45 protein-coding genes and 11 pseudogenes are annotated in these 51,313 nt (G+C 70.0%); 28 read left to right on the top strand and 28 right to left on the bottom strand.

Features of this window, described 5'->3' with window-relative positions:
- The 6 genes from BT364_RS42080 to BT364_RS40595 form a co-directional block, all read right to left on the bottom strand.
- Positions 1 to 205 (bottom strand): transposase (locus BT364_RS42080; RefSeq protein WP_072485238.1); only part of this gene is annotated, 205 nt, incomplete at its 3' end.
- A 727-nt stretch (positions 206 to 932) separates the two neighbouring features.
- Complete coding sequence (locus tag BT364_RS35420) at positions 933 to 1,508, bottom strand: GNAT family N-acetyltransferase (RefSeq protein ID WP_072489290.1); 576 nt, start codon at positions 1,506 to 1,508, stop codon at positions 933 to 935.
- A gap of 259 nt (positions 1,509 to 1,767) precedes the next feature.
- A complete protein-coding gene (locus tag BT364_RS35415) occupies positions 1,768 to 2,832 on the bottom strand; it encodes an MFS transporter (protein WP_079179810.1) in 1,065 nt (354 codons plus the stop codon).
- Between the two features lie 3 nt (positions 2,833 to 2,835).
- Positions 2,836 to 3,606, bottom strand: a complete 771-nt coding sequence (locus tag BT364_RS35410; RefSeq protein ID WP_371268690.1) for a M20 metallopeptidase family protein — start codon at positions 3,604 to 3,606, stop codon at positions 2,836 to 2,838.
- 144 nt (positions 3,607 to 3,750) lie between these two features.
- Positions 3,751 to 4,410, bottom strand: a complete 660-nt coding sequence (locus BT364_RS40600) for an HAD family hydrolase (protein ID WP_072489289.1) — start codon at positions 4,408 to 4,410, stop codon at positions 3,751 to 3,753.
- A complete protein-coding gene (locus tag BT364_RS40595; protein WP_107408393.1) occupies positions 4,407 to 5,978 on the bottom strand; it encodes a prenyltransferase/squalene oxidase repeat-containing protein in 1,572 nt (523 codons plus the stop codon). The genes BT364_RS40600 and BT364_RS40595 overlap by 4 nt, the downstream gene beginning before the upstream one ends.
- A gap of 246 nt (positions 5,979 to 6,224) precedes the next feature.
- On the opposite strand from BT364_RS40595, the gene BT364_RS35395 reads away from it, so the two are divergent.
- Together BT364_RS35395 and BT364_RS44645 are read left to right on the top strand one after the other, a co-directional pair.
- On the top strand, positions 6,225 to 6,620 hold the full coding sequence (locus BT364_RS35395) for a hypothetical protein (protein WP_143166604.1): 396 nt from the start codon (positions 6,225 to 6,227) through the stop codon (positions 6,618 to 6,620).
- A gap of 723 nt (positions 6,621 to 7,343) precedes the next feature.
- Positions 7,344 to 7,715, top strand: a pseudogene (locus BT364_RS44645) (transposase); the annotation flags it as partial.
- Here BT364_RS44645 and BT364_RS35385 read toward each other — a convergent pair.
- Entirely contained in the window at positions 7,699 to 8,241 is a 543-nt protein-coding gene (locus tag BT364_RS35385; RefSeq protein ID WP_072489295.1) for a GNAT family N-acetyltransferase, read from the bottom strand. The pseudogene BT364_RS44645 and the gene BT364_RS35385 overlap by 17 nt on opposite strands.
- A 4-nt stretch (positions 8,242 to 8,245) precedes the next feature.
- Positions 8,246 to 8,416 (bottom strand): hypothetical protein, encoded by a 171-nt coding sequence (locus BT364_RS42075; protein ID WP_177328366.1) that lies wholly within the window; start codon positions 8,414 to 8,416, stop codon positions 8,246 to 8,248.
- 324 nt (positions 8,417 to 8,740) lie between these two features.
- On the opposite strand from BT364_RS42075, the gene BT364_RS35380 reads away from it, so the two are divergent.
- From BT364_RS35380 to BT364_RS43640, 6 genes are all read left to right on the top strand, one after another.
- Positions 8,741 to 9,607, top strand: coding sequence for a DUF4132 domain-containing protein (locus BT364_RS35380; protein ID WP_072489285.1), 867 nt, complete (start codon positions 8,741 to 8,743; stop codon positions 9,605 to 9,607).
- Positions 9,604 to 14,526, top strand: a complete 4,923-nt coding sequence (locus tag BT364_RS35375; RefSeq protein WP_072489284.1) for a DNA-binding protein — start codon at positions 9,604 to 9,606, stop codon at positions 14,524 to 14,526. The genes BT364_RS35380 and BT364_RS35375 overlap by 4 nt, the downstream gene beginning before the upstream one ends.
- 138 nt (positions 14,527 to 14,664) lie before the next feature.
- Positions 14,665 to 15,819, top strand: coding sequence for an ATP-binding protein (locus tag BT364_RS35370; RefSeq protein WP_072489283.1), 1,155 nt, complete (start codon positions 14,665 to 14,667; stop codon positions 15,817 to 15,819).
- Positions 15,816 to 19,583, top strand: coding sequence for a vWA domain-containing protein (locus tag BT364_RS35365; protein WP_072489282.1), 3,768 nt, complete (start codon positions 15,816 to 15,818; stop codon positions 19,581 to 19,583). Before BT364_RS35370 ends, BT364_RS35365 begins: the two co-directional genes overlap by 4 nt.
- Complete coding sequence (locus BT364_RS35360; RefSeq protein WP_072489281.1) at positions 19,580 to 21,451, top strand: SWIM zinc finger family protein; 1,872 nt, start codon at positions 19,580 to 19,582, stop codon at positions 21,449 to 21,451. Before BT364_RS35365 ends, BT364_RS35360 begins: the two co-directional genes overlap by 4 nt.
- Before the next feature lie 153 nt (positions 21,452 to 21,604).
- A complete protein-coding gene (locus BT364_RS43640; protein WP_256260361.1) occupies positions 21,605 to 21,739 on the top strand; it encodes a hypothetical protein in 135 nt (44 codons plus the stop codon).
- A gap of 3 nt (positions 21,740 to 21,742) precedes the next feature.
- Here BT364_RS43640 and BT364_RS35355 read toward each other — a convergent pair whose 3' ends face one another.
- On the bottom strand, positions 21,743 to 22,342 hold the full coding sequence (locus BT364_RS35355) for a TetR/AcrR family transcriptional regulator (protein WP_072489280.1): 600 nt from the start codon (positions 22,340 to 22,342) through the stop codon (positions 21,743 to 21,745).
- A gap of 111 nt (positions 22,343 to 22,453) precedes the next feature.
- Between BT364_RS35355 and BT364_RS35350 the strand changes: the two genes are divergently transcribed.
- Positions 22,454 to 23,506, top strand: coding sequence for an alpha/beta hydrolase (locus BT364_RS35350; RefSeq protein WP_072489279.1), 1,053 nt, complete (start codon positions 22,454 to 22,456; stop codon positions 23,504 to 23,506).
- 267 nt (positions 23,507 to 23,773) lie between these two features.
- A pseudogene (locus BT364_RS35345) lies at positions 23,774 to 23,929 on the top strand (HNH endonuclease); the annotation flags it as partial.
- 40 nt (positions 23,930 to 23,969) lie between these two features.
- Here BT364_RS35345 and BT364_RS35340 read toward each other — a convergent pair.
- A complete protein-coding gene (locus BT364_RS35340) occupies positions 23,970 to 24,563 on the bottom strand; it encodes a TetR/AcrR family transcriptional regulator (RefSeq protein WP_072489278.1) in 594 nt (197 codons plus the stop codon).
- A 108-nt stretch (positions 24,564 to 24,671) separates the two neighbouring features.
- Between BT364_RS35340 and BT364_RS35335 the strand changes: the two genes are divergently transcribed.
- From BT364_RS35335 to BT364_RS40590, 3 genes are all read left to right on the top strand, one after another.
- A complete protein-coding gene (locus BT364_RS35335; protein ID WP_072489277.1) occupies positions 24,672 to 25,595 on the top strand; it encodes a TIGR03620 family F420-dependent LLM class oxidoreductase in 924 nt (307 codons plus the stop codon).
- Positions 25,596 to 25,782: 187 nt separating this feature from the next.
- A complete protein-coding gene (locus BT364_RS39555; RefSeq protein ID WP_143166603.1) occupies positions 25,783 to 26,490 on the top strand; it encodes a NucA/NucB deoxyribonuclease domain-containing protein in 708 nt (235 codons plus the stop codon).
- Between the two features lie 93 nt (positions 26,491 to 26,583).
- Entirely contained in the window at positions 26,584 to 26,898 is a 315-nt protein-coding gene (locus BT364_RS40590; protein ID WP_177328365.1) for a transposase, read from the top strand.
- Between the two features lie 433 nt (positions 26,899 to 27,331).
- Here BT364_RS40590 and BT364_RS35320 read toward each other — a convergent pair.
- Positions 27,332 to 27,622, bottom strand: a pseudogene (locus BT364_RS35320) (MFS transporter); the annotation flags it as partial.
- Between BT364_RS35320 and BT364_RS35315 the strand changes: the two are divergent.
- Positions 27,600 to 27,896, top strand: a pseudogene (locus BT364_RS35315) (winged helix-turn-helix transcriptional regulator); the annotation flags it as partial. The pseudogenes BT364_RS35320 and BT364_RS35315 overlap by 23 nt on opposite strands.
- A gap of 188 nt (positions 27,897 to 28,084) precedes the next feature.
- Here the strand turns inward: BT364_RS35315 and BT364_RS42070 are convergent.
- The 5 genes and pseudogenes from BT364_RS42070 to BT364_RS43625 all read right to left on the bottom strand — a co-directional run bounded on the left by BT364_RS42070 (position 28,085) and on the right by BT364_RS43625 (position 30,549).
- A complete protein-coding gene (locus BT364_RS42070) occupies positions 28,085 to 28,186 on the bottom strand; it encodes an FAD-dependent monooxygenase (RefSeq protein ID WP_371268688.1) in 102 nt (33 codons plus the stop codon).
- Between the two features lie 134 nt (positions 28,187 to 28,320).
- Positions 28,321 to 28,525: pseudogene (locus BT364_RS43635) on the bottom strand (hypothetical protein); the annotation flags it as partial.
- A gap of 23 nt (positions 28,526 to 28,548) precedes the next feature.
- Positions 28,549 to 28,716 (bottom strand): annotated as a pseudogene (locus BT364_RS43630) (site-specific integrase); the annotation flags it as partial.
- A 183-nt stretch (positions 28,717 to 28,899) separates the two neighbouring features.
- A complete protein-coding gene (locus BT364_RS35305; protein ID WP_072489293.1) occupies positions 28,900 to 29,823 on the bottom strand; it encodes a GNAT family N-acetyltransferase in 924 nt (307 codons plus the stop codon).
- 426 nt (positions 29,824 to 30,249) lie between these two features.
- Complete coding sequence (locus tag BT364_RS43625) at positions 30,250 to 30,549, bottom strand: hypothetical protein (protein WP_256260367.1); 300 nt, start codon at positions 30,547 to 30,549, stop codon at positions 30,250 to 30,252.
- A gap of 425 nt (positions 30,550 to 30,974) precedes the next feature.
- Between BT364_RS43625 and BT364_RS35295 the strand changes: the two genes are divergently transcribed.
- On the top strand, positions 30,975 to 31,766 hold the full coding sequence (locus BT364_RS35295; RefSeq protein WP_072489275.1) for a DUF2785 domain-containing protein: 792 nt from the start codon (positions 30,975 to 30,977) through the stop codon (positions 31,764 to 31,766).
- A 231-nt stretch (positions 31,767 to 31,997) separates the two neighbouring features.
- On the opposite strand, the gene BT364_RS43620 is transcribed toward BT364_RS35295, so the two are convergent.
- The gene (locus tag BT364_RS43620; protein WP_256260360.1) at positions 31,998 to 32,267 is read right to left on the bottom strand and encodes a hypothetical protein; all 270 of its coding nucleotides are present in this window, start codon (positions 32,265 to 32,267) and stop codon (positions 31,998 to 32,000) included.
- 133 nt (positions 32,268 to 32,400) lie between these two features.
- Between BT364_RS43620 and BT364_RS35285 the strand changes: the two genes are divergently transcribed.
- Entirely contained in the window at positions 32,401 to 33,636 is a 1,236-nt protein-coding gene (locus BT364_RS35285) for an MFS transporter (protein WP_072489273.1), read from the top strand.
- A 159-nt stretch (positions 33,637 to 33,795) separates the two neighbouring features.
- On the opposite strand, the gene BT364_RS35280 is transcribed toward BT364_RS35285, so the two are convergent.
- Together BT364_RS35280 and BT364_RS35275 are read right to left on the bottom strand one after the other, a co-directional pair.
- A complete protein-coding gene (locus BT364_RS35280; protein ID WP_371268687.1) occupies positions 33,796 to 33,936 on the bottom strand; it encodes a hypothetical protein in 141 nt (46 codons plus the stop codon).
- A gap of 125 nt (positions 33,937 to 34,061) precedes the next feature.
- Positions 34,062 to 34,760 carry a MerR family transcriptional regulator gene (locus BT364_RS35275; protein ID WP_072489292.1) on the bottom strand — a complete coding sequence of 233 codons (699 nt, stop codon included), beginning with the start codon at positions 34,758 to 34,760 and terminating at the stop codon, positions 34,062 to 34,064.
- 87 nt (positions 34,761 to 34,847) lie between these two features.
- On the opposite strand from BT364_RS35275, the gene BT364_RS35270 reads away from it, so the two are divergent.
- Positions 34,848 to 35,309: a DUF6194 family protein gene (locus BT364_RS35270; protein ID WP_072489271.1), complete on the top strand. Its 462-nt coding sequence runs from the start codon at positions 34,848 to 34,850 to the stop codon at positions 35,307 to 35,309.
- 369 nt (positions 35,310 to 35,678) lie between these two features.
- Here the strand turns inward: BT364_RS35270 and BT364_RS43615 are convergent.
- The 3 genes and pseudogenes from BT364_RS43615 to BT364_RS35255 form a co-directional block, all read right to left on the bottom strand.
- A pseudogene (locus tag BT364_RS43615) lies at positions 35,679 to 36,410 on the bottom strand (tyrosine-type recombinase/integrase); the annotation flags it as partial.
- Positions 36,411 to 36,666: 256 nt separating this feature from the next.
- Entirely contained in the window at positions 36,667 to 38,361 is a 1,695-nt protein-coding gene (locus BT364_RS43610) for a tyrosine-type recombinase/integrase (RefSeq protein WP_256260364.1), read from the bottom strand.
- 556 nt (positions 38,362 to 38,917) lie between these two features.
- A complete protein-coding gene (locus BT364_RS35255; protein WP_256260359.1) occupies positions 38,918 to 39,148 on the bottom strand; it encodes a Tn3 family transposase in 231 nt (76 codons plus the stop codon).
- Positions 39,149 to 39,656: 508 nt separating this feature from the next.
- Here BT364_RS35255 and BT364_RS35250 point away from each other — a divergent pair.
- Positions 39,657 to 40,010: a sigma factor-like helix-turn-helix DNA-binding protein gene (locus BT364_RS35250; RefSeq protein ID WP_072489270.1), complete on the top strand. Its 354-nt coding sequence runs from the start codon at positions 39,657 to 39,659 to the stop codon at positions 40,008 to 40,010.
- A gap of 327 nt (positions 40,011 to 40,337) precedes the next feature.
- Here the strand turns inward: BT364_RS35250 and BT364_RS35245 are convergent, their stop codons facing one another.
- A complete protein-coding gene (locus BT364_RS35245; protein WP_072489269.1) occupies positions 40,338 to 41,033 on the bottom strand; it encodes a hypothetical protein in 696 nt (231 codons plus the stop codon).
- Positions 41,034 to 41,541: 508 nt separating this feature from the next.
- Here BT364_RS35245 and BT364_RS35240 point away from each other — a divergent pair.
- The 3 genes from BT364_RS35240 (at position 41,542) to BT364_RS35230 (ending at position 43,599) form a co-directional block, all read left to right on the top strand.
- Positions 41,542 to 41,949, top strand: coding sequence for a Uma2 family endonuclease (locus tag BT364_RS35240; RefSeq protein ID WP_256260358.1), 408 nt, complete (start codon positions 41,542 to 41,544; stop codon positions 41,947 to 41,949).
- A gap of 242 nt (positions 41,950 to 42,191) precedes the next feature.
- Positions 42,192 to 42,803 (top strand): DUF4158 domain-containing protein, encoded by a 612-nt coding sequence (locus BT364_RS35235; protein ID WP_079179807.1) that lies wholly within the window; start codon positions 42,192 to 42,194, stop codon positions 42,801 to 42,803.
- Positions 42,804 to 43,119: 316 nt separating this feature from the next.
- Positions 43,120 to 43,599, top strand: coding sequence for a recombinase family protein (locus tag BT364_RS35230; RefSeq protein WP_072489267.1), 480 nt, complete (start codon positions 43,120 to 43,122; stop codon positions 43,597 to 43,599).
- Positions 43,600 to 43,602: 3 nt separating this feature from the next.
- Here the strand turns inward: BT364_RS35230 and BT364_RS35225 are convergent, their stop codons facing one another.
- Positions 43,603 to 44,229: a TetR/AcrR family transcriptional regulator gene (locus BT364_RS35225; protein WP_072489266.1), complete on the bottom strand. Its 627-nt coding sequence runs from the start codon at positions 44,227 to 44,229 to the stop codon at positions 43,603 to 43,605.
- A 69-nt stretch (positions 44,230 to 44,298) separates the two neighbouring features.
- Here BT364_RS35225 and BT364_RS35220 point away from each other — a divergent pair, with 69 nt between their 5' ends.
- The gene (locus BT364_RS35220) at positions 44,299 to 45,192 is read left to right on the top strand and encodes an NADP-dependent oxidoreductase (RefSeq protein ID WP_072489265.1); all 894 of its coding nucleotides are present in this window, start codon (positions 44,299 to 44,301) and stop codon (positions 45,190 to 45,192) included.
- A 156-nt stretch (positions 45,193 to 45,348) separates the two neighbouring features.
- Here BT364_RS35220 and BT364_RS40585 read toward each other — a convergent pair.
- Positions 45,349 to 45,459 (bottom strand): annotated as a pseudogene (locus BT364_RS40585) (IS5/IS1182 family transposase); the annotation flags it as partial.
- A gap of 194 nt (positions 45,460 to 45,653) precedes the next feature.
- A complete protein-coding gene (locus BT364_RS35210) occupies positions 45,654 to 46,991 on the bottom strand; it encodes an aminotransferase-like domain-containing protein (RefSeq protein ID WP_072489264.1) in 1,338 nt (445 codons plus the stop codon).
- A gap of 88 nt (positions 46,992 to 47,079) precedes the next feature.
- Here BT364_RS35210 and BT364_RS35205 point away from each other — a divergent pair, with 88 nt between their 5' ends.
- The 3 genes and pseudogenes from BT364_RS35205 to BT364_RS35195 all read left to right on the top strand — a co-directional run bounded on the left by BT364_RS35205 (position 47,080) and on the right by BT364_RS35195 (position 48,941).
- Positions 47,080 to 47,703 carry a DJ-1/PfpI family protein gene (locus tag BT364_RS35205; RefSeq protein WP_072489263.1) on the top strand — a complete coding sequence of 208 codons (624 nt, stop codon included), beginning with the start codon at positions 47,080 to 47,082 and terminating at the stop codon, positions 47,701 to 47,703.
- Positions 47,704 to 47,949: 246 nt separating this feature from the next.
- A pseudogene (locus BT364_RS35200) lies at positions 47,950 to 48,404 on the top strand (transposase family protein); the annotation flags it as partial.
- Between the two features lie 27 nt (positions 48,405 to 48,431).
- Positions 48,432 to 48,941, top strand: a complete 510-nt coding sequence (locus BT364_RS35195; protein WP_256260363.1) for a recombinase family protein — start codon at positions 48,432 to 48,434, stop codon at positions 48,939 to 48,941.
- A gap of 116 nt (positions 48,942 to 49,057) precedes the next feature.
- On the opposite strand, the gene BT364_RS35190 is transcribed toward BT364_RS35195, so the two are convergent.
- Entirely contained in the window at positions 49,058 to 49,507 is a 450-nt protein-coding gene (locus tag BT364_RS35190) for a winged helix-turn-helix transcriptional regulator (protein WP_072489262.1), read from the bottom strand.
- Between the two features lie 121 nt (positions 49,508 to 49,628).
- Here BT364_RS35190 and BT364_RS44465 point away from each other — a divergent pair.
- The 3 genes and pseudogenes from BT364_RS44465 to BT364_RS35180 all read left to right on the top strand — a co-directional run.
- A pseudogene (locus tag BT364_RS44465) lies at positions 49,629 to 49,913 on the top strand (alcohol dehydrogenase catalytic domain-containing protein); the annotation flags it as partial.
- A 59-nt stretch (positions 49,914 to 49,972) separates the two neighbouring features.
- Positions 49,973 to 50,137 (top strand): hypothetical protein, encoded by a 165-nt coding sequence (locus BT364_RS42395; RefSeq protein ID WP_218172478.1) that lies wholly within the window; start codon positions 49,973 to 49,975, stop codon positions 50,135 to 50,137.
- Positions 50,138 to 50,463: 326 nt separating this feature from the next.
- A complete protein-coding gene (locus tag BT364_RS35180) occupies positions 50,464 to 50,856 on the top strand; it encodes a DUF4267 domain-containing protein (protein ID WP_072489261.1) in 393 nt (130 codons plus the stop codon).
- 167 nt (positions 50,857 to 51,023) lie between these two features.
- On the opposite strand, the pseudogene BT364_RS42390 reads toward BT364_RS35180, so the two are convergent.
- Positions 51,024 to 51,313, bottom strand: a pseudogene (locus BT364_RS42390) (NF041680 family putative transposase); the annotation flags it as partial.

Genomic DNA, 51,313 nt, shown 5'->3' with positions numbered 1-51,313 from the left:
CGGCGGCCCGCCCCGCTCGCACGGAACCAGGTCCCGATCCGGTGTCCTGGGCAGCGCGGGCCTTCTTCACCCAGCCCCGCAGTGACTCCGAACTGACGCCGAGCTCCCGGGCAACCTCGGTCACCGTCCGTCCCGACGACCGCACGAGTTCGATCGCGTCCCGCTTGTACTCCTCCGAGTACCGCTTCGTGTACTTGCTTCCCACCTGGCACTGCTTCCTCTGGGCTCTCACGTCCCAGTCTCCAGGTGTCCACGATCAAGGGGAAGGTTCACCGTTCGTGTACCCCTTCGGGCGGACTGACCGGCCCTTGGCTGCTCTGGCTGTGGTTCTTGATCACAGCGGGCCGGAGACGTGCGGATACCTCTGCTGCGTCTACCTGTTCAGTTTGTGTTCGATCCAGGAAGTGGCGAAGTCGATGACTTCCGCGGCCTCGAACAGATGACTCTCGGCAGCGCCGACTCTGCCCTGCCGGCCGATTCCCGCTTGCGTATCCCTTTGAACCGGCCGTACTCCGCGCCCTGCTTGGTGCGGCCGTAGACGCGTTTGTGGGTGGATTCGACATCGATGAACGCCGTCTCGCCGGCGCCCGGCAGCAGCGGGGTGTGTGCGGCCAGCGCGGCGAGGAACCTGCGGTGCACGGCGTGGAGTTGGAGCGCATGGCCGTGAGTGAACGCGCGCAGGAACGTGCCGAGCGTGGAGAGGGCACGGATCCCGCGAACAGGGCCGGTATCGCACCGTGCCGCAGGACGTCCAGGTCGTCAATGCTGTCCGCCCCCACGGCCATACCGGCCACGATGCTGGTGACCTTGGCGTCCGCTGCGGCACCCGCACTGTGTATTCGGACGTGGAACCGTAGGAAGTCCCATCGTCCCAGCTCAGAGGACATCCGCGTCTCCATGTCCAAGCACTGGACCGGCTACCGGCCAGCGGATCAGTCGAGGAAGAGGCTCATGTACAGTGCCGTCTCCCCCTCGGACTCGGTACCGTGGTACAGGGAAGTGTCCAAGCCGCAGAAGGTGAACCCCATCCGCTGGTAGGCGCGGATGGCCGGAGCGTTGATGTTCGTCACTTCCAGCCACACGTGCCCGGCACTGCATTCCCGGGCCCAGCCGATGGCGTGACTCATGAGTGTCCGCCCGATTCCCCGGCCTTGGTACGGCCCAGCCACCTCGATATCGGCAATGATCAGCCGCCGGTTCCAGGGCTCATACTCCGTATCGACATAGCCGCATACGAGTTCGCCATCTACCGCGACAAACCGCCGCTTGCTCTCCGATGTCACATCGGCGGCCTCGGGCCCGTCGTCGGGGAAGACCTTGTGAACCGGCGGGTCCAGCCGGACGGGCCGAAAGGTGAACCCGCCCTCGGAACCGACTACTTCGAAGACGGCATCCGAGCTGAACTCGCCCTTGATGACGGCGGACTTGTCTCTTTCGCTCTCCGCCACGCGATAGGTGATTGCCTCCGCCGCCTCACGTTCGGCTGAGCTACGGTCAGGTGAGGTCATCTCCTCACGATACCGGTCTGGTGCACCACGGTGGTCAGCCCAACCGCCAGCCGGACCATCGGCAACAGACCCGCGTCCGCAGTCAGATTCGTTCCGTCGAACCAGACAGAAACCGCCGAAGCAGCATGGGATGTCTTCACCCACGAGATGCCTCGCGATCGTGCGTGAAGAAGGCTTCGACAAGCCCATCATCGCAGGTCACGAGGTATCTCTTACGTCCCGACACCTATCTCCCAGGCATCACGTCGGCGGATCGAGGCTAGGCCCAATACCGTTCAGTTAAGGCTCGGTAGCCGATCCGCCGGGCGACCGCCGCAGTGGCGAAGGAGCCGAGGACGGCGGCGACGTAGCCCGACAGTGAAACAAGTGAGATGGCCAGGGCAGACAGGGCGAAGCCGTACCCTGCCGTCGCCGGATCCGCGGCGAAGAACATCGTGTTGGGGGCCTGGCTGCCGAAGTAGAAGATGCCGAAGAGGAATGCCGCGAGGTAGAAGGGGCCGGCCTCGCGGCCTGCGAGGGCCCGGAGGTCCACCAGCGGTTCGGCGGCGCGCAGCTCCACGAGAATCCAGATGATCAGGAGGAGGACACCGAGGAGGAGAGGGCCGAGGGCCGCCGGGCTGCCCCATGCTCCGTTCTTCGCTGCGCCGACGCCGCTCAGCAGGGCGAGGACGGCCGCGCTGAGCAGTGACACGCCGGGCCAGTCGACCCGGCCGCTCGCCCGGTGGGCGGATTCGGGTACGGCGACGTACGAGACGGGCACGCAGACCAGTGCGAGCGCCGCCGGTAGGAGCAGGGTCAGGCGCAGATCCCCCGAGGCGGAGTGGACCAGGGCCAAGGCCAGGCCGCCCACGAGGGAGCCGAGTGCCAGCGAGCCGACCAGCAGGGCGATGGCCCGCCGTGCCTCGGCGACGGGCAGCCGGTCGCGCACGAGGGCGATCTCCAACGGCAGCAGGGCGGCAAGCGGTCCTTGGAGGAGCCGCCCGGCCAGCAGGACCGGGTAGCTGTCCGCCAGCGCCACGATCAGGGTTCCCGCCGCGGTCACGACGAGGGCAATCCGGAGCATCCGCCGGTGCCCGTACAAGTCGCCGAGGCGCCCGAACAGGGGGACACACACGGCGGCCGCCAGCAGCTGGACGGAGATGATCCAGTTGGTGTCGGCGGTGCCGATGCCCAGGTGCACGGCGAGGTCGGGAAGGAGCGGTGTGATGCCCGCCTGGAGGACCCCGCTGGTGAGCTCGAAGAACACGAGCAGGCCGACGACGGCGGTGACGGCACGCGCGGGGATCCGCGCGACCGGTCTGGCCGGGCTGTTGGTGTGGGTCATGGGTCACTCCTGCGAGGAAGGCGAGACCGGGGATCCGGCGGAGGAATCGGACGTTACGGAGGGCGAGGACGAGGACGAGGACGAATCCGAGCGGGCGGAGGTGGCGCAGGCGAGGCGCCGCAGGGCCAGTCCGGCGAGCAGCGCGGCAGCGTGGGGCACCGCGGCATCGTCGTAGACGGCCTGGGGCAAGTGGTTCATCGGGGCCGTGGTGGGGTCGGTGCCGACCGGGCAGGCGCCGAGCCCGAGGAACGCGCCCGGCACCTCGCGCAGCACGAAGGAGAAGTCCTCCGAGCCGGCCAGCGGCGTCGGCGCCACGAAGACCCGGTCCTCGCCGAGGACGTCCCGGGCAGCTTCGATGGCGAACGCGGTCTCGCCGTCGTGGTTGATCGTCGGCGGGTACTGGTGGACGTAGTCGATGTCCACGCTCACGCGGTGGGCAGCGGCGATGCCGTGCACGGTCCGCTCGAACGCCATGCGGACGGCGGCCCGCGAAGCGTCGGAGAAGGTCCGGACGGTGGCGGAGAAGCGGCCCGACTCCGGGATGACGTTGGGCGCGGTACCGGCCTCCAGGCGGCCGACCGTGACGACGGCCGGGTCGAAGATGTCGATCTCACGCGTCACCAGGGTCTGCAGCGCGGTGACCATCGTGCACAGCGCGGGCACGGGGTCGACGGCGGCGTGCGGGGACGAACCGTGCCCGCCGACGCCGCGCACGGTGCGTACCGCATCACCCGCACCGCCGCCCCCGTACGCCGGGCCATACACAGACGGCACCCGAACGCCACCGGCCCCACCACCGCACCCCCGGCACGCCACACCGCCAACGGTTCCCCGCGGTGCGGTGAGCAGCGCACTTCGCGGCCTCGTTCCCCTGCGTCCCGCCGTGACGCGGGGGGAATGCGCTGCGGAAGTTCCGGTTCAGGGGTTTTGCACGGTCCAGTCTCTGTGCCGGATGTCGATCACGGGCATGGTGGCGGCGAGGGCTGCGGTGACGCCCTCGTCGGTGTTCTCGAATGCGAGGCATCGGTGGGGTGCCTGGCTCAGTTGGGCGGCGGCGAGGAGGTAGGCGTCGGGGTGGGGCTTGAGGTGGGTGACGTGTTCGCGGGCGACGAGGACGGGGAAGAGGCCGGCGAGTCCGGCCGCATTGAGTCCTGCCCGCACGACGTGGCCGTCGTTGGCCGAAGCCACGGCCGTGGGCACGGCCGCCGCCAGGCGGCGCGCGAGGGCGGTTACGCGTGGGACCGGTTTGACCAGGATGGTGCGGGCGAGCCAGTGGGCGCGGGCGCGGTGCACGAATTCGGCGTCCGTGCAGGGCAGGGGCAGGCCGTGGTCGGTGAGCAGCAGGTGGCGTAGTGCGGTGAGGTCGGCCAGGGGGGCCTGGCGGAGCCAGGGTTCGGGGACGGTGAGGCCGAGGTCGGCGAGGGTGGCTCGGGCAGCGTCGATGTTGATGGTGCTGGTGTCGACCAGGGTGCCGTCGAAGTCGAAGACACAGGCGCCCGGTCGGACGGTGACGAGGAGGCCGCGGGCGTACGCAGCGGCATCGGACGGGGTGTTTGTGGGTGCCTGGGGTTGGGTCATGGGGTTGCTCCGTCGCGGCTTTCGACGGTGGTGAGCGCGTGGCGCAGTCCGCGTGCGGCGAGGGCGTGGACCTGTGTGGTGGTGCTGGTGAGGAAGGGCCTCGGCCCGTACATGACGGGGCGGTCGTTCCAGGTGCCGTCGTCGTTCTGGCTGTCGATGAGGAAGCGCAGCGCGTGCCGGAGGGCGGCGTCGGGCAGTTCGAGTCCGCTGGTGGTCAGGGCTGTCAGTGCCAGGCCGGTGGCGGTCGGGCTGGAGTACGGCTCGCCGGGGATGCGGGGCCAGCCGCCGTCGCGCCGCTGAGAGCCCAGGAGTGCCCGGGCGGCGGCGCGGCGCTGCGGTCGGCGGCCGATTGCCGCGCCGATCTCGGCGGCGCCGTAGGCCGGCGGGATGTACCAGTCGGAGTTCCAGCCGCCTTCGGTGGCCAGGGAGGCGAGCCAACTCCGGGCCGGTGCGAGGTCGATGCCGGGCAGGGCGGCGGCGTGGATGCCGGCGGCCATGTGGGCCACGACGTCGGGGGCTGGGCTGTCGTCGCTGGAGTGCCATGTGGTCCACAGGCCCTCGGGCGTCTGGTGCCGTAGCGCGTAGTGGGTGGCGGCGGGGCGGATCTGGCCGGCCCGGTCGGTGCCGGCCAGTGCGAGGAGGCTGTTGCCGGTGGTGTCGTTGTCGGAGTCGAGGGGTGCGGTGCAGGCCCAGCCGCCGTCCTCCTTCTGGGCCGAGGCCAGGAATTTCAGGGCGGCGGGCAGGGCGGCCGTCTGGAAGAGAGGGTGGCCTCGCAGGGCGCGGACGAGCAGACCGGTGTCCCATACCTCGCTGACCAGGAAGCGCCAGGTGCCGTCGGGCTGCTGGCCCGCCAGGAGGCCGGTGAGGCATCGGCGGGTCACGTGATGCTCGGGGGCCATCCGGCGCAGGGCCAGGTGCAGCATGCCCGTTACCAGGGGCATTCCGAAGAAGGATCCGTCCGGGGACTGCGCGCGCTCCCATTCGTGCAGCGTGTGCGGGGGCACCGGCATGCCGAGGACGGAACAGGCGATGGCCTCGAAGGCAAGGAGCATGGTGCGCTGCCAGGGCTTGATCCGCCGGCCCCCATCAGCGCCCAGGGCCGCTCGGGACTGCTGCAGCAGCAGGCGGGCATCCGCCCCCGCGCCTGCGACAGCGCAGCCGAGCGCATGGAGGTAGAGGGCACGTCGGGCATGCGGTCCTTCGCTGACCGGCAGGGACGGAACGACCGTCTTCGCGGTGGAACCCGTACATGTGAGCTCAACGAGCCATCGATCGGCGGCTGCCACGAACGCGTCGTGCTGCTGCGGGGCGGCGCCCTCCAGCCACCGCACCGCCCTTTCCCGAGCGGCCCGCGCCTCCTTTACGCCCGCCAGGGAGCAGGCGACGACGGCGTTCTCCAGAACGCGCGGCTCCGATGGGAAGCGCCAGGCCCCGTCACTGGTCTGTGACTCGACGGCGAACTCCACCGCCTTCGTCAAACACCGAGCTGCCGCCGCGTCGACACCCGACCAGGTGGACCGGGCCGCCGGTACCGGCCCCGGGCCTTCCACGCGCGTGATCGTCTTCATGGTGGGAGAACGACCCGGCTCGGTGCAGGGTCACGGCGGGAGACCGTGCGCATGCCGTGCTGGCCAGGGGCGCCCGGCCTTGCGTACGGCTCCGGACCCTGGAAAGCACGCACAGCCCAGACTGCCAGTGCGAAGTACGTAAGATACGAGTTATTCCCTAATCATGCGTCATGAGCCTTATAAGTGGCATCTGTTGCTACGGTCGCCTTGTTCCGTTTGCAGCAATCTCCGGAGAGGGACGCAACTGTGCGTGCGAAGAAGAGGATGCGGGTGGCCGGGCTCACGGTCGCTGGGCTGTGCGTGACGGGCCTGGCCGTGGCCGGCGGGATGGCGATCGCAGCCACCTCGGGCTCCCAGGCGCCCTACGCCCAGGCCGGAGCACTGGTCAAGGCCGACGGGTCGATCGTGCACTCCAAGGGCGTCTCGGAAGTCACCAGGTCGGGCCACGTCTACTGCGTGAAGATCAGCAACGAGGACGTCGACCTGTCCCGCGCCATCGTGACGGCCACCCCCCGCGACGGCATCGGCTACACCCTCCGCGCCGTCGCAGGCGGCTGCGCGAACGGGAAGGGCGTCCAGGTAGCCACCTACAACGCCGACGCCGGCGGCGCAGCCACCGCGTTCTACGTCGCCGTGCTCTGACCCGACCCGGCCCCACGAAAGCCCCACGAAGGGCCCGTCCACATGGACGGGCCCTTCGCCATGCGGGCGCGGCTGAGCACACCGGCCTTTCCCACGGTGGCCGTCACCGTTCCTGCCGCCCCTTACCAACGCATGCCGAGTTGATCGAGATCCGCCCGGCGGTGCTCGGCGAGCTTGCCAAGCGCGGTTGCGGGTGTTGTCGAGCCATGTGCCGAGCTTGACGGTCACGGGTCCTCAGCCTCGTTCTGACGGCCTGCCAGGGTCTTCGTACCCTCCGCTGCACCCTCCAAATTGTTCGATGTGCATGCGGGGTACGCGTAGGTGTCCTTCGCGGGGACGGAGCTGTCGTGCGGCGCGGCGGTTGAGGGCCCACATGTCGTCCTGTGCCCGTCGTACCGGGTGCTCTGCCTCCGCGGCTGGTCTGGTACCGAGCACAACGCCGTTGAGCCCATGAGCACGCCCGGCTCGCGGGCCGCGTCGCGGAAGTCGTCCCGCGGGACGACGCCGCGGAGTCGGGATTTGGATCGGCGAGGTGCGCAGCTGCTGGCTGAGCCACTCGAAGTGTGCTCTTCCTCCCTCCGTAGCTTCTCCAGCTCCTCGGTACCGCGGTCGGTGAAGTACATGGGGGGCAGGCGGCGTACGGAACACAGCCGTTGCCCAGGTCACTCTGGCTGCTGCTTCACGAACCGCGTCTGGGCCAGGACACCCCAGCGCCGAGCGCCGGATTCGCAGTTCGAGGTCGTGCTGGGCCGCATCCGGGTGCCCCGACTGGGGTGCGGCAGGCCCCGCGTGCGCCCGCGACGGGTGCGGGCGGACAAGGCGTACGCCTCCCGCAAGAACCGCGCCTACCTGCGGCGTCGCGGTATCCGCTGCACCATTCCGGACAAGGCCGACCAGGTCCGCAACCGCAAGAAGCGCGGGTCCAGCGGTGGCCGGCCACCGAAAGTTCGACCCAGAGGACTACAAGGCCGGCACGCGGTCGAGTGCGGCATCAATCGCCTCAAGAGACATCGAGCCGTGGCCACCAGGTACGACAAACTCGCGGTCCGCTACGAGGCTACCGTCCTCGTTGCCGCCATCAACGAGTGGTTGTGACGTACTGGTCCGACGACAACTCGAACACCCGTACTCGCCGACCGCAGGTGGGATTGACGGTCTCACGGACCGGATGCATCCCCAGTTTGGTCATGATCCGTTCGGAGGCGTCGTTGCCCACTTGAGTGATGCTGACGATCCGCTCCAGCCCTCGCTCTTCGAATCCGAACCGTACAGCGGCCGCAGCGGCCTCGGTGGCCAAGCCCTGCCCCCAGTGGGAACGTCCCAGCCGCCAGCCGACCTCAACCGCCGGCAGTACCTCCGGCAAGAAGTCGGGCACCGAAAGGCCGGTGAACCCGGCCAGCTCGCCAGTGGACCGGATCTCCACGGCGAACAGGCCGAAGCCCTGTGACTCCCACTCGCTCTCCCACACCTGGACCCCGCCGCGAGTCTGCTGTTCGTCACGGACGCTGCCGTCACGGATCCACCGCATGACCTCGGGGTCGGCATTGACGGCAGCCATGGGCGCAACGTCTTCCTCGCGCCAGCGACGCAGGATCAAACGGGGAGTCTCAAGCGTGACCATCCAATCATTCTGGATCACGAATGGGCTCTCCGCCATCCTCACCAGGCACTTTCGATACACGCCCTAGACGGCCGTCGTTGTCGCTGATGACAGCGACGTGGATGGTGTCGGCGTGGGAGTCGACCCCGCCGAACACGTCCTGGTCCGCGGTGACCTCCGCGACCTTGGATGTCATGCCTGATGATTGCCTTCCAACCGGAGGTAGGCGCCGGCCGGGTGGCGCAGACAGGATATTGAGGGGGCTTCTGACCAAGCTCCTATCAGGTCATGTTCCGCCCGGCCGGAGCCATGAGAACAGGTCCCGGCGGCCGGACAGAACAACGCGAAGACAGCCCAGCAGGGCGTCAGTCAGTGGCCGAGCCACGGCCACCGGAACCCGAGTATCAATATCAATGTCAGTGGCCCTCGTTAGTCTCCCCTCATATCGCAGTTCAGGGGCTTCGTGGCCCTTGGTTCGGGCTGCGCTGACATCTGATGGACAGGCGGAGGGGCACGGCTGATGGCGTGGCTGGCAGCGGGTGAGGGGTACGAGATCACCCTCGAGGACGGGCGTGTGGTCGCACGGCGAGTCGGGGGGCGGCAGTTGAAGGCGCTGCCGAAGGCGTTGCGCGACAGTCCCGAGGTCGACCGGCTGAGGCAGTTGGCCGAGTGGCTGGACCGGCACGCGGCCTCGTGCGTGGCTCAGGTGGATGCCTGGATGGTGTCGTCGCTTCCGGTTCCGACCGAGCTGATCGCGCGGGTGTGGCCGGACGAGGCGTGGCAGGCGGCGCTGCGTGACATGGCCGTCGTGGGCGACGATCCGGACGAGGCCGGCTTCCTGCGGGACGTCACCGGCGACGGGGAACTCAAGGTGGTCGACCTCGACGGTGAGACCGTGCGGCTGTCGCCGCGCACAGTGACGCTTCCCCACCCCGTGCTCCTGCCGGACCTGGACGACGTACGGGACTTCGCGGCCGACCTCGGCATCACCCAGCAGGTGGAGCAGATCCACCGGGCGACCTGGACCAGGCCGGACGGGCCGGATGCCGGGCGTCCGGAGACGGCGACGGAGGTACGGGACTACGCGGGCGGGAAGTTCACCTCGCGGTTCGGGCTCGCGGCGCGCGCCACAGGCCTCGGCTACCGGGTGTCCGGTGGCTACGCCACGTGCAAAGTACGTGATGGAGGTCGCAGCACGGAGGCGTCGGTGTGGATCGGCGAGCCTTACTGGGACGGGGAGTCGGAGACCGGCGGGCTGAGCTGGCACGACGAGGACGGCCGCGCGGTGCGGCTGACCGAGGTCGGGCCGGTGGCCTGGTCCGAGGGGATGCGCATGGCCGCTGCGCTGTACGCCGGCCGCACGATCGAAGAGGGTGGGGACGCGTGACCGGGACGGTTGGGAACGACAACAAGGAGCTGCTCGCGGCAGGCGCGGTCCTCCCGGCCGACGCGCGGGGTGCGGGCCCCTCAGCGGTCGAGCTGACCGCGCGGGCCTATCGCCACGCGGTGCTCGGCGAGGATCGGGTCGTCGTGCGGCTGGCCGCGGCCGAACTGGGCCCCGCCGAGGACCTCGCCGCCGGCTTCCTCGGACTTGAGCCGCAGGGCGAGCCGGCCGTGGTCGGTCTCGGCCGGCGCCAGGAACTCGGCTTTCCCGAGTGGGTGCTGGTGCACCACCCCGAGGACGGGCACCACGCCCTGGCGGTCGTGCCGGAGCTGGACCGGCTGGCCCGGCAGGCCAAGACCAAACCCAAGGCCGCCCTGGACGCCTGCCACGAGCTGGCCGGGCGGCTCGCCTCGGCCGTCCCGCACTTCCTGCCCGTCTTCTACGAGCAGGCCGCGCGGGTCTTCCTCGGCGTCGAGAACAGCACGTACGCAGGCCAGCTGTTCGGCCGTGCCCGCACGAGCGAGGCGCAGCACGGGCTGACGGTCGACGAGGACCGGCTCGACGCCCTGTTCCTGGAGTTCGCCCTGGCCGGCGCGCTGCCGGTGAAGGTCCTGACCGGTTACGGCAAGGACCTGTCGGCCCGGCTCACGCCCGTCGAGGCGTACGAGCGGTTCCGGCGGCTGTGCGTGCGCCGGACCGCCGGCGGTCTCGCGCCGTCCGCCCAGGCCGCGGTGGAGCTGAAGCGGCTCGCCCGCGCCGCTGCCCTGTCCGGCAACGAGGCGGAGCAGGACCACCTCGCCGAGCTCCTTCCGCTGCCGGCCACCTTGCGGGCCGCCGCCGGTTGGTGGAAGTCGCACCGCGGCGCGCTGGTCGCGCTGGCCCGGCGCGTTCCGTCCGTGCGGGGCACGCTGCTGTCGATGACCCCGCCCGGGGACAACGGGGACATGACCGAGCTGTGGCTGGGAATCATGGCGGAGTCGGGGGCCGACGCCGGTCTCGCGGACGCCGACCTGCCGCAGGAGGAGCAGTGCTCCGACGGCGCGGCGGGCTGGCTGGAGCGCTTTCACGGTGCCCGGCATCGCGGTTGGGGGCCGCGCCCGACGCCGCCCGCCCTGCTGGAGCTGGTTGAGCGGGCGGCCGGCCGGCTGCGTGCCGATCTGGCGGCGCGGCCCGAGGGCGAGCGGTTCCTGCGGATCGGTGTCGAGGACGTGAACCTGCTGGACCTCCTGCTCTCGCTGGAGATCGCGGTCGCCGACCCTGAGGAGAAGTCCGCCCACCATCAGCGCGGCAGCGCCCTGAACCTGTCGGACTGGGCCCGCGGCGAGGAGCCGCGGGACCTGGTCGCGCTGGCGGCCGACCCGCGCTTCCGGCCCGCCTTCGGACGCGGGGCGAACAGCTACAACAGCGCGTCCTCCGGTGCGGACGTGATGCGGCGGCTGGCCGCCTCACCAGGCGGCCGCCCGATGCTCACCGAGTGGATGCGCGAGGTGGCCGCCTCGTCGGTGGCGGCCGGGCTGCCCGGACTGCCGAAGGCGATCGAGCGGCTTTCGTGGCTGCCCTCCGAGGCTCTCGCGCTCGCGCCGCAGGAGGTCGCGGCCGCGGCCGGTGCCGATCTCGGCGAGGCCGTGGCGCGCACGCTTCGGGGCGGTCTGTGGGAGGAGCTGCGCTGGCCGGCGTGGGAGGAGGCGCTGACGGAGCTGGCACCGGGGCACCACACCACCGAGGGTCTGACGGTCGTCGAGGCCTGGCCGTATCTGATCGTGGCCAACGCGACGCAGGTGCGCGTCATCGACGCCGACTCCACCGTTCTCGTGCACGATCTGCGGCTGCCCACCACGTCCGTGTGGCGGACGGGTTTCCATTACGTGGACGGTGCGTTGCTGGTGTTCTGGAGCACGTACGGTCGCGGCGAGCCGCAAGGCTACTGGCACACCGCGCCCGACTCGGTGTTCGCTCTCGCCGGCGCCGGCGCCGGCTCCTGGGCCATGCGTTCGGATCACCTCAGCCTGCAGCTGCCCGGCGGCGGCCGCACCACCGGCGGCGGGGTCCTCCACAGCGGCGACACGAAGCTGCCCGCGGAGCGCGCGCTGCTGTCCGACGGCACGTCGTACTGGGTGTGGCAGGACAGGGACGGGGAGGACAAGGGCGGCTGGCTCGAATACGACCCCGTGGGCGGTGCGTACGGCCGGCGCTCGCAGCCCGGTTTCCTCGCCGACGCGCTGCTGCGGCACGCCCCCGGGGCCGAGTTGGCGGCCGGCTCGTGCTGGCTGCGGCCCGCCCCGGCGGTGGCGGGTTCGGCCCAGGGGACGTCCGCGGACGGGCTCCTCGGCTGGCGTGTCGTGCGGCTGTCCGACGGCGGCCACCACGGCGAGGACACCACCGGACGGGTCGTCACCCTTCCGAAGGGCGTCGACAGGCCGGTCGCCGCGCTGACGTTCCCCGGCGACGACCGGCCGCGGGCACTGACCCAACAGTGGCGCGAGCTGTTGCTCAGCGACCCGGAGGGCACGGTCACGACGTCGGCCCAGTGTGACCACCGCAACGAGCTGTACGGGACCGCGGCTCAGGCCCTGCCGCCGCTGCCGTACCTGTACATGCTGCGCGCGCGTGATCCGCAGGGGTCGGCGGCGCTGCGGGGCGCCGACGCGGAGTCGGCCGGAGTCCTGCTGAAGGCGGCTGTGCTCGCGGAGCGGGTGGCGGACCTGCCCGAGCTGGTGAGCGCCGCGCTGCCGCAGGTCTCGGCACCCGAGCTGGTCGCCGGCGTGGTGAAGGTGCTGCGCTTCGCGGTGCGGCAGCAGAAGGCGCTGGACGCCGTGGCCGCACGGCTCGACCCCGCCGCCGCCGAGCCCACGGAGGTCCGGGTCCAGGGGCCGAGCGACCACGTGCTCGCCAAGGCGCTGCACGGCATCGTCAATACCGGCTACTACCGTTACGGCGCGGACACCGACGTGACCCACCGATACCTGGAGACTCTGGCGTCCGTGCGCGCGGACACCGCCGCCACGGCGCTGCCGGGCCGGCTGCACTTCGATCTGCCGTCGCTGCCCTACTCGGGACTGCCGTTCGTCTCGCTCTTGGACGAACCGGCCGCGATCGCCTACCGGGCCGTCGCGCCCGGCAGCGACCCGGCACACCGGGCAGCCCTGCTCGAAGTCCTCGGCCAGGTGGACGCGCTGGGGCTGGCGTCGACGGCGGCCTCGGCCGGTCACTGGCGCCGGGTCCTGGTCCGCCTGGCGACGCCCCACCTGCACACGCCGGACGGCCAGCGGCGCAACGTCACGCACCGCAGTGTGCTGCCCCTGGGCGGCGGTGCTGTGCTCGGCATCACCGAGCACAACTCCGGCGTCGACGACGGGTGGGAGTTCGGCGCGCTGCTCCACGACCCGAGCGGCCGTTTCGAGGTGCCCGGCCCCTACACGGTGAGCAGTGACGCGCCGGTGGGCGACCGGGTGCGCGGCGCCGACTGGCTGACCGGCTTCCTCGGGGAGGCTCAGTCCCGTGAGGCGGTGCCCTTCCTGCCGGAGGCCGCCGACGAGTTCAGCCGCCTCACCGGTGTGTCCCGGGCGCTGGCCCGGATCGTTCTCGCGGGCATGCCCGACGTGGACAGCTGGGAGAACAACTTCCTGCCGACCGAGCTGCGCAAGGCGCTCGGGCTGAAGGTGGCCGAGGCGGGACACGCCCGCGACGAACTGCGCGCGCTCCCGGTCGAGGTACGCCGGGCGGTGCTCGCGGCGCTCCTGCCCGACGACCCGGCACGGCTGTGGAGCGAGGGCCCGGACGTGGCGTCGGCGGCCGCCTTGTGGAACGAGAGGGTGGGACGGCGCCGGCAGGTGCCCGACTGGCTGGCGGCGGAGGCTGCGCGCGCCTCGCACAGCGGCTGGCCCGTGCACCGGGCGCTTCCGGCGCTGCTGGAACCGGCGTCGTCGCCGGAGCTCGGCGTCGACGTGCCGTGGCGCATCGAGGGCGATCACCCGGCGACGGCGTCCCCCGCCGATGCGCCGTTCACCTCGGCGGTGCTGGTCGGCTCGATGAGCCTGACGGCCTGGCTGGCCCACCGGCTGCCTGCCGGCGATCCGGTACGGGCGGCGCTGCCGAGTGCGCTGACCGCCGTGCGGCAGCGTCTTGCGGCACCCGAACTGCTGCTCTCCGCTGGGCACTACACGAGCCTCGCGGACTTCCGGAAGGTGGCCGGCGCCCCGACGGAGACGGCACCGGATCACGAGCGGTACGGCGCGGTGCTCATGGCCACGCAGGACGGCCAGCCCCAGCCGGCCATACGGCCCACCCTGCTGGACTCCACCGGCTCCGACCCGTACCTGGTGGCACTGCGCGGCGCCGATCAGCAGCCGACCGGGGTCGAGATGGCCCTGCGGCGGGCGCACGACCCGGCGTTCGCACGGCTGCTGGCCGACCCGGGCGCGCCCGCGGCCGGCGCGGCGGACGACGAGGGCCTGTGGTGGCCGCAGGATCCGTCTCGTTCGGTGCCCGAGCGGGTGGCCGAGGTCGCCGAGGCACGCGGTCTGACCGCCGACGCGGCGACGCTGTACCTGATGCTGCTGGCCATGCCCGACCCGACGGACCGCAACACCGCGCGATGGACGGGGTGGAAGCCGGCCCGTCTCAAGACGGCGCGGGCCGAACTGGCCGAGACCGACCTGGTGGTGTCGGCCGTACGGGCCCGGGCGGGACGCTCGCTGGTCTTGCCGGGCGCCTGGGCGGAGCAGTCGGCGCCCGTCCTGCCCGTCGAGCAGTGGAAGCTGCCGATGTACGGGGTGGCCACGGGCGGTCGGCCGGTGCTGGGCACCCTGGTGCCGACCGAACCGGCCGCGGAGCTGTTCGCCCGGGCCTGGCAGCGGATCCTCGACGGCGACCTCCCGCGCTTCGAGGAGCTGAAGGTGCGGCGTACGAGGCGCCGCCGCTGAGGCGCCGCCGAACGGCACCTGAGCCGCCGCTGACCGGCCGCCCGTCGTCAGCACGGCGCGGCGCGCCCGCCCCCGGGTGCGCCGCGCCGGTCCCCGACCCGTATGAACACCTGTCGAACCATGACGAAGGAAACCCGCATGACCGTCACCGAACAGACCGCACCCGTCCGGCAGGGCCAGCCGGCCGAGGAGCGTCACGCCGCCGAACTCGCCTTCCTCGCCGCCCAGGACCCCGGGCCGCGGCCGCCCGGCTGGGCGCTCACTCCTCGCGCGGTGGTCACGTTCGTCTGCGGCAGCGACGGTGTGGAGCTGGCCCTGCCCCGGCGTCGCGCCGGTCTGCCGTCGAAGCTGGTGATCGCCCCGAAGTTCGTCGGCGAGCGCGCGCTGGTCGAACGCTGTGTGGTCACCCTCGCCGGAGAGCGCGGGCTGCTGCTCACCGGTGAGCCCGGTACGGCCAAGTCGATGGTGTCGGAGCTGCTCGCGGCCGCTGTCAGCGGGACCAGCGCCCTGACGGTGCAGGGCACGGCGGGCACCACCGAGGACGCGTTCCGCTACGGCTGGAACTACGCCCTGCTGCTCGCCCAGGGCCCCACCCCGCAGGCCCTGGTGGACTCCCCAGTCCTCGCCGCCATGCGGGCCGGACGGGTGGTGCGGGTCGAGGAGATCACCCGCTGTCTGCCCGAGGTTCAGGACGCCCTCGTCTCCATCCTGTCGGACCGGCGGATCAGCGTACCCGAGCTGACCTCCACCGAGGACGCGGTCGTCCGCGCCGCCCCCGGCTTCACCGTCATCGCCACCGCCAACCTGCGCGACCGGGGCGTCTCCGAGATGTCGGCCGCGCTGAAGCGCCGTTTCAACTTCGAGACCGTCGACCCGATCGCCGACGCCGACGCCGAGGCGGTCCTGATACGCCGCCAGGCTGTCGCCGCCGTGCAGCGGGCGGGCGCGGCCTTCGCCGTCGATGACGCCGTCCTCGACGCCCTCGTCACTGTCTTCCGCGACCTGCGCTCCGGCCGCTCCAACGAGGGCTGGGACGTGGAGCGGCCGGGCACGGTCATGTCCACCGCCGAGGCCGTCCAGGTGGCGGCGTCGCTGGGGGTCGCGGCCGCCTACCTGCCCGGCGAGGACGTGCTCGACCTGCTGCCGGGACATCTGCTCGGTGTGGTCCGCAAGGACGACCCCGCCGACCACGCACGGCTGCTGGGCTACTGGGACGGCCCGGTGCGCCGCCGCGCCGAGAACGGCTCGGCGATGTGGCGTCGGCTCTGGGACCTGCGCGGGAGCCTGCGTTGACGACCGTCGATCCACGGACGGCCGTGGACGCACTGGCCGTATCGCGTGTGCCGTACCTGCTGGGAGTGCGCCACCACAGTCCGGCGCTGGCCGCGGTGGTACCCGCCCTGCTGGAGGAGGCGCGGGCCGAGGTGGTCTGCGTCGAGCTGCCGACCGACTTCCAGCCCTGGCTGGAACACCTGGCGGACCCCGAAACCGTCACCCCGGTCGCCCTGGCCGGGGCGGGCGAGGGAGGACGGCTTTCGTTCTACCCGTTCGCGGACTTCTCACCGGAGCTCGCCGCGGTCCGCTGGGCCAGAAACCGCGGGGTGGAGGTCGTGTGCTGCGACCTTCCCCTCGGCGACCCGCGCTGGTCGGCGGGGGCACTCGGGCCGGTGCGCGAGCGGGAAGGGAGCGAGGCCGTACGTCCGGAGGCCGATGCGCCCTTGGGGGCCACGGGTGCGCTCGACGCCGGTCCCGGCGCCAGTCCTGACCCTGCTCCCGGCGACGGGACGACGCGGGTGCGGCGCTCGTACGCCGAGGCGCTCGCCGCCGCCGGGACCGGCCGGGACGGTGACGATTTGTGGGACCGCGCGGTGGAGGTGCTGGCTCCGGGGTGCGCCCCGGACGCGGTGCGCCGAGCCGCACTGGGCGTGGGCTGGGCCCTGCGCGCCGACGCCGCCGTACCCGCCGCCGACCTGGCGCGGGAGGAACGGATGCGGCAGGTGATCGCCTCTGCCTCGGCGGACGGGCGTCGGGTGGCAGCCGTGATCGGCGCCTTCCACGCACCCGCGCTTATCGCGTCCACGGAGGCGGATGCCGGAGCGGAGGCCGGGGCCGGGACGGCGGGCGTCTCCGGCGCTACGGGGCGGGCGGCCGTCCCGTCCGAGGCCGCGCCGCGCGGTGCGGGGCCCCGCACGTGGGGGTCCGGTACGGACGCGGCAGGGGTTTGGGCGGCCGGCAGGGCCGGGGAAGACGGCGCCGCAGCGACCGAGGGCTCGGCGGTGACCTCCCTCGTGCCGTACTCCTTCGACCTGCTCGACTCCCGGTCCGGCTACCCGGCTGGAATCCGCGACCCGTTGTGGCAGCAGGCGGTGCTCACCGCCGCCGGCGATCCGGAACGGATCCGGGAGGCGGCTGCCGACGCGGTGACCGGCCTGTGTCGCGAGATGCGCCGCGGCGGTCACACCGCGGGGACCGGCGAGGCCGCCGAGACGCTGCGCCTGGCCTGCGACCTGGCCGCCCTGCGCGGACTGCCCGCGCCGGGGCGCGGCGAACTCCTGGAGGCCATCACCACTGTCCTCGGTCAGGGCGAACCCCTCGGCCGGGGCCGGGCCCTGGCCCGCGCGCTGGAGGCCGTGTTCGTCGGCACCGCACGCGGCCGGATCAGCCCGCACGCGCCCCGGTCCGGTCTCGGCCCTTCGGTCGAGGCCGAACTCGCGGAACTGCGGCTGCCCCGACCGGACGACCCCGACCGCCGCGACCTGCGCCTCGACCCGCTCCGTTCACCGCTGGACGGCCGCCGCGAAGTGCTGCTCCAGCGGCTGCTGGTGATCGGCGCCTCGTACGGCGAACCCCTGGACGTGGCGAGCACGGGCGACGGCACCGCGCTCGGCACCAGGTGGCGTCTGACGTGGACGCCGTCCGTGCCCGCACGCCTCGACCTCGCGGGCGTGCGCGGGGTGACCGCGGCCCAGGCCGCCGCCGGTACGCTCGCCGCGACCGCGCGCCACGAGGCCGCCGAGGGCGGCCCCACCCCGGCCCAGATCCTCACCGGGCTGACCGCCGCCGCGCGCTGCGGCCTGCCCGAACTGGTCGAAGCACGCCTGGACGAAGCCTCCGTCGTGCTGCCCGACAGCGCCGACCTGCCCGAGCTCCTCCAGGCCCTGGACCTGTTGGAGGGACTGCGGCGCGGCCACTACCCCGACACGATGCAGGACGCCCGCACGACGGCCGGCGCCCTCACGGAGGAACTCCTCGAGGCCGCGGTCCGGTCCCTGCCCGGCCTCGCCGGGAGCGACAGCGGCGCCGACGCCGGGGCGCTGGTGGCGCTGGCGGACCGGACGGCCGCCCGTCATCTGGGCCTGCGACTGGACCGGGCGCTCGCCGAGCTGGCGGCCGAGGGCTCCCCGCTCATCCAGGGCGCGGCCCTGGCCGTACGCGTGCTGCTCGACCTGGACGACGCGGCCGGGCTGGGCGAGCGTACGGCCGGCTGGATCGACGGGGCCACGGCTCCGGACACGCGCCGGGCGCTGGCGAAGCGTCTTGCCGGGCTGCTCACAGCCGCCGGTCCCCTGCTCCAAGCGTCGCCGGACGCGCTTGCCGCGCTCATGGACCGGGTTGACGCGCTGGCCGACCAGGACTTCCTCGACCGGCTCCCGGCCCTGCGCGGCGGCTTCGACACGCTGGCCCCGGCCGCGCGCGACAGGCTGCTCACCACCGTGACGGAGCGGCTCGGTGACCGGCTCGACCTGTCACTCGACGCCCCGCCCGAGCTGCTCGCCCTGTGGGCGGCGGCCGACGCGGCCGGATCGGCAGCGCTGAAGGCCCTGGGCCTGCCAGGCGCGGACACCGACGCAGGAACGGACCCGGGCTCGGACTCGGCCGACAATCCCCGCCCCGTACCCCCAGCGGACAGCGCCGCCGCGGACGACGCGGACCGACGGCTCGGCCGTGCCGACCGCTGGCGGCTGCTGCTCGGCCGCCACAAGGAACGGCTCACCCGCGACGCGCGCCGCTACGCCCACGCCCTGGACGAGCTCTACGGCCGCGGGCGCGGCGAAGGCGCCCAGGACCTGGCCGGCGGCGCACCAGGTCAAGGCGGCGGTCAGGACCCGTCCTTCCCCACCGCGCGGGAGTGGGCGCAGGAACTGGAGGCCCTCTTCGGCACCGACGTACGCGAGGAGGTCCTCGCGGAGGCCGCCGACGCGGGTCGCACCGACGTGCTCGCGCAGCTCGATCCGGCGTCGGTACGCCCGTCGGTGGAACTGCTCGGTTCGGTGCTGTCCCTGGCCGGAGGCATGCCCGAGGCCCAACTCGCCCGGCTGCGCCCGCTGGTGAAGCGGCTCGTCGACGAGCTGTCCCGGGAGCTGGCCACCCGCCTGCGCCCGGCGCTCACCGGTCTGGCCACCCCGCGCCCGACCCGACGGCCCGGCGGGCGCCTCGACCTCGCCCGTACCCTGCGGGCCAATCTCGTTCACACCCGGCGGACGGAGGACGGCCGGCTCGTCGTCGTACCGGAGCGCCCGCTGTTCAGCACGCGGGCGAGCAAGGAGGCGGACTGGCGCCTGGTCCTCGTCGTCGATGTCTCCGGCTCGATGGAGGCGTCGGTGATCTGGTCGGCGCTGACGGCCGCGGTCCTCGGCGGGGTTCCGACCCTGTCCACGCACTTCTTGGCCTTCTCCACGCAGGTGATCGACCTGACCGACCGGGTCGAGGATCCGCTGTCGCTGCTGCTGGAGGTCCGGGTCGGCGGCGGTACGCACATCGCGGCCGGTCTCGCGCACGCGCGTTCGCTGATCACCGTGCCGAGCCGCACGCTAGTCGTCGTGGTCAGCGATTTCGAGGAGGGCGCACCGCTCGGCGGGCTGCTGGGCGAGGTGCGTGCCCTGGCGTCCTCCGGCGCCCACCTGCTGGGCTGCGCGGCGCTCGATGACACCGGCACGCCGCGCTACTCGGTGTCCGTGGCACGCCAACTCGTCGCGGCCGGTATGCCGGTGGCCGCCCTCAGCCCGCTCGAACTCGCCCGCTGGGTGGGCGACCGCCTCCGTGGAGAACCCCGTTGAGCACCGAACTCCTGCCTCCCGTCGCCCCCGACGTCCTCGCCGACGCCGTGGAGCAGCTCAGCGCACGGCTGCGCAAGAAACTCGACGCGGCGATCTCGGGCTGCGCCGACCAGGCCTCCGCCACGGCCGGCAGGGCGGTCGAGGTCCACTTCGGCGAGGACGCCACGGTCACGCTGCGCCCGGGCCCGTCCGGCACGGTCACGAACGCGGAACAGGCTGTGTGCACCTGCCTGTTGGCCCCGCGCTGCCTGCACCGGGCCGCGGTCCTGGGCGCGGCACCCATCGCCGATGGGGAGGGCGACACGGGCGGGGGTGACGACTCGGGTACGGGTAAGGCCGCAGGCTCGGGCACAGCCTCCGACACGGGTGCGGGCCCCGAGGAGCCCGCACCCACTGCCCCCGCCGCCGGTGTTGCGGCCACGGTGGTCACGCCGGCCGCCCTCACCGCGGCGCAGGTCCTTGCCGCCACGGCGCTGTGGGACGCCGCCGCCGAGGCCCTGTCCGCCGGCGTCACGGCGGGCGGCGCCGTGGTGCAGGCCGAGCTGCTCCGCGCTGCCCACACTGCGCGGCTGGCCGGGCTGCCGCGGGCCGAAGCGGCCGCGCTGCGAGTCGTACGGAGCCTGAGGGCCGCGCGGGAGCGGAGCGAGGGACAACGTCTCGCCGACCTCACCGGAGCCTTCCGTGAGCTGCTGGTCGGCACCGCCATGCTCGCCTCCGGGTCGGCCGACACGGATGCGGCGGGCTCCGCGCGCCGGGTCTACGAACAGGGCGGCAGCCTGCGGGTGTACGGCCTGTGCCGGGAGCCGGTGCTGTCCGCGACGGGGTACGGCGGAGTGACCACGCACCTGGTCGGTTCGGACGGCGCCGGTTACACGGTGTCCGACGTGCGCCCCGGTGGCCTCGCCCGCGTGAAGGGCGCGGGGTCCGCGTCCGTGGCGCTCGGTGGTGCCGTCCTCGACCACGCCGGGCTGGCGCGCGGGGGTCTGCGGATCGTCGGCGCGACCGTCTCCGCGGACGGGCGGCTCGGGGCAGGGCGGGGGGTCAGCGCGACGCCACTGCGCGGGGTGGACTGGTCCGAGGAACCCGCCGCGGCCCTCTTCACCCGACCGGTGCAGGAGGCGATGGCCGCTGTGCTCGCCGACGGCGCGCCCGAGGCGGGCGGGCCCGGCAGGACGGCGCCGAGTCTGCTGGGCTGCGACGTCGAGGTGATCGGTGCGGCCGGCGACTCTGTCGTCGTCCGCGTCGCCGGTGAGGGACCGCTGCTGCGGCTCCGCCCCGCACACCCCCACCCGGAGCTGCCGCACGCCGCCAACCTGCGCCGGATCGCCGAACACCCGGGGCTCGCCCTGCGTGTGCTCGGCCGTCCCGACCTGGACCGGGCGGCGACGCTCCGGCCGCTGGCGGTCGGGCCGGTGCCGGGGGCGTCCGCCACGCTGCGGCTGCCGGACGCGTGGAAGGGCCGTGCCGACCTGGGATACGACCGGCTCCAGGGCGAGCACTTCCCCCGCGAGACGGCAGGATCCGCGGACTGCGGGCCGGTCACCGCGGGCCCCGACCCGCTGGCGGAGGCACCGCTGTGGCGTGTCCGGCGCCTGCTGGAGACGGGCGTCGCGGGCGGTCGCCGTGCCGTGGCTGAGGCGGGCCGCGGGACGGATGCGGCCTCGCTCTCCGCCCGCCTGACCCGGGCGGAACTCGGCGTAGCGGCCCACCTCGCACAGGCCCTGACAACGGAGGCGGGCCGCCGCCCCCGCGACACCTTCGGCCGCCTGACCGACCCCTCGGCCGACGCCTACGCGAGGGCCTGGCTCGCCTCGGCCGTGCACCTGGCGGCTGCGGAACGCTCGCTGGTGGCCGCTTCCTGGTCGTGACCTACCGCTGAGCCCACCGGGCCGCCTGGGCAGCCCGGTGGGCTCAGGCGGTCCCGGGCCCCGGTCCTTCCGGCGTTCCGCACCACCGGGTGTGGCAGCCTGTCTGCGAACTCCTCCACCGAGCCGCTCCCGAACCACCGGTCCCTGCTACCCGTGTTCGACGCCCTGCGCGCGGCGAGGTCCGGTGGCATGGCCCAGTTCCGTATCGGTGTCACCCGCGAGGGCGACAGCCTCTCCGTGACCGTGACCGTGACCGGTCAGGCTGGGCAGGCGTATCTCTGGGGGTAGCCCCTATCTCTTCTCCTTCAGACCGTCCAGTACCAAGTCCGTCAAGCGCTCCGGCAGGTCCGGCTCGATCGGGCGGTGGCCGAGCAGGGAGCGGGTCTGGAGCGGGGAGCAGAGCAGTTCCAGTGCCAGGGCCGCGTCCGTGTCCGCCGGGAGTTCCCCGCGTTCGACGGCCCGGCTGATGATGGCGCCGGCCTGATCGAGGCGGGACTGCCAGAAGGTGTGCCAAGCCGCGGCGAGGTCGGGGTCCTCGGAGCTGAGCGAGGCCTCCCGGGCAACGGAGCGGCCGGTCGGGGTGGCCAGGTATTCGGCCAGCGCGCGGGCGAAGGCGGCCAGGTCGGTGCGGACGTCTCCGGTGTCGGGGACGGGGATGCCCTCGTCACTGCCGACCAGCATGGCGTCCAGCACGAGCTTCTCCCGACTGCCCCAACGCCGGTACACCGTGGTCTCGTTGACCCCGGCACGGGCCGCGACCTCGGCGATGCTGAGCCGCGCGATGCCCTCCTCGGCCAGCACCTCCATGGCGGCTGCCAGAACGGCCTGGCGGACGCGCGCGGCGCGGCCGCCAGGGCGGCGGCGGACCGGCTCCGGTTCTTCCTCAGTCATGTGTCGATCACCTCGACCACCACCTTAACGCAGGATGGCTTGCATTAAGTGCCGCCCGGGCGCATAGTCACTAATGCAAGAGTTCCGGCTTTAAGTACAGGAGGCATCACCATGTCCTTCACCTGGCCCCTGAACCCACAGGACCTGTTCGTCGAGCGCTACCCGCAGATGACCCTCGGCCTCCCCGTCGACGAGGTGGACGCGGTCCGCGCCGCCATCACCGAGATGTGGCCCGACCGGCCCGGCAGCTGGGTGTACGAGTGGTCCGCCCTCGCCGCCCGGCACGCCGAGGCCGGGCGCCACCGCCTGGCCGCACAGGCGTACGGCTGGGCCAAGTTCCCCTCACTGGCCGACGAACCGAAGCGCACCGCGCTCGCCCGCCAGGTCGAGCAGTACGCCCTCGCCGCCCCCGGCTTCCCGGTGGAGTTCGAGCGCCGCACGCTCACCGTCCCGTACCGCAGCGGCGAGGCCACCCTGCCGATCCACCTGATAGCTGCCCCCGGCCTGCCCGCCGACGCGCCGGTCGTGCTGGCCAGCGGCGGGGTGGACTCCTGGAAGACCGACCTGCACAGCATGTGGGAGCAGCTCGCGCTCGCGCTGCCGGTACGGCTGCTGCTGTTCGACATCGCCGGCACCGGCGAGACCGCCCACCTGCCAATGACCCCGGATGGCGGGGCCGAGGTCATTGCCGGACTGGTCTCCTTCGCCCGCACGATCGGCAACGGGAAGGTCGGCCACTTCGGCATCTCGATGGGCGGTTACTACTCCGCCCGGACCGGGCTGACCGCGGCGGTGGACGCCTCTGTGGTGCTCGGCGGCCCGGTGGAGCGCTCCTTCGCTCCGGACCGCGGCTTCGCCTTCGGCATGGATGGCATCGTCGGCAACGCCCTCGGCTTCGACGCCATGCCGAGCACGACCGAGCGCGAGGAGGCCTTCGCGGCCTTCGACCTGCGCCCGCTGCTGGACCAGGACGCCAATGGGCCGATGCTGGTGGTCAACGGCACCGAGGACGTCCACGTCCCACTGGACGACACCTTGGTGTTCGAGGGCCGCCGGGACACCCAGGTCGAACTGATCCCGGACACCGGCCACTGCGCTATCTCGGGCTTCGGCGAGGCGATGGCCGTGATCGCCCCCTGGCTGAAGGACACCCTGATCGGCTGATCCGACGGTCCTGTCGCGACACGAAGCCGCCAACCCGCGAGCGCTGTGCGTGGCGTCGCCGAGAGGAGACGCTCAACGCACGGCGCTCGCGGGTGGTGGTTCTGGGTGAGGCGGAAGCAGCGTTGCCATCCCGTGTCCCATACCGGGCACCATCCTGGGTCGATCTCCTCCAGCGCTGCCCGCCGCGCCTCGGTCAAAGCTCCCACGCTGGTCTCGACGGGAAAGCCGGCCTGTCGCCGCTGCACGAGCTGGTCCGTGGCCCGGGCCACGCGCAACGAGGTCCTGCTCGCGGAGGCGGTCAAGGCGCCGGAACAGGGGGCGCGGTGTGCGCTGACGGGCGGTGAGTGGCTGTCGTACTACGACGAGGTCACGGTCGCCGCTGCGGGCAAGCTCGATATCGACCACATGGTTCCCTTGGCGGAGGAGTCAGGTACAAGCTGATGTGCAGCGGACATCGTTGCGATCACTCGTTCTGAAGCGGTGTCCTGTACGTCGCATCAAGTACCAGAGTGAGCAGCCGGTCGGGCTGTTCCGCGTCGTGGCTGCGCGCTGTGGACAGCGCAATCCCGACGACAAGTTGGACCAGGTCGTCGGCGGTCAGGTCGGCGCGCGCCGTTCCCCGTCGCTGGGCCTGGGCAAGAAGATCGGCTGCCGCGTCCAGGAGCAGCCGATGACAGTCGAGCCCCAGCGCGACCGGCTCCTCAACCATCAACGCGCCCCCCAGCCCTTGGTTGACCCTGGCATGGACGAGGAACGCGCGCAGCCATTGCGTCAGCGCGTCGTCGGCGGATTCCGAGGAGGACAGCGTCTCGGCCAGCTCGCACAGCGTCTCGATCCGGCCCCTGAGGACCGCGGTCAGCAAGGCGGAGCGGTTCGGGAAGTGACGGTACAAGGTCCCCGGGCCCACGCCGGCTCGGCGGGCGACCTCGTTGAGGGACGCCTCCGGTCCGGCTTCAGCGAATACTTCCTGCGCCGTGGCGATGAGACGTTCCCGGTTGAGTCGCGCATCGGTACGCCGCGGCCGTCGCGCGGGGACGTGCCCGTGTGTGGTCGTCATCGTCCCGTCTTTCGGCCGAGTTCGGGGTAGTTAAGCGGAGCACATCTCCGTATATTACCTTCCACCAAACGGAGAACCTCTCCGGAACGCATGGCCTGAGGAGTGCGGATGACGGACAGCGGGCAGACCGAGCTGGGACGAGTCGGGATCTGGACCTTCGCCTACGAGGGGCAACCCGCCGGGCGGGTGCGGGAATCGGCTGCGGAGATCGAGGAGTTGGGTTACGGGGCCATCTGGTTCGGGGAGGCGTTCGGACGCGACACAGTGGGCCAGGCGTGGCTGTTGCTGTCGGCGACGCAGCGCATCGTCGTTGCCTCCGGCATCGCCAACATTGCGTTCCGGGACCCGATCGCCACCGCTACCGCGACACGTGCGCTGGGCGAGGCGTTCCCCGGACGCTATGTACTCGGCCTGGGCGGACATCGCGTCGACGACACCGTCCACGAGCTGGACGGCTACCCCGTACCGGCCCGCGGCAGAGCGGTGACCACCATGCGCGCCTACCTGCAGGCCATGGATGCGGTACCCGCCCACGGCCCCATAGCGGACCCGGCTCCGCGCCGCGCACTGGCCGCCCTCGGCCCGAAGATGCTTCAGCTGGCCGCCGAACACACCTGGGGCGCGCACCCCTACTTCGTGTCCACCGAGCACACCGAACAGGCGCGCCAGATCATGGGACCGAACGCCTTCCTCGCCGTGGAGCAGGCAGTGGTGCTCGACACCGACCTGAGCCGCGCCCGCCAAGTGGCCACGGCACACGTCGCCAGCTACCTCTCGGCACCGCATCAGGAAGCGAACGTTCGACGACTCGGCTTCAACGACGAGGACATCGTCGGCGGACCGAGCCGTCGACTGGTGGACGCGATCGTTGCCTACGGGGAAGCGGAAGCGATCGGCCGACGCGTTCAGGAGCACCTTGACGCAGGAGCTGACCACGTCTGCCTGCAAGTACTCACCGCCGACACCACCTCTCTGCCCGAGCACGAGTGGCGCGAACTTGCCGCTGCTCTCCTGCTCCACCACACAGCATGAGATCCATGAAGTGATCACCAGGATCACCCGGCCGCCGATCGCGAGGTCGTCACCATCGAAGTCCATTTGCGACTGCGACGTCGCCCTCGCTGCCGAGCGTTGTTGCCCGGGGGCAAGAAGCTGGGACGTCCGCTGATATGGACCTCAGAAGTGGCCGGCTGCCGCCGAGATCACCCAGGGCGGCAACGTGCCGGGGGCGCCGAGCTTTGATCAGCTCGCGAAGATGAAGACCTTCAAGCACACCGTCAAGGCGGCTTCCAAGCAGGGATCCAAGCCTGACGACACAGTCTTCGCGGTGTACGAACCGATCATCAGCATCACACCTCCTCCCGGCTGCACCCTCAACGGCGCGGGCGGGAAACTGTTCATGCTCGCGCCGCGCTGGGACAAGGCCACCTACGTCAGCAGGGATGACGGCGCCGCTGCGTTCAGTTACCTCTCCACGCTGACGTACAGCAGCAAAACAGGTGCGCCCGAGAAGGCGGTTGCCGAGCACATCAAGATGGCCTACTCCAGTCCCGGGGCAACCAAGCCTGTGAACCCGGCCAAGAAGATTCCCGGGCAGAGCGCTTCGAACCCGCTCGACCGGCTCTTCCGGGACGCTGACCGTCGTAAGAAGAACCGGAGCGAGGCCATCAAGGTCTGCGAGAAGTACTGGGGCAAGAAGTACTCGCAGAACAGCAAGTACCAGTGCGACGAATTCCCGTTCGCCACCACCTACCAGGGCGCCGCGCAGTCCCTGTCCGAGCCGACAGCGCCCAAACAGAACAACTTCTCCGCCATGCCGCTGGTCACCGCGGAGAACCGTGACGCAGGAATCCTGCTCGGCCAGTTCATGACGAAGAACCGGATCATCGACGCCAAGGACGACGGCTTCATCGTCCAAATCAAGTGAGTCCACGGGCCGGGAGCGTTCCACTCCTGAGGATGGTCTTGTGGAGTGGACACCCTGACAATGGATCTTGACGGTCCAGGGAGGGATGTCCAGGTGGGACGCAAGTCTCCGTGTCCGGAGGAGTTCAGGAAGGATGCCGTCGCGCTCTCCCGCGCCGCGGCCGGGAAGCGGACGTACGGGGCGGTGGCCGCAGATCTCGGCATCACCGCGGAATCGCTGCGGACGTGGGTGCGCAAGGACAGGATTCAGGCCGCGCCCGAGGGCCGCGACGGCAGCGTGAGCGCGGCCGAGGTGCTGGCTCGGCTGCGGGTGGAGAACGCCCGGCTGCTCAAGCCCGAGCAGGAGTGGCAGCTGAGCGCGAGATCCTGCGCCGGGCAGCCGCCTATTTCGCTCGGGATTGTGTCCTGAACACGAAGGGGAGTTGACAGTAGGAACAGCTTCTGAGTGGTGCTGTGCGGAAGATGAAGGTTTTGTGGCCCTTCGAAGCCGCCCTGCGGGGGGAGGCTTCAAACCACCTCATGCCGTGACGAGGCAACCGTTACGGCTCCAGCAACTTAGACCGACCGGCAATTGGGGGGTGGGTGAAGGAGCGGGGCTGGGTGCGTGCAGCTGCAAGGCGGAGGATTGAGGCAACGCAATGGGGTCTCCCCTGCTCGAGCGAAGCCGAGAGCTTGGGGAAGTTGTTGATTGACGACAACGCGGCAGATGTGCGTGCCCAGCCCCGCGACGCCGCCCCCCTATTGCCGGTCGGTCTTACGCCGACTGTGTCGCCACTCCCTGAAGGGGCCGCACACTCCTCTGACCTGCGGCGCGCCCGTCACTCAACGTTCGGCGAGAACGCTCAGGCTTCGCTGCGAGAGGTCACCTTGGCAGCCGAATCCGGGGTGCTGTGCCGAGTGAACGCCCACAGCACGAGCCCGAGGCAGCTGAACGCGGCACCCAGTGCGCATACGGCGCCCTAGCCGGCCACCGTGTAAAGGGAGGTTGCGGTGATGGCGCCGGTGGCGCTGCCGATCGAGTAGAAGACCATGTATCCGCCGATCAGTCGGCTGCCCGCGTCCGGGTGCAGCGCGTAGATGAGGGTCTGGTTGGTGACATGGACCGCCTGCACGGCGAGGTCGAGAAGGATCACCCAAGTCGCCGGCGGTGTCCTCGAATCCGTTCCCGCCTCGGACGGCAGCGCCTACCGCGAGTACGTACTGACTCCGAAGGGCAAGGCGCTCTTCCCCGTCATCGTGGCACTGCGGCAGTGGGGCGAGCAGAACTTCTTCGCCCCCGGCGAACCGCACTCACAGTTGGTCGACCGCCGACAGGGACATCGCCTCCGCGCACTGGAAGTGCTGTCTGCGGACGGGCGACGGCTGGACCCCGGCGACACCACCGTCCACAAGATCTCCACCCAGTGATCTGAGCCGGAGGCCCGGTGCCAACATGCCGCTCTGCCGATGATTCCGAGGCCGGGTGGGACGAACGGCGCGAAGGGTTGCGGCGCGTGCTGCGGAAAGCGTCCGAGGCCACCGGCCAGTCGCCGCGCACATTGCCCTGTGCTGGCCGGGGTTTGGGCCGGTGCCTTCCGCTCGGAAGGACTGACGGCTCACACGTCCAGGACGGCCACCCGTGCGCCTCCGAGCCGGAGCTCGCAGGCCAGCATCAGTCCGACCGGGCCGCCTCCGGCCACCACTACGTCATAGTCCATGGCGCCCACTATGACCGAGGGCCAGAAAGGCCCTTTGGCCGCCCTGACCAGACACAACAGGTGCCGCGATGTCAAGGGACCGGCCCCGCGAGGAGGGACGGGAAGCGGGCCGTCCGCGTTCTCGCTCGGCTACCTCACCCGCCGCCCGCCGGTGTCCCGGCCGGTCCTCGATCGGCTCGATCAGATGGTCGGGCGGTCAGCGCCGCAAGCTCCGCGTCGGCGCGCTCGGTGACCCGGGCGAGGACGCGGCCGGCGGCCAAGTCCTCGGTGGGTATCCCGCCCCAGATGCGGGCGGTGATGGGGGGCGGTCTCCGCGCTGGCGGCGGCGATCAGCTGCTTGGCCAGCAGCTCGTCGAGAGCGCTCATCGGCTGCTATCGCCGGGAGCGAGCAGGCTCGTGAGCTCGGCGATCGCCTCTGGGGACGGCTTGAAGTAGTGGCGGACGTTCTCCGGCTTCTTGTGCCGGGACTTCGCCATGAGCATCAGGAGCGACGAGCCCTGCTCGCCGAGGTGGGTCAGAGAGGTGTGCCTTGTGTCCGCAGAGGCCGTGTGCAGTCGGAGTCGTGTCGTGATTGGGCAGCCGAGATTTGACGCCGCGTTCGCGACGATGGGGGCAGTGCGTGTTGCATTCCAGCCTTGCTGGTGTGATGCAGTTCACTCTGTCGATCGCGGGCGAGTGCGCGGGACGCCGTTGCGGGAGCCCCGCGCCCTCGGTCAGCTCCAGATCATGCAGATCCGGCGTGCGAAGTTGACGTATCCGATGCGCTGGAAGGCGTTCGCCATGGGGGTGTTGCCGAGATCCGTGGCAGCTCGGATGCGGGGGACATCCTGCGCGCTGAGGATCCGGGTGCCTTCGGCAAGGATCTCGTCGATGTAGCCGTTGCCCCGATGTTCGGGGAGTACGGCGAGGTAGCCGATGACGGGGTTGTAGTCGTTGCGGGCTGGGGTGACGAACCCCACCGGCTCGCCGTCCGGCAGTGTCGCGATCCGCCACCAGTCCTGCGGGCTCCGGAAGTGCGCGAGCTCCTCCTCATAGTGTCTGGCCGCCGCTTCGCGGGGGGACATCCGGGTCAGGTCGTCCCTGCTGTGCGCGTCCAGCGTTCCGTCCAGGATCCGAGTCATCAGGGAGAGGATTTCCTCGGTGTCGCGGACCGGCCGGAACGCCAGGCGCCCCTTCGGCTCGGGGAGTGGCGTCTCGGGACGCCACTCCAGAAGCAGCCGTTCGACGAACTGGCGGGCGCCGGTCCGTTCCAGGGCGAGCATGCGGTCCTCGACGATGCGCCCGGTCACTCCGCCCTCGCGCCAATCGGGTGGGACGGCTCGGTTGTACTCGGGTGGACGGGCGTCGGCTGGGACCACTGCGGCCGTGGCAGCCCGCAGCAGCCGCACGCCGATGTCCACGCGATCGCGATCCGCGCTGCTGTCGTCGATGTCGAAAATATCCAAAAGGAATGGTGTGTCGTCTCCGGCCCGACCCCACCATGCGACCCTGGCCAGTAGGCGCTCGCCGCGCAGGGCGACCCACATCCATTCCGGACGTCGGCGGCCGGCGGCAAGGTCGTCCGCCAATTCCTCGTTGAGGGTGTAAGGCAGTTGGGAGAAGAGGTCTAGTTCTTCACGTCCGGTGATCGGACGCATGGTCAGGTCGTTCTGTTTCACGGTCAAGGCACGCTCCGGTGAAGGCGCCCGTCCGCTCCGAGGTCAGATGTGGTCCGCACCCCGGGAGGACACAAGCGCGGTGATCATGGGGATCATGGGCTTATCCCTCCTCTCGCTGTCGTGGCCCTCACTCTCGTGGTGGGGGTTCCGCCGTAAGGTCTAGCCAAGCGCCACCCCGTCCGCAAGCCCTTTTCGATCGCCCCGCGTCCGACAGTGCCCAGTGCATCCCGGTGTGTCAGCTGCACGTTCCGATCACTGTGGTTCGCGGTGCGGGAAGGCGGCTCACGCGGCTTGTGCCGAGGGCGGCTTCACGGAGTCGGACGATCTCTTCATGCTGGGCGGCGAGCCGCGCCAGGGCCTGGGCACGGAAGTCCATAAGCTCGTTGATCGTCTGCTCGGATCGGGTCAGCCGTTCCCTGAGCCTGCCTTGAGTCGGACGATCTGAGCTTCACGGGGGTCGGGGATGTCTCCGGTCTGCTGCAGGGCCTGGCGGCGACGCTCGAACTCGGCACGGAGCTGGGAGTAGGGACGGGTGCCATAGAAGGCCGTGCGGGTGAACGGGCCGCCGCCGTTCTTCACCGCCAGCAGGCACGAACCGCCCTCCGGGCCGACCAGTCGACGGCGTTCTGCCGGGGCCAGCGATGCCCAGGACCGCCGGTCGGCTGCCGCACGAACGGTCAACGCCTTCCCGGTCGGCAGCTGCACAACGTCGGCACCACTTCCCCCTTGCCGCAGATATCAGGGCCGCTTCACGTACGGCGGCCCGGAGAACGTCACCGCAGGTCACGGATCAAGCTACCGCAGATATTGGGGTGTTGCCTGTGGGACGACTTCAGACCCGTCCCGGAGTCGACGCACCGTCGCCCACCAGGGCCGACAGATCCTTAGCGCCAGTTTTCGTTCCGATGTTCCGACCGCCGCGTGACCAGCGGTCTGGCTTCGGCTGGTCACCGACCAGCGGCGATGGCGCGCTAAACCGAGCCGCTGCGCGTCACGCTGTCCGGCTTCGGCGGGCAGCGTGATACAGACGCCAGAACTTTCGGTTCCGGTCGGGGAGTTGACGGATTGAGGTGGGTGCCTGGACATAATTCGCAGGTGTGCGGCAATGGCAAGGACCTATTCTGCCCGTCATGATCGACTGGAAGAGCGTAGAGGCCGCCGACTGTGCCGTGCCTGCCGACCGGCCCATGGACGACCTCGTCCGCGAGCTGTCCCGCGCGCTGGCGGATCCCGATCCACTGGTCCGGGACGGCGCGCCCCACACCGTCCTCGCGACCTGGATCGCCCGAGGCGTGATCGGGAGGTCCCGGCGGCTGGAGCTGGGCGACGAGATGGCCGACCGGTTCACCGACCCACGTGTCGAGGCCCGCACCTTCGCCCCACTCGTGCTCGACATGCTGGTGACCGCGGGGGACTTCAAGGCCAGCTGGGTGGACGCGTTCGAGCGCTGGTACCCGGCCGAGCGGGATCTACGCGGGCACGACGAGACGCTCGGCTGGCTGCACGCGGTGGCCCACGGTGCGGACCTGCTCGCCGGCTTCGGCTGCCACCCCGAGGTGGCGCCGGTGCGGATGCTGGACCTCGCCGCCGCGCGGCTGACGGCGCCCACCGACCACGTCTACGACCAGCTGGAGGACGACCGCCTGGCCCGGGCGATCGCCCGGGTCCTCACCCGCACCGACCTGAGCGAACGCGACACCGTCGGCTGGCTGGACCCGATCGCCGACCGCTTCGGGGCCGACCGCATCAGCCTCCCGGTGCCCGCCCACATCAGCAACTGCCTGCGCACCCTGCGCCTGCTCTACATCCTCGCCGACCGGGGCGTGCGCCCCACCAGCGAACTGCCCGCACAGCCCCTCTACCACCGCGACGCGTTCAAGTCCGCCATCGCCACCGTCCTCGACCGGATCGTCAGACGCTGACCGACCACATCCGGTCCGGCTGGGCAGGCCGGCGCGCACGCCCACCGCAGACAATGAGGCTGGCACTGGTCGCGCACACCGGCCACCTCCTCAAGGAGAGCGGCGGGACGCGGAGCCGTACGCCGCTGGCGATCACACAAGGTAACCAGTCGGTCGGTCTTAATACGAGAGCCCACCAGTATCAGCCCCGGACACCAGGGAGCAAGTAACTCACCGGTAGGTTCCGGGGGCTCAACCTTTGCGTCGGGTGGCGGGGTCGCGTTCCGCGACGTGCCGGGCGACCGCGTCGACGCCGGGGCGGGCGTACCGCTCCAGGGAGCGGACGGAGGCGTGCCGGGAGCGGGCCAGCGGCATCGGGGTGGAGGTGCCGCCCTCCGCATCGTGGGTGAGCGTGGAGTGCCGTAGCCGGTGCAGGGTCCAGCTGTCCAGGCGGAGATCACGGTAGGGGTCTGCCGCAGTAGAACCGGCATTTGCTGCGGCAGATGAAAGCGCGCCACCCACCTGCACCTCAACGCCTCCGCACAGATATGCCGGGCAGCCGCAACCCCACTTATTGCAACCGTCTTGCTATTGCAAGTAATAAGCAGAAAGCTGGGTCAGTCCTTACTGCCGAACCAGAAGGCGGAGCCCCGTCATGCCCAAACTGATGCCGGATTCCGGCCCACAGCGCGTCATCGCCGCCTCGAACTTTGTCTACACCGTCGGCAGCGGCCTCTATCTGACCGCTGGAGTCCTGTACTTCACCGAGGCAGTCCACCTTCCGGCAACCCAGGTGGGCCTCGGACTCGGCATCGCCGGTGTCGTCTCGCTGGCCGTGGGCATCGCTGTCGGTCATCTCGCCGACCGGCACGGAGCACGCGGCGTCTACGCGATCACCCTCGTCGTCCAAGCGCTGGCCACTGCCGGCTTTGTACTGGCAGACAGCTTCTGGCCGTTCGTCATCGCGATAGGCACCGCCACCGGCGCCAAAGCAGCCGGATTAGCCGCACGGAGTCCGCTCATCAGGCACTACGGAGGGGACCGACCGCAGGAATTCCGCGCCTATCTCCGCGCCGTGACCAACGTAGGCATCTCCCTCGGCGCCCTGCTGGCGGGCTGGGCCGTCCAGGTGGGCACCCTCCCCGCCTACCAACTCCTGGTCATCGGCAACGCGGTTGCCTTCGCAGCTTCCGCAGCGATCCTGATCTACCTGCCGCCGGTCAAACCTGTCCCCACCGCCGGCGGCCCCCGCTGGATCGCCCTGCGGGACCGCCCCTACCTCCTGCTCACCGCTCTCGACGGCATCATGGCCGTCCAGTTCAAGGTGCTCACGGTGGCCATCCCGCTCTGGCTGGTCACGGCCACCACCGCCCCGCGCTGGCTCATCTCGGGCACCATGCTCATCAACACCGTCATCGTCATTGCGTTGCAGATACGAGCCAGCCGCAGCATCGATTCCCCAGCGGCCGGCGGAGCCGCTTACCGCCGAGCGGGCGTGGCCTTCCTCGTCTCCTGCTCACTGATCTCCCTGTCTGCGGGGATACCGGCGTGGGCCGCTGCCACGCTTCTCATGACCGCGATGGTGATCCACACGATCGGCGAGCTGTGGCACTCCGCCGCAGGCTTCGAAGTGTCCTTCGCCCTTGCCCCACAGCATGCCACCGGCCAGTACCTCGGAGTGTTTGGCCTGGGCGCCGGACTGGCTGAAGCCCTCGGGCCGACCCTGCTCATCTCACTCTGCATCGCCTGGGGCCGCCCCGGGTGGTACGTCGTAGGAGCGCTGTTTACCCTGACGGGCCTGGCAGTACCACTCGCCGTCCGCTGGGCACAACGCCACCAACACGCTCAGCAGACACACCCAGGAGTCGCGTGGAAGGAAGCAGCCGCCTGAAGGGTTCCCGAGGACGTAGAACGTCCCCGACTGCCGCAGGGCTGGCGCAGGGCTGGCGGCAGGGGTCCGGTCGACGGTCCTGAGGTTGGAAAGGCTCATCAGGGCAGAAGGCGAGACGACTGGGTTCGCTGAGTAAACACCTCGATTGGATGCGAGCGGTCAGCGCGCTGTCGCGGCGCTGGCTTCGGCGAAGCGCGGACGCGGCAGCCCGCTGACCGGCAGCCCCAGGTCAAGCCGCTTGTCCATGTCGAGACGGAAGGTGCCGTACGGGTTGATGTTCGACCAGAACAATGCCGTCATCCCCCTCCGATCCTCGTCCGACAGCTTCTTCGCCCATGCCGGTTCGGCGAGTACCTGCTGGAGCAGCAGGGTGTTGACGTGTTCTCTGAACTAGCTGTTGCGGGACGGACGTTGTTGACGGGACCTCACGTCTGAGTTGCGGCAGCGAGGACGGCAGTGAGCGCGGCGGTAGCGTCGAGGAGCGCATGGGAGCGAACCGCGATGCTCGCGTCTCGGGCCGCCAGCGCGGCTCGGACGTCTTCCCATCGGTGCCCGTGCCGAAGGCCCGGCATCAGGGCCCGGAGTGGGTCGATGCGGTGCCCGGCGCTGCGTAGCTGGTGGACGATCCGGGCATCCCGAGCTTGAGCCGGTGAGTATCGTCGCGTTCCTCGTGGGGGGACCCGGTCGGGAACAACGAGCCCCTCGGCGTCCCAGTGCCGCAATGTCGATGGGCGCACTCCGAGCGCGGCGGCGAGTTCGGAGACGCCCATCGAGTCCGATAGGCGTACGTCTTCGATGGGCTCGGCAGAGATCGCCTCTGCCGCCTCCTTGGCAAGCTTGAGGTCCGTACGCTCCCGGTCGAGTCGGGCGTGTGCCGCGTCGAGAAGTGCAAGTACCTCCGAGGTCGGGCACTGATGTACAGCACGAACAATCCGCTTGGCCTCAATCGGACCCGTGCCGAATGCGAGGGCTCGGTAGGACAGCGCGGAATGTAAGTGAATCTCTCCGTAGATCCGGTAGCCCGCAGCTGTGCGCGTCGCCAGCGGCAGCACACCGTCGCGCTCGAGATTGCGCACCTGCTGAACTGAGTATCCGGCACGTCGCGCGACGTCGACTGTGCGCATGGCCGACGACTTGAGAGTTGGCACCCGTTCCCCCCTTGCCTTTCGGCTCAAAGTCTCCACAAGCACCTTAATGAAACGCTTGAGCACATGACCATCGACGAAATCATCGACTTCATGCAGGACCTCGATGGAGTCCTGGCCATCAGGCCGGGACTCGACGACGGCTCACCAGAGATCAGTTGGGGGGATACGTTCTTCTACTACTCTCCTGACGGTGTCGCGCCGAAAACGACTCAACCGTTCGCGACGATCGTGACGAAGAACTACCCAGGCGACGAGAGATCGCGCCTGGACCGCCCGGATACGTTCCGCGTCAATATCGCCGCTGGGAAGGAAGCCTTCGTCGACCGGACCGGCCACGCGCCGCGCGAACCAGCCATCGACGACGACCCCAGCGTCACCGATGCCGTGATGGCACACCCCGTCTACGGCTCCGTTGGCTGGCTCGCGGTGGTGAATCCGGGCCGACGGACCGATACGGCAACCTGCGAGCTGCTCCGCAATGCCTATCACCTCGCACGTTCGCGCCATGAGCGACGTACTGGGTGATGGCCGGGCGCGTTCTCTGATCTTCACTATGACCCGGTTCAGGCCCTTGGCCGCTCGCTTGCGGCGACCGTGCGGCAGGCGACTTCGCGGAAGGTCGGCAGGCCGAGATCGACAGTGAACCGCTCGTCGACCTGGGCGAGCTTCTGCTCCGCTCCGGCGAGGCTGACGTTGAGACCCTCGACCTCGCCGCGCCAGCCCTCGCGTTCGGCTTCCGCTATTCGGTCGAGCAGGTTGTCGCGGATCTGCACGATCCGGTCGCGTTGGGCGGCGCCGGGCGATGAACGCCCGGTGGCCGTTGATGACCTCCTCGGGGTAGACCGCCTTGTATCCCATGGTGGTGTTGATGTCGCGGTGACCTACCACAAGTTGGGCGATGTGAGGCGGCATCCCGTTCATGATCGCGTCCGTGATGAACAGCCTTCGGAAGTCGTGGGGGCTGAAGGTCAGCGGTCGGTTGCTGGCGTCGGTGAGTCCGGTGCGGGAAAGCGCGTCGTTGAGCAGGTCTCTGATCCCGGCGGCAGGGATCGGCCGGTTCTCCACGCCGATGTGGCGCTGGAACAGCAGCGGCATCGGCGGGTTCCAGACACGTTCGTGGGTGTCGTAGGAGACGACGAGGGGGACGGCGCCGTTCGCGTCGCGCACGCGGCTGATGATCGTGCTGAGCACGTCGGCGAGCTCCGGGGAGATGACGAGCAAGCGCTCGGCATCGGTCTTGGACGGGGCGATGTGCAGGAGCGGGATGAGCTCGCCGGTGTTGGGCAGCCGGTATTGGACGAGGCTGTGGTGGGAGAGCTCGGTCAGCTCTTCGACGCGGATTCCGGTGTGCCGCAGGACCTCGACGGTCGCCCAGGACCAGAACGCCCGATGCTCCTCCAGCGTGAGGTCATGGCGTCGCCCGGTCGCGGGGGCCTGGGCCCAGACCTTGGCCGTGGGGTTCTTGGTGACCGGCCGGTGCCAGTGCTGGCCGGCTGCGGTGAAGTCAGCTCCCGGAGTGGTGTTCTGTGCGGTCTCCAGCCGCTCGGCGGCCTGTCGGCGTTCAGCGTCGACTGTCCGCACCAGGAGTGGGAGGACGGGTAGCCGCTCGCGTGTGCGCTGATCCATGCGCGACTTGCGGCCGGACTGTTCTTTCTTGCGGGACATCTCCTCCTCGCGGATGGGACAGGGCGCCGCCCAGACGCCCCAGCGCGCGGGATCGTCCATGGCCCACTGTGCGACGTCGAGGTAGAAGGCCCGCACGGCAGCCAGGTGGTTCATGCCGCGGTCGGCGCGCGGAACCTGTGTCTCGACAATGTCGCCGTCGGCCGTCTTGCTGCGGGCCGTCTTCATCGCGACCCGCTGTTTCCATGCTGCGGCGACGTCAGGTGCCAGGCGCAGGGAGTCGATCCCGGGGTGGTGGTCCTCCAGGTCCCTCCAGAACAGCTTGCCTAGGCCGAAGGCCACCGCTCGCAGCGAGGTGTAGTCGAGCGAGAGAGCGCGTTCGCGCAGGTAGTCGACCAGCAGGTCCCGGATCGGCCGGCAGGCGATGCCGTAGCGGTCGATCATCTGCTCGATGCTGATCTGCCCCTGGTTCTTGGGGTTGAAGACCCGGACCGTCGCCGGGGCCGCCTCCGGGAAGACCCCGGTGGCGTGCAGCAGCCGGTAGAAGTACACGCTCGTGTCGACCTTGCGGCTGCCCATGCTGAGCAGGAGGTCCGCCAGTTCCAGGCAGTCCCCGACGGTGATGTCGCGGACCGTGCCGCCCTTGGCGGCCATGATGGTGGCGATCCGCCGCAGTGCGCCGTCCTTGGTGTGGGTGTTGGCAGGGTCGGTCCGGCAGACAGCCGCCAGGGCGGCGAATCCGTGCGGGTCGCGACTGCGAGCCATCTCGGCGGTCAGGATCTGCACCGTGCCCGGAGTCAGTAACCACGCCAGACTGGGCCGGATGACATCGCCGCTGATCAGCGTCAGCATGCCGCTGCCCAGGATGTCGAAATCGGTTTTCGGGTTCTGGTAGGACCAGCCGGTGGACTGGAGCCAGGTGATCGCCATGTGCCGCCAGGCGATGTTGCCGGCCGGGTCCGCGCCGCTGGCGTTCCAGCGGTCCTGCCAGGTATGTCCGGGAAACCGCTCCAGCCACGCCAGAGTCTTGGTCAGACCGGTCCTGCGCTTGGACTGGGAGGCCGAGGATGTCAGAACAAACGGCGGCGCGAGCAGTCGTTCCATCGCCTGTTCGCGTGACTGCCCGGTGGCCTTCCAGCGCTGTTCGGGACCGCGGGGCGGGAAGCTCTTCAGCATCGCCGCCACCTCCGGGCTGGGCTGCCGCGGTGCGGAGCGTGCCGTGGTCAGCACCTGCGTGGTCACGCGGTTCCCCCCCGAACAGGATGTTCAGTGCTTCCGGCCGATACGACAGCGCCGACGGCCCGTCCGTCGGTACCGTTGTCGCCGCGTAGGCGGCTGCTGACCGGCGGGCATGGTGCGCGAGCACTCCCGCGATCACGTCCTCGGTGAGTGGCGTCAGGTAAAGCTGAGTCGTACTCAGATGGGCGTGGCCGAGGACCCATTGCACGTCGGCGAGCGACATGCCGGGGTCGCGGGCCATTCGGTAGGCCGCGGTGTGCCGCAGATCGTGCAACGACCAGTTGGCCCCCAGGGCGGCGTTCGCCGGGCTGAACATCCGGTAGGCGGCGTGATAGCCGAGTTCCCGGAAGGGGCGCCGAAGCGTCCACCACAGCGGATCATCGATCCCCGTGGGCGCCAGGCCGTGCATCTGTGCCTGGTAGAGCCGCAGCCAGACGAAGGCGTCCGGCGAGGCCGGCAGCTGCTGGATCGCCCGCGTGCCTTTGCGGACCACGGTGATCAGCTGCTGGCCGGGGTCGGCGTCGCCGTAACGCCCGCCCAGCAGTTCCGAAGCCCGCGCGCCGGTGGACACCCAGAAGGCCACCAGGGCGCGGTCCCGGTGAGAGCCGAGCTGAGCGAACAGCTCGTTGAACTTCTCGTCCGGGATACTGCGCGGCACCCGCTGGACATGCCGGGGGCGATAGAGACCTGACCGCTCGTTGCGGTAGAGGTCCATCGGGTTGTGGTGGGCATGGGCCCGGCCACCACGTCGGGCCAGCGGGAACGGATTGACCATCGGCCCCGACCCGGCATCGCTGTGGAAGTCGTAGAAACCGCGCAGCACGCTCTCGCTGTGGCCGCGGGTGGTCGGCGCGTACGTGCGGCCCGGCCCTGCCTTCCCCGTCACCGGGTTCAGGACCGCCGACGTGGCAGAAGCGCCGACCTGTCTCGGCTTGTCGCTGATCTGGATCCAGCGGGAGAAGTCCCGTGCCTCCTCCCGGGTCGCTTGATCCCAGGGCGTCCGGACCGCCCACAGAAAGCGGAACCAGCGCAGCAGGTCCATCCCGTACGACCGTTGCGTAGTCGCGGGCCGTCCGATCCCTTGCAGGTCCTTCAGATACACCGCGACCGGCTCGACGACCACCCCGGCCGGATCAAGCAGCCGGTACGGCTCCCACACATCGCCGGTCTCCGGGAGCGACCCGACCCGCGGTACGACCGACGAGCGCAGATCCCGACCTTGTCCATGTCTCTCGATCACGGGGCGGGACCATAGTCACCCGCTTCGCGGACTATCCGCTGAACTGGGCAAACTCTCCCGGTAGTTCAGTCAACAGGTAGACGAGCGCGGACTGGAGCAGGTGCAGGGCGAGCATCGAGGTCTCGGCGTGTTCCTTGGCCGGGCCGGTCAGAGCGCCGTCCTTGCCGTAGTGGAGGACCGTGTTGGCGCTGTTCCAGTTCTCCACGACCTGGAGCCCGCTGTGGATCTCCCGGCGCAGGCCGCGTATCGCTGTGGATCCCACGGCTCCTGAACTCCCACGGCCTACGGTGTGTGCATGAACGAACGTTCCACTGATGTGTCGAGCGAGCTCTATCCGGAGTTGGCTGTGCCAGGCGGCCTGGGAGAGGCGTTGGGCCGCGAGGCGGCTCGGCGCGGGGATGGTGGCGAGCCGATGGATCCCGTTGAGGGGTTCGATCCCGCGGTCGTCGCATGCTGCGCGCGTGGGGAGGCACGGTTCACTGTCTATGCGACCAACATCGACGAACGCGAGTTCCGTATCGAGATCTCCGGGCCCTCCGGCTGGCGGTGGGGTGCTTTCGGCAGCACCGATGACCTCGCGGTGGTTGCCGCGATTCTGCATGCCTGGCGTGATGGCGCGTCCATCGCTCAATTGCGACGCGAGTGGACGTTGCTCGCGGCGACCCCGCTGGACGCGGCACCGCCTGGAAGGGTGGTGTCGACCGTCCTTCCCGCGCCACTACTGGTGGTGGTGTTTCCAGCGAGACCGCCGACTCGCGGAACTGGGCGTGATGAACGACTGGGCCGTGGACCTGACGCCCTGGTGGACCGGCAGCTCCCCGTTCGAGGTCGAATCCGTGCTTGTGAACGCCTGGTTGAACGACTTCTTGGCGTCCCTGCCGGAGCACACACGCCACATGCTCCGCATGGTCTGCGAAGGGTACGACTACGCCGAGATCGGCGAGACGCTCGGCATCACCGCCAAGATGGTCACCGACCGGAGCCTGCGCATCCTGCGCCTGCTCTACATCCTCGCCGACCGGGGTGTGCGCCCCACCAGCGAACTGCCCGCGGAACCCCTCCACCACCGCGACGCGGTCAAGTCCGGCATCGCCACCGTCCTCGACCGGATCGTCAGACGCTGACCGACGGCACCCGGTTCGGCGCCACCAATCAGGCACCCCGCTGGCTCTTCCCCAGCCGGCCCGTCCCGGCCACCTTTCCGCGCTCATGGGCGGGATCGGTGTCCCGGTCGCAGCCGCCCGCGGTGCCGCCATCCGAACAGCGGCTCCTCGAACTGCCTTCCCCGTTGTCGCGAACGCTCTCGGCTACCACGACAGGGGCACCAACCGCCTCGTCAAGGAGACCGGCGGGACGCGGAGCCGTACGCAGCTGACGATCACACAAGGTCACCAGCCGGTTGGACTCCTCGGCGAACTGACGACAGTTGAATACGCGACCTCGCCAGTAGGCTACGCCGAACCGCCGCAGACCTCGGCGACCTCGCGGGGGTCCTCGGCCGTGAGACGCGCCTCAAGGCGCTCTACTTGGTCAGCCGGGTCGTCTCCGGAGATCGGAAGGGTCATTCTGAACTGAAGCCAGGGACGGCCTTCCCTGATCGCGGAACGGCCGGGGTGAAACAGGAAGACGTTGATCTGGTCAGGTTCCCAGTGCCAGGCTGAGACGGCTCCCAGTTCACATTCCCAGGTCGTCAGCGAGCCGGCATGCTCCCGGAGCCTTTCCTCCAGAAGCCTGGCGACTGTGCGGGCCGGCCACTCCCAGCTGTGGTCTGTCGAAGCCCGGTGGACCTCCGCTTCGTACTGGTTGACGTCGAATCGGAGCTCTGGGAGATCGACATCATCTTCATCCGGGTTGCGCCAGCCGCTCCAGATCACGTGTTGCCCTTCCCGCCTGAGGGTCACGTAGACAGCGCCGCAGCATCCTTCCGTGCACTCGGCCTCAGCAAGCCGAACCTCACGAGGGGTGTCCGTCGCGTGAAGCGGCGCATTCGGTCCCAGCAGATACCGAGGGTCATCTGCTGGGCCCTCGTCGAACACCTCGGCCAGGATGTCCCGTCCGTTGATGATCGGTCGGCATTCCACGGCGCCTTGTCGGCTTCCGAGCGGTGGCACGACGATGCGGAGGGACAGACGCGGTTCTGTGGTCATGGCTGATGGTCTCGGATTCAGCGGCAGTTGTCCTGCGTGTTTCTGCTTGGGAGGAGACGGGCGCCTCCGTCTTGGGCGGCTGAGGGTACGGGTACGTACCCGTACCCGTCACCGGCCGTGGAACCACCGCCTGCGCCACGTCCGCCACCCCGGCGGCACCGGCTGAGCACGACCGGCTCCAGGACCCCGCCCCTCGCTGTCACATCCACCCCGGCACAACGGGGCCGGGGCCCCGCGACGGCGATCCCGACCTGCTTCCGCGGGACCGACGATCACCGTCGAGCCTGCCAGGAGACACCCGGCACCGGTCCGGGTCGCACTGGCAGTGCCGTGCGGATGAGGAGGTGGAGGGAATGAGCGTTGCAACCGATTACACCGGGCCGTGGACCGTCGCCGACGTCCTCGCGCTGCCGGAGGACCGCAGTGTCCGGTACGAGCTGCTGGGGGAGTCCCTGGTGATGTCCCCCGCCCCGGCCTGCGCCACCAGCGTGCGTCCTTCCGGCTCCACGTGGCCCTGGACGCCGCGGCCCGCGCCGTCGGCGCACCGGTCGAGATCCTGGAAGCCATCAACGTGACCCTGCCGTCCGGCCTGGTGGTGCCGGACATCGTGGTCGCCGATGCCGGTGCGACCGTCGACGACGGTGTCAGCATCGACGCCGAAGCCGTCCAGCTCGTGGTCGAGCTGGTCTCACCCGGCAACAAGACGATGGACCGGAAGTTCAAGCCCATGCTCTACGCCGAGGCCGCGATCCCGCACTACTGGCGCCTGGAATTCGACCCGGCGCCCCGGCTCGTCATCACCGAGCTGGAGAACGGCCGGTACGTCGAGCAGGCAACCGCTCTGTCCGGCGAGGTCACCCGGCTCGATGCCCCGTTCCCCTTCGCGATCGACCCGGCCGGGCTCGCCCGGCAGTAGCCGGCATCCCGTAGCCACTACGGTTCGTGCCGTCTGGGCTCCGTCAGCCTCGTGGATCGGGTACTCGAGCTGCTGCCCCGTTCGGAGGGGCGGGTGTGCCTGGCCAGGCTTGTCTGTAAACAGGCCCCGTAGTCCTGGCTCGGACACCGGAGAGCAAGTAACCCGCCGGTAGCTCTCACTGGGGCAGATCTCCCGTTTCTCGTCGTCGTGCGCCTTGTTGGGCTGAACGAGCGAATCCCAGGGTGGGGCGACGAAATGGGGCGGGTGTGCGGCAGGAGTGGTCGCCGGAAGACGTGGTGGCGTGCTGGACGCTGGTGGACGGCGACTGGGACCTGGTGGCGAACAAGACCGGTCCGACCCGGCTCGGCTTTTGCCTGATGCTCAAGTTCTTCGAGATGGAGGGCCGGTTCCCGGAGTTCATCGAGGAGTTCCCGCAGCCCGCTGTCGAGTACGTCGCCGGTCTGGTGAAGGTCCCTGCGACTGAGCTTGCGAAGTACGACCTGGCGGGGGCGAAGCGGCACCGTAAGCAGATCCGGGAAACCTTGAAGTTCCGGCCTGCGACGCTGGACGACGAGGAGCGGCCAACGGCGTGGCTGGCGGTGGAGGTGTGCCCGGTAGAGCTGGTGGAGGACCGGCAGCGGGAGGCCCTGCTGGTCGAGTGCCGGGCGAGGAAGATCGAGCCGCCGGGCCGGACCCGGATCGAGAAGGTGTTCTGCGCCCGGACCATCGAGCGCCTGGGGATATCGGCGTGGCACGGCTGCTTGCACTGGTTGCGGAGGACAACGAGGACGGTGCCGACCTGCTGGCCTTGCTCAAGCGTGATCCCGGTGCGGTGGGGCTGGACTCGCTGCTGACGGAGATCACCAAGCTGAACGACGTACGCAGACTCGGGTTTCCTGAGGGGCTGTTCGCGGACTGTTCGGAGAAGCTGCTGGCCGCGTGGCGGTCGAGGGCGATCAAGATGTACCCCTCGGACTTCCGGGACACCGCCGAGGACGCCCGGATCACACTGCTCGCGGCCCTGTGCTCTTCTCGTCAGGCGGAGATCACTGACGCTAACGACCGTCTGTCGACACTCGCGCGCGTGATTGCGAACCCGCAGGTGGGCACTGTCGACAGCTCGCGTCGGAAATCAACGTCGGTGAACGGTCGTCGGGGTGGTTTCCGACAATGCTCCTTGGCTACTGCCGCACTTCGACGGCCGACCAGAACCCCGACCACCAGATCGACGCGCTTCTCCGCAACGGCGTCGACCGCGACAACATCCACGTCGACGGCGCCAGCGGCGCGAAAGCCTCCCGCCCCAAGCTCGACCTCGTCATGCAGCTGATGCGCGAGGGCGACACCTTGAAGGTCACCCGGCTCGACCGGCTCTCCCGCTCTGTCCTCCACCTGGTCACCCTCGGCGCCGACCTGCGCGAGCGCGGCATCGGCCTGCACGTCATCGAGCAGGGCATCGACACCACCACCCCCCCCAAGCTGACTCCGGACCAGGCCGAACTGACCCAGCAGCTCTACGGCGCTCGCGAGAAGACCGTCCAGCAGATTGCCGACATGCTCAACGTCCCCCGCTTCACGGTCTACGGACACCTCGACCGCGACAAGACCGTGCCCCGCCAGCCGAAGAAGACCGCCGCGGCAAAGCCCTGAAAGCTACCGGCGGGTTACTTGCTCCCTGGTGTCCGAGCTAGGAATACGGGGCCGAGAAGGGCAGGTGGCCTCCCAGGCTGCCTCGATCATCCAAAAGATCTCGTCCACCGCGGCCTCCGGTTCGGCCGCTTCACGGGCCAGCGAATAGGCGTCGATCACGAACCTCGCGATCGTCCGGCTCGCCGTTGCGGTCTGTGGCAGTTCGGGATCGGCGGCTATGGCCGTTGCCAGCGTCTCCGCGTGGCGCAGCCTCATCGACTCCTCGTACTTCCGCAGGGCGGGTGATTCGTCGATCATGCGCCAGATCGGGGCGGCGCTGTCCGCCGTGCAATGTCGCACCAGGGCCTGGATCTCACTGCGCAGCGCGGGGATGAGCGGCTCGTGCGGCGCCCGGCCGGTGACCGCCTGCGTGAGGCGTTGCTCGAAGTCTTCGTCCTGCTCGAAGACCAAGGCCTCTTTGGAGGCGAAGTGGGAGAAGAGTGTGGTGACGGCCACGTCGGCCTCAGCGGCCACTTCACGGATACCCACCGCGTCGTACCCGCGTTCCAGGAAGAGCCGCAGGGCGGTGTCAGCGATTTTTTGGCGGGTCGCGGCCTTCTTGCGCTCACGGCGCCCGGACGGCACGGTCATGCGCTAACACTATCAAGTGCGAATCTGGAGCAGCTCCAAAATGCTAACCGTTAGTGCTACGGTCGTCGCATGAAGAAAGTGAGCTTCGCCGAGTTCGGCGGTCCGGACGTTCTGCACCTCATAGATGCCGAGGAGCCCCACGCGGGCCCCGGCCAGGTACGCATCGCCGTGCGGGCGGCGGGCGTGAACCCCGTCGACTGGAGGGTCCGTGAAGGCCAGATCCTGAAGGCCCATCCGATCGAGTTGCCCGCCGGAGTCGGACTGGACGCCGCCGGGGTGGTGGACGAGGTCGGCGAGAGCGTCGAAGGGGTCGAGGTCGGCGACCACGTGTTCGGCGAAGGCTCCAGCACCTATGCCGAGTTCGCCGTGCTGTCGGCCTGGGCCCGTATGCCCGAGGGGCTGACGTTCGAAGAGGCCGCCGGATACCCCTCCGTGGTGGAGACCGCGCTGCGCATCATCCGCGAGGTCGGTGTGCAGCCTGGACAGACGCTGCTGGTCAGCGGTGCGTCCGGGGGAGTCGGATCGGCAGTGCTGCAGATCGCCCACGACCGCGGCATCACGGTGATCGGCACCGCCGGGGCCGCGAACCAGGACTATCTGCGGGGCCTGGGTGCCCTCGCCACCACGTACGGCGAGGGCTGGGTCGAGCGGGTGCGGCAGCTCGGCCATGTCGACGCAGCCCTCGATCTGGCTGGCTCGGGCGTGATCCGCGAGCTCGTTGAGCTGACCGGGGACCCGCAGCAGGTGGTCTCCATCGCCGATCTCGATGCGCCGGAGCTCGGTGTCCGGTTCTCCGGCGTGGCCGGGAGCGTGCCGGATGCGCTCGCCGAGGCCGTCGGCCTCATCTCGCGGGGAAAGCTCCACATCCCGGTCGAGAGGTCGTACACGCTCGCCGAGGCCGCGGCCTCGCACATCGACAGCCAGGCCGGTCACACACGCGGGCGCCGGGTCGTGGTCGTCTGAGCCGGTTCCTGCACAGTTGCACGGCCCGGCAAGCTGACCTTGGCGGTGGCGAGTGGCGGTGGTGAGCGCGCTGCCCGTCGCCGAGTCCGCCGGGCAGGGATGGCTGCAGGTCTTCGATCTGGTGCTCACAGCATGCGGTTCGCACAATGAGCCTTCTCAGCGTTGTCGCTCCAAAGTGAGGACGGCCGCGGCGATTGACGACATTCGATTCGGGCTGTACCGGGCCCTGCGGAAGATCCGCCACGACTTCATTCGTGCGACGGCGCGCGGCGCGAGCGGACCTGCGAAGAGTGGCACCGCGGTGTACGGCTCGTGAACGTCTCGAGCGGTCACCAGTCTGAGAACCGTGATTTCCCCATCAGTCTCGGGTCGCATGCCTACCGGTTTTCCCCTGGCTTCCAGCGCCGACGATCTTTCGCACGCTGACGCTGGTGGGCAGGAATCGGCTGATCGAGGGGGGTTCAAGCGTAGGCGTCCTCGACGGCTACTCGTCGCACTGTACGCAGTGTCGACTGGAGACTGTCCAGATCGGTCGAGCCCAGAGCGAGGCGGATCGCTTGCGGTGTGTGCACCGAGGTGGTGAACGGCTCGGCCGTGGATACCGAGATGTGCTGACGCGCGAGGGTGGCGGTCAGGCGGTCGGCGCGTGCGTCGTCGGGCAGCGGCAGCCATGTGAAGTAGGACGAGGGGTGGCTGATGAGGGGTAGGCCAGCCAGCTCTTGTCTGGCGAGCGCTTGGCGGGTCCTGGCGTCGTCTCGTTTCAGCGCTTCCAGGTGGTCCACCGTGCCGTCCTCGAGCCAGCGGCAGACGATCGCCGTGGTGAGGGCCGGGGTGTTCCAGGTGGTCGCCCGAATCGCGCGTTCGAGCGAGGGCACCGCAGAGGGCGGGGCAACGACGAAACCGACCCGGAGACCGGTGGCGACGCTCTTGGACAGTCCCGAGACGTAGACGGTGATGTCCGGCGCGATTGCAGCCAGGGGCGGTGGCGAGTCCTCCACCAGGTAAGCGTAGGAGGCGTCTTCGATGAGGAGCGGACCGTACTGTCGAGCGATCTCAATGAGGCGGGTTCGGTCAGGTGCCGGCATGACCCAGCCCAGAGGGTTGTGCAAGGTGGGCATGGTGTAGATCGCGCGCACAGGGCGCGTCGCGCACAGCTTCTCGAGGGCATCGAGATTCGGCCCGTCGGTGGTTACGGGTATGGGTTCCAGGTCGAGACGAAAGTCATGCGCGAGCACCTTGAAACCCGGGTAGGTGAGTGCGTCGACCGCGACGACGTCGCCGACGTTGAGCGCGGCCATGACAGTGATGGCCAGGCCGTGCTGCGCACCGTTGGCGATGAGGATCCGATCCGCGTCAGTGGTGATTCCTCGACACCTCAGGTGCCGCGCGATCGAGGCTCTGTCCTGGGGACGCCCTCGATGTGGCTGGTAGCGCAGCAGCGAGTCGAGATCACCAGAGGTGGCCACCTCTCGCAGTGCCTGCCGGAGGAGATCGGCTTGCCCAGGCAGCGACGGATAGTTGAAGTTGAGGTCGACCGCATCCGTGGCGACGACCTGTTGATCGATGCCGTGACCGGCGGGAACCGCGATGTCACGCACGAACGTACCGCGGCCCTGTTCCCGGCTCACCAGGCCCATCGATTCCAGCTCGGCGTACACCCGGGTCGCGGTCACCACGGCGATGCCCTCACGAGCGGCGAGCCCGCGGTGTGTCGGCAGCCGCACGCCCGCGGCGAGCCGCCCGGTCCGGATGCCGCATGCGAACGCGTCGACCAGTGTTTTGTACCGCGAAGCTGCCATGCACCGGATTGTAAGCATGACAATTTTTCGACTGTCCTGTTCGTGGGTCTTTACGGTCGAGACCCACCTACCGGGAAGGACAGCCGCCGTGCACATCGCCATCCTCACCTTCGAGGGCTACAACGAGCTCGACTCTCTGATCGCGCTCGGTGTGCTCAACCGCATCAAGACCGACGACTGGCGCGTCACCATCGCCACCCCAAGCCCCAAGGTGACGTCGATGAACGGAGTGGTCATCGAGCAGATGTCCACTCTTGAGGAGGCATGCACCGCTGACGCCGTCATCGTCGGCAGTGGCATCGCCACCCGCGAGGTCGTCGAAGACCCGGCGGTCATGAGCGTCCTGCGTCGCCTGGACCCCTCGCGCCAACTCATCGCGGCACAGTGCTCCGGCGCGCTCGTGCTGGCCAAGCTCGGCCTGCTCAACGACATCCCCGCTTGCACCGACCTGATCACCAAACCCTGGGTCGTCGCCGCCGGCGTCGAGGTACTCAACCAGCCCTTCTACGCCAAGGACAACATTGCGACCGCCGGCGGCTGCCTCGCCTCGCACTACCTCGCCGCCTGGATCATCGCCCGCCTCGAGGACAACGACGCCGCCGAAAGCGCGCTGCACTATGTCGCCCCGGTCGGCGAGAAGGAGGAATACATCGAGCGCGCCCGGCACAACATCACCCCCTACTTGCCCGCTGCCACACCGGCGCTCGCCTGAACGACGAGTCGCAGACAGTGACCGGCCAGGAAGCCGCCCCCGGCAGCCGGGCCGGTCGCTCGCGGCCCGAACCCCTCGGGCGTCATTACCTTCGACGGGAAGTCTCTGCCCTGCAACTGGCCCAGTGATTGAGCCTTTTCAGCGTGGCCGCTGATCGGGTGACGGTGTCGGTGCGCGCAACGCACGAGGCTCCCGGGCCGTTGAGTGAGGTGTTCGAAGTCTCAACTCGCTGGCACAGAAGCCACGTTGGTTCCCTATCCTGCCGCACTCGATCTGCCCCACGCCCTGGTCGAGTGGGTCACGATGCTCATCGTCACCCACGAGGGTGACCGCCGCTGCAAGCCCCCGCCACACCAACGTCCTCTCGTCGGCCTGGTGTACCTGCGCCGACACGCCCCCTCGCCCAGCTCGCCGCCGGCTTCGGCATTTCCGTCGGCACCGCCCACGCCTGCACGGCCGCGGTGATCGGCCTGCTCGTCGACCGCGCGCCCGGTCTGCTGCGTGCCCTGCGCGAAGCCGACCCCGACTACGTCATGCTGGACGGCACCCTGGCTGAATGCGACCGGTTCGGCGACGGCCGGGGCGACTACTCCCACAAACACCACCGGCACGGGGTGAACATGCAGGTGGTGACCGACCCGGCCGGACGGCTGCTGTGGATCTCGCCCGCAGCCTCGACCGCCCGGCAGTCCCTCGACGCACAGCTCGACTCCCTCGCCGAAGCCGGGGTGACGCGCGTCTTCTCGGAGAAGATCTCAACCCGCGCCACCCGGCGCCCCGAGCTGGAGGCCGCCGTGAAGCTCGCCGGGGAGATCCGCTCCTCCGGCGTCGCCGTGACCCTCGTCGTCCACGAGCACAAGCGGCTCGGCCGCGGCGTCGAACTCGCCATGCTCGCCGGGGAACTGAAGGCGAGTGATGTCGGGCTGGAGTTCCTCACCGGGGAGCTGAAGGGCTCGCACGACCCCTCCGGCATCGTGTTCACCGTGCTCGCAGCCATGTCCGGCATGGAGCGCGAGTACATCCGCGACCGCACCCTCGAAGGCCACGAGTCCGCCCGCAAGCGCGGCAAGACCATCGGCGGCGCGGGCGTGACCGACGAAGACATGCTGTCCATGGCCCTCCGTCTACGCGACCAGGAGATGAGCCTGCGCGACATCGCCAAGCGGCTCGTCATCACCACCGGCACGAAGAAGGGCCAGCACCCTTCGCCCGCCACCGTTCATGCGGATGCTGCGTGAACACGACGAGCAGGCCGCCACGGCGGCGAGCGCATGATCCCCCCGCTACTTTGCGGCTGGTGTCGGAGCCAGGACACCGGGGCCAGTTCGTCTGGCTGCAGGTTCAAACAGCAAGCTCAGTGTTCGGCTGCCGCGCGGTGGTGTTCCTCCCGGTGGGCGAGTACGTCGCTCATGTGCGCTTCGGCCCAGTCCTTGAGGCCGGCCATGACGCGGTTCAGGGACAAACCGAGGTCGGTCAGTTCGTAGGTGACAGTGACGGGCACGGTGGGCGTGACGGTACGGGTGACCAGGCCGTCGCCTTCCAGGGAGCGCAGGGTCTGGGTGAGCATCTTCTGGCTGGCGCCCGCGAGCCGGCGGGACAGTTCGGAATAGCGCATCGGCCGGGGCCCGTCTTCGTGGTCGACCCCGGGACGGTGCGGGCCATCGCTGCCGAGCGCCGCGAGGATCAACGCGACCCACTTGTCGGAGATCCGTTCGAGCAGCTGACGGCTGGGGCAGCCCGCCATGAACGCGTTGTAGCTCGTCTTCTCCTCGGCCCGCTGCTGAGCCGCTGTACGTGTCGACATTGATCGCTCCTTCGGTACCCGAGGGGGGCTTACGCACTTTCAAGTGCCTGCTTCCGCGAGGAGGTTAACGAAACCAGTATGGAGCTCGGAAACAATCACCCCACCGCAAGGGAACAAAGCCATGAGTGCTGCCACTTTCCGCACCGCCGTCGTCCGCGTCCCGAACGGGCCCGACTCGATCGAGATAATCGACGTGCCCGTCGCCGAGCCCGGCCCCGGCCAGATCCGGGTCGCCATTGCCGCGGCGACGGTCAACCCCACCGACCTCGGCGTCGCAGCGGGCTTCTTCCACGCGATCGGGCTGGTCCAGCAGCCCGAACACACTGGCCTGGGATGGGAGTTCGCCGGCGTCGTGGACGCGGCCGGGCCGGGCGTCGACCTGGCCGTCGGCACCCGGGTGGCCGGCCTGCTTGCCGGCTTCGACCGCGACTACGGCACCTACGCCGAGCAGATCGTGGTCGCAGCGTGCCGACGTCGCCCCGGCCCCCGACTGGCCGACCTCTCACCCGCACCGCCGCGGGCGAACTGCCGGCCCGCGTCTACGCGGTCGTCTCCCTGGACCAGGCCGCCGACGCCCACCGGGCCACCGCCGAGGGCGGCCTCCGCGGCCGCTACATCATCTGCCCCTGACCAGCCCGGCGCCCAGTGCGCCGCCGACCGCGATCACCGGCACCTGCCCGCCAAAAGCCTCGAACGCCGGGGGCCGGTCCCTGCTGCGCAGCCGACCCCCCGGTTCGGCCACGACATCGGCGGCATCGCCGAAACCGGCGAGCTACAGCAGCCCCCGCCATCACGACGTCGGTCGGGACAACGCCGAGACGTCCGGGGCAAGAGACGAAGTCTCAGCCCGCTCCCTGCTGTCAGTGATGCGGTTGCGTTGCCTCGCGAGGCGATGCGATGCCCGCGTCGATCCGTTCCGTTCTGCCTTGCCGTACGACACCCTCAGGAGACCCGTCATGACCACGAAGCGCCTCGCCACCGTCCTCGCCGTCCTCGGCGGCCTGTTCCTCCTCTACATCGGGGCCCTCTTCCTGCTCGCGCCGCAGACGTCGGCCGAAGGGTTCGGGCTGCCGACCTGGCCACAGGGCCAGGGGGAGGGGTTCCTGGCGGTCAAGGGCATGCGCGACATCGGCTTCGGACTGGTGATACTCGCGCTGCTGCTGGCCGGGCAGCGCAAGGCGCTCGGGCTGGCGATGGCGGCAATGGCCGTCGTCCCGGCCAGCGACATGGTGATCGTGCTGAACGAAGGAGGCCCGGCGGCGACCGCGTACGGCGTCCACGGGCTGACCGCGGCCGCGGTCGCCGTGACCGCGGGACTGCTGCTGCGCGAGCGGCCCGCAGCCGCCTGAGGTCCGCACGAAAGTGGATCTTGGTCCGGGGTGGCCGTCGTGTGCGACGGGGAATCCTGACCGAGGGTCGACGGGCTGTTCTGGAGCCGTTGTTGCCGGCCGCGCGCGAGCGCGGCCGACGACCGCGTTCGTCGTTGAACACCCGGCCCTAAGTCTGAGCTTGGCGTTTAACCTTGCTGCGCTTTGTGTTCCTTGATCGACGCGGCGCGTTTGACCGTCTTGCCGACGTCGTGGCGCTTGGCTCGGTGCTTGTTCTTCGAGCCGGGTGGCCTGCCGGGCCCTGGCCGGGACGGTTTTGGTGCGGCTGCCGGGCGGACTGTGGCCGCGTGGACGTTGCGAAACCCGCGACGGACCCGGGCGGGGGTGAGGCGGCGGGGTTCGGCGGGCCGTTCCCAGGGGCGGCGGAGGTCCTCGGCGAGGGGACGTGCGAGGCGGAGTTGGGTGTGGGCCGCGACGA

It is taken from the genome of Streptomyces atratus (assembly GCF_900119365.1).
Lineage (GTDB): Bacteria > Actinomycetota > Actinomycetes > Streptomycetales > Streptomycetaceae > Streptomyces > Streptomyces atratus_B.
This window is presented reverse-complemented; position numbering and strand designations above follow the sequence as displayed.

Excerpts from the sequence above, each read along its gene's own strand:
- BT364_RS35295 (WP_072489275.1), top strand. The coding sequence starts at position 30,975 with ATGATCGACTGGAAGAGCGTAGAGGCCGCCGACTGTGCCGTGCCTGCC.
- BT364_RS35285 (WP_072489273.1), top strand. The coding sequence starts at position 32,401 with ATGCCCAAACTGATGCCGGATTCCGGCCCACAGCGCGTCATCGCCGCC.
- BT364_RS35230 (WP_072489267.1), top strand. The coding sequence starts at position 43,120 with ATGCTCCTTGGCTACTGCCGCACTTCGACGGCCGACCAGAACCCCGAC.
- BT364_RS42075 (WP_177328366.1), bottom strand. The coding sequence starts at position 8,416 with ATGACATCCAAGGTCGCGGAGGTCACCGCGGACCAGGACGTGTTCGGC.
- BT364_RS35245 (WP_072489269.1), bottom strand. The coding sequence starts at position 41,033 with ATGACCACAGAACCGCGTCTGTCCCTCCGCATCGTCGTGCCACCGCTC.
- BT364_RS35355 (WP_072489280.1), bottom strand. The coding sequence starts at position 22,342 with ATGACTGAGGAAGAACCGGAGCCGGTCCGCCGCCGCCCTGGCGGCCGC.
- BT364_RS35250 (WP_072489270.1), top strand. The coding sequence starts at position 39,657 with ATGAACGACTGGGCCGTGGACCTGACGCCCTGGTGGACCGGCAGCTCC.
- BT364_RS35420 (WP_072489290.1), bottom strand. The coding sequence starts at position 1,508 with ATGACCTCACCTGACCGTAGCTCAGCCGAACGTGAGGCGGCGGAGGCA.
- BT364_RS35380 (WP_072489285.1), top strand. The coding sequence starts at position 8,741 with ATGGCGTGGCTGGCAGCGGGTGAGGGGTACGAGATCACCCTCGAGGAC.
- BT364_RS35225 (WP_072489266.1), bottom strand. The coding sequence starts at position 44,229 with ATGACCGTGCCGTCCGGGCGCCGTGAGCGCAAGAAGGCCGCGACCCGC.
- BT364_RS35190 (WP_072489262.1), bottom strand. The coding sequence starts at position 49,507 with ATGTCGACACGTACAGCGGCTCAGCAGCGGGCCGAGGAGAAGACGAGC.
- BT364_RS35270 (WP_072489271.1), top strand. The coding sequence starts at position 34,848 with ATGACCATCGACGAAATCATCGACTTCATGCAGGACCTCGATGGAGTC.
- BT364_RS40595 (WP_107408393.1), bottom strand. The coding sequence starts at position 5,978 with ATGAAGACGATCACGCGCGTGGAAGGCCCGGGGCCGGTACCGGCGGCC.
- BT364_RS42070 (WP_371268688.1), bottom strand. The coding sequence starts at position 28,186 with ATGGACTATGACGTAGTGGTGGCCGGAGGCGGCCCGGTCGGACTGATG.
- BT364_RS35340 (WP_072489278.1), bottom strand. The coding sequence starts at position 24,563 with ATGACGACCACACACGGGCACGTCCCCGCGCGACGGCCGCGGCGTACC.
- BT364_RS35415 (WP_079179810.1), bottom strand. The coding sequence starts at position 2,832 with ATGACCCACACCAACAGCCCGGCCAGACCGGTCGCGCGGATCCCCGCG.
- BT364_RS35220 (WP_072489265.1), top strand. The coding sequence starts at position 44,299 with ATGAAGAAAGTGAGCTTCGCCGAGTTCGGCGGTCCGGACGTTCTGCAC.
- BT364_RS35305 (WP_072489293.1), bottom strand. The coding sequence starts at position 29,823 with ATGCGTCCGATCACCGGACGTGAAGAACTAGACCTCTTCTCCCAACTG.
- BT364_RS35385 (WP_072489295.1), bottom strand. The coding sequence starts at position 8,241 with ATGGTCACGCTTGAGACTCCCCGTTTGATCCTGCGTCGCTGGCGCGAG.
- BT364_RS35210 (WP_072489264.1), bottom strand. The coding sequence starts at position 46,991 with ATGGCAGCTTCGCGGTACAAAACACTGGTCGACGCGTTCGCATGCGGC.
- BT364_RS35350 (WP_072489279.1), top strand. The coding sequence starts at position 22,454 with ATGTCCTTCACCTGGCCCCTGAACCCACAGGACCTGTTCGTCGAGCGC.
- BT364_RS40600 (WP_072489289.1), bottom strand. The coding sequence starts at position 4,410 with ATGACCCAACCCCAGGCACCCACAAACACCCCGTCCGATGCCGCTGCG.
- BT364_RS35370 (WP_072489283.1), top strand. The coding sequence starts at position 14,665 with ATGACCGTCACCGAACAGACCGCACCCGTCCGGCAGGGCCAGCCGGCC.
- BT364_RS35335 (WP_072489277.1), top strand. The coding sequence starts at position 24,672 with ATGACGGACAGCGGGCAGACCGAGCTGGGACGAGTCGGGATCTGGACC.
- BT364_RS35180 (WP_072489261.1), top strand. The coding sequence starts at position 50,464 with ATGACCACGAAGCGCCTCGCCACCGTCCTCGCCGTCCTCGGCGGCCTG.
- BT364_RS43610 (WP_256260364.1), bottom strand. The coding sequence starts at position 38,361 with ATGGACCTCTACCGCAACGAGCGGTCAGGTCTCTATCGCCCCCGGCAT.
- BT364_RS35280 (WP_371268687.1), bottom strand. The coding sequence starts at position 33,936 with ATGACGGCATTGTTCTGGTCGAACATCAACCCGTACGGCACCTTCCGT.
- BT364_RS35275 (WP_072489292.1), bottom strand. The coding sequence starts at position 34,760 with ATGCGCACAGTCGACGTCGCGCGACGTGCCGGATACTCAGTTCAGCAG.